The organism is uncultured Salinibacterium sp. (genome assembly GCF_963974405.1).
Taxonomy (GTDB): domain Bacteria; phylum Actinomycetota; class Actinomycetes; order Actinomycetales; family Microbacteriaceae; genus Rhodoglobus.
Genome location: NZ_CAXBBH010000004.1, coordinates 1 through 57,671, shown reverse-complemented (window position 1 = coordinate 57,671; position 57,671 = coordinate 1). Strand labels below are relative to the sequence as shown.

Genomic DNA, 57,671 nt, shown 5'->3' with positions numbered 1-57,671 from the left:
GGCTGTTGAACTCAGCGGTCATGGGCTCATGGCTCAAGCTCTCCAACATGAGACAGATCACCTCGACGGCCACCTTTACATCGAGGGACTTGAAGCCGAGACAAAACGCGAAGCGATGCGCGCTATCCGTAAGGCTCCGTGGTACTAGACAGTTCTTGTGTGACGCACTCACTGAAGTGTTAACAAAAAGCCCCCGTCATGCAGGCATGACGGGGGCTTTCTGAGTGTGCTACTTGAGCGAGATTCCCTCGGTCGCGGGGGAGTTTGAATACAGACTCTCGATGACATCGGCAAAATCAGCCAGAATGACGTTTCGCTTGATGCTCAGCTTCGGAGTCAAGTGGCCGCTTGCCTCAGTCAGATCAGCGTCGAGTATGTGGAACTTGCGAATCGACTCTGCGCGAGAAACCCGAGAGTTTCCAACGTCAATCGCACGCTGCACTTCGGCAAGCACGGCAGGATGCTTTGCGGCCTGTTCGGTAGTCCACGTAGCGTCGAGGCCGTTGTTGCCGAGCCATGTGGGGAGCATTTCTTCATCGAGTGTGACGAGTGCTGAAATGAAGGGGCGCTGTTCACCCACTACGACAACTTGCCCGATGATCGGGTTCGCGCGGATGGGATCTTCAAGCGCAGCAGGAGCAACGTTCTTGCCTCCCGCTGTGACGATGATCTCCTTCTTGCGGCCGGTGATCTCGAGATAGCCTTCTTCGTCGATTTTGCCGATGTCTCCGGTCTTGAACCAGCCGTCTTCGAACACTTCATCTGTGGCGGCCTGATTGTTCCAGTAGCCATCGAAAACACACACACCCTTGGCTTGAATCTCACCATCCTCAGCAATGCGAACTGAGACTCCGGGCAGCGGGGGACCGACCTTGCCAATTTTGAAGTTCGACGGCTTGTTCACTGAAATCGGTGCTGTCGTTTCGGTGAGCCCGTAGCCCTCAAGAATCGTGAGGCCGAGGCTGCGGTAGAAGTGACCAAGACGCAGCCCGAGCGGTGCGGAACCAGAAACGGCGTACTTCACGCGACCGCCAAGTGCCGTACGAATTTTGGAGAGCACGAGTCGGTCGAAGACGGCGAACTGGATCTTGAGTCCTAGAGGCACGTGTCCGGCATCCACCGCTTTGGAATGAGCGATCGCGACATCCGCTGCTTTGCGGAAGATCTTGCCCTTGCCGCCAGCTTCTGCCTTTTGCTCTGACGAGTTGTAGACCTTTTCGAAGACTCGTGGCACCGCCAAGAGGAAGGTCGGTTTGAATGATGCCATCGATGGCAACAGCAGCTTGGTGTCTGGCTGGTGGCCGACCCTAACACCCCCGTGGATGCACAGGATTGAGATAAAGCGAGCGAAAATGTGTGCTGTCGTGATGAACAGCAGGGTGCTCGAATCGGGGTTGACGACTTCGGGGATCGCCTTTTGTGAATTGCGGCACAACTCCACAAAGTTGGAGTGGGTGATGATGCAGCCCTTGGGCTTCCCTGTGGTACCGGAAGTGTAAATGAGGGTAGCGAGGTCTGAGCCCTTGGCGAGATTGCGTCGACGTTCAATTTCGTCGTCGCTAACGTCGCTGCCTGACTTCGCTAGCTTGTCGAGGTCGCCAAGATCTATTTGCCACACGTTCGAGATGGCGGGAACGTCTGCGTGGATTTCATCGAAGCGCGCGAAGTGATCCGGTGTCTCTGTGATCATCGCTGTTGCGCCAGAGTCCGTAATGTTCCAATGGATCTGGCTCGGCGAACTCGTCTCGTAGATGGGAACGAGTACTGCTCCGGCAAACCACGTGGCGAAGTCGATCAGCGTCCACTCGTATCGGGTCTTGCACATCAGACCGATTTTGTCTCCTGGCTCAATGCCCGCGGCGACAAGGCCCTTAGCGAGGTCCTTGACTTGGGTCAGGAACTCCGACGACGTCACATCGCTCCAGCCGCCATTGGCTGTAGGTAGCGAGAACAACGCGCTATTGGGCGTGGCCGCAACGCGATCTATCAAGAGATCGGTAGCGTTTGCTTCCGGGTCAGCCTCAACAAGGGCTGGTACATCAAACTGTTTCACGGCAACTCCTTTGGCACCGGTAAGGTGGTCTACTCCACTCTAGCGAGGTCGTTGTCGACAAACCATGTAAACAGTGGGCACGTATGAAAATGTGCACCCGTTTGTGGGGTGCATCACGGCGGACGCTAGAGTGGGTATTCCCGCGACGAGGAGAAGAGGTGCCATGTTCTATTGGTTTATGAAGAATTTGGTTGCCGGTCCTATCTTGAAGACCGTCTTTCGTCCATGGGTATCCGGTTTGGAGAATATTCCTCGCACCGGTGGCGTTATCTTGGCCAGTAATCACTTATCGTTCATCGATTCGGTCTTCTTGCCGCTGGTTATGGATCGCCGTATTTTCTTTCTCGCCAAGAGCGACTATTTCACTGGTCGAGGCATCAAAGGTTGGCTGTCTCGGGCGTTCTTCAACGGAACAGGCATGCTGCCGATCGATCGCTCGGGCGGTAAGGCTTCCGAGGCTTCGCTCAACACCGGGCTCGCCGTACTCGCTCGTGGTGAAGTTCTTGGCATCTATCCAGAGGGCACTCGCAGTCCCGACGGAAAGATGTATCGGGGTCGCACTGGCGTAGCGCGAATGATCCTCGAGGGACAAGTCCCTGTCGTGCCCGTTGCCATGATCGATACCGAGAAGGTCATGCCTATCGGTACCAAGATCCCTCGCATGGGTCGCATCGGTATCGTTTTCGGCGAACCCCTCGACTTCAGTCGGTTTGAAGGTATGGAAGGCGATCGCTTTATTCTTCGTTCCATCACCGACGAGATCATGTATGAGCTCAACCGCATTAGCGGTCAAGAGTATGTCGATGTGTACGCCACCTCGGTCAAGGACCGCGGCGCTGCTCGTCGCTAGCTCGTTCCCTCGCCCAACTTAGGCCATCAGCTTGTCGTAACGGTGTCATTGAGGCGCCGCGGTGCCGGTAGGCTCTTAGTGGGTCACAAACCCAGCCATTTTCGCAGTAAATGTATGAAGGAAACTCCTCGTGGTCGACCCGTCAGAACCAGTCGTGCTCGCTGATCCCGCCGTGATTGCCGGTCTAGACAACTGGCGCACCCTCCCTATCAAGCAGCAACCTCAGTGGCCGGATGCCGACGCGGTTGGTGAGGCATCCAGCAAGATCGCGTCACTGCCGCCGCTCGTGTTTGCTGGCGAAGTCGATCGTCTCCGCGCGCGACTCGCGCGCGCCGCCCAGGGCGATGCTTTCCTGTTGCAAGGGGGCGATTGCGCAGAGACGTTTGCCGGTGCGACTGCTCAGCAAATCAGCGATCGCGTCAAGACGATTCTGCAGATGGCCGTCGTTTTGACTTATGGCGCGTCCAAGCCAATCGTCAAGATGGGGCGCATGGCTGGTCAATTCGCCAAGCCGCGTTCGAGCGACTCGGAGACGCGTGGTGATGTCACACTGCCCGCATACCGGGGCGATATCGTCAACGGTTACGATTTCACGCCGGAATCGCGCACGGCGGATCCTGCACGTCTTGTCGAGGGCTACCACACGGCCGCCTCGACGTTGAACCTTATTCGCGCGTTCACGCAGGGTGGCTTCGCTGATCTTCGCCAAGTTCACTCATGGAACAAGGGCTTCGCTGCTAACCCGGCGAACCGCCAGTATGAGAGCCTCGCAAAGGAGATCGACAAGGCGGTGCGTTTCATGGAGGCGGCCGGCGCCGACTTCGATGAACTCAAGCGCACCGAGTTTTACGCCAGCCACGAAGGCTTACTGATGGACTACGAGCGTCCGATGACGCGTATTGACTCTCGTACAGGTACTCCGTACAACACGAGTGCTCACTTCCTGTGGATCGGTGAGCGCACTCGTGACCTTGACGGTGCCCACATCGATTACTTCTCGAGACTACGCAACCCGATCGGCGTTAAGCTCGGTCCAACCACCACGCCTGAGACGATGAAGCAGCTCATCGACAAGCTTGACCCCGAGCGTGAACCTGGTCGACTGACGTTCATTACCCGTATGGGTGCAGGCAAGGTGCGCGATGCTCTGCCGCCTCTACTCGAAGCGATCAAGAGCATGGATGCCACGCCACTGTGGGTTACTGACCCCATGCACGGAAACGGTCTTACGACACCCACGGGTTACAAGACTCGCCGCTTTGACGATGTTGTGGATGAAGTCAAGGGATTCTTTGAAGCACACCGGGCAGCGGGAACCTACCCTGGTGGTATCCACATCGAGCTCACCGGCGACGATGTCACCGAATGCCTGGGCGGCTCCGAGCAAATTGATGAGGCGACGCTCGCGACTCGTTACGAGTCTCTCTGCGACCCACGTCTAAACCACATGCAGTCCCTCGAACTCGCGTTTCTCGTAGCCGAGGAGCTTCGCGCTTTCTAGCGACCAGAAACGCCCGCCAGTCGACTGCCTTGAGAGGCATCCGGCTGGCGGGCGTTTTGCGCGCGTGGACCTCAGCGTTCCGCGAGTTCGGGTTAGATCTGTGGCCCGTAAACGGTAACTTCTGAGCCGCGTTTGATCGATTCTCCGGCCGAGGGATCCGTGCCGGAAACGATGGCGAGGCCTGATCCCCAGAATCCTTGAGGGAGGTCTGTTTCGACGTTAACGATGAAGTCGAGGGCCTCGAGCTCGGAGATAGCCGCATTGATAGTGTCACCAGACACGTCGGGTACCTGTACGAGGTCCGGGCCTCGTGACGTGATGAGGGTTACTGTGTCGCCTTCGCGAACGGTGCGAGCAACCCCATCAGCATTCTCTTCAGGATCTATTGCGACGACGGTACCTTTTTCGCAATCGCTGAAGACTTCGATCCCAAGCTGAACATTGAGGTCTACCCCAGCCAAGATCTGGGTTGCTTCGTCGACCGTCGAGCACGCGACATCGGGGAGGGGCCCTGTCGATATGACGAGCGTAACGTTCTGAAGCTCGCCGTAAGTCTCGGCGCCCACGATTGATTCATCATCTGCACCAAGAACGTCAATGACGAGGCCTGTCGCAATGTCGCTGCTGAACTGTCTAATGATCGGTTCAACAAGCGTAAAGGGAGCAGCGCTGATAGCTGCACGAGCTTCTTCTTCTGTCATTCCGACAAAGCTGGGTACGGCGATAGGGCGCGGGCCTTGAGAAACGAGCAATTGAACTGTCGATCCGTTGGGCACGGCAGTACCAATTTCGGGCGTGGAATTCGCCACCAAATCAACCGCAACGACGGGGTCATACGTCTCGCCAAGCTCGTCGCTCACCACAAGCCCTAGCTCTTCCAGCATTGCGTGAGCTTCTTCCGGCGTTGCACTCTTGATGCTCTCGGGGATGGTGACTTGAGAGCCCGGCCCGGCACCGAAGTACCAGCCCGCGCTGACGGCAGCGCCGACAAGGAGAACGATGAGCGCAATGAGCCACCACCCACGTGACTTACGCTTGCTCGCTCTCGTGGAGAGCGTTGTGGTGTTTTCAGAAACCTGGGTGGGCGCCGGAGCAGCGACCTGCTGAAGCTCTGCGCCAAATACTTGCGTGTCTGCCGTCGAGTTCTGTGGTTCCGGTGCGGGTGCGCTTGGAAGCACCATCGTGCGTTGTACCGCAGTGGATGCCGTTGGCGGCAGGGCAGTCATGAGCGAGCTGTGCGTTTGATAGAGCTGGTCGAGCAGCGCGCGAGCGTCTTTGGGACGATCGTCCGGTTCGCGAGCCGTTGCCCAGAGTACGAGGTCGTCGAGTTCGGCGGGCACAAGATGATTGGCGGAACTCGGGCTCGGCACCACTTCGTTCGCATGTTGGTACGCGATCTGCATGGGCTGTTCGCCCTTAAAGGGCTGTTCGCCCACCAACATCTCGTACATCATGATGCCGACGGCATAGATATCACTGCGGGTGTCAGCGAGTCCTCGGGTTACGAGTTCGGGGGAGAGATACGCGATTGTGCCGAGAAGCGCTGCGCCTGTCGCAGTATTGGCGCTGGCCGCCCTCGCGAGTCCGAAATCGCCTATCTTGATGCGGCCGTCGTCGGCTAGCAACACATTTTCGGGTTTGAGGTCACGGTGAACAATGCCGGCTTTATGGGCAGCGGCGAGGCCCGCGAGTACCGCCTCCATGATGTCGAGCGTTTGCTCTGTGGTGAGAATGCGATGTTCCTGAAGAAGATCGCGCAGCGTGATCCCGGGGAGATACTCCATGACGAGGTAGGCCATGTCGCTGTCTTGGCCTTGGTCGAAGACGTTGACCACGTTGGGGTGGGCAAGGCGAGCTGAGGAACGCGCTTCTTGCACGAAGCGTTCCTTGAACTTGCTGTCGTCGGCAAGGTGACCGTGCATAACCTTGATAGCGACTTTGCGCTCGAGGCGCAGGTCGGTCGCGAGATAGACGGTTGCCATTCCGCCGCGCGCGATACGCGAACGAATCTGATAGCGACCGTCGAGCAGACGGCCGATCATCGGATCAGTAGAGTTCGCATTCACTCTGAGAGTCTAAAGTTCGGAGCTTCGAGAGTGCCGCTAGACACGGCTGTTCTGGCGCTTAGCTCAGCTCTTGCAGCCATGATCGAGCGGAAGTTTCCCACTTTGCGTACGCATCGGGGTGTCCTGAGATTTGAACTGCCTGTGCCGCTCGGGTCAAGCTCATGTTCTGCCACCCTGAAATATCCAGCAATCCCCGGGTCATGCCCTTGTTGGGGTTGCTAGGACCGCCATAGAACAACCGCGCTGCATGTGAAGGGGTGGTGAGCTGGCTGACAGTACCCCAGCCCGAACTGGGGCGCTGCTGGAAAAGACCTACCGAATCGCGGTCGCCCCAGTTGAGATTCCGAAGGCTCGACTCTTGCATTGCGGTAGCGAGAGCAATCGTGATGCCGTAATCAGATACTCCAAGCTCGCGACCGACCTGCACGATAACTTGAGCGTTTGCACGCATCTCCGCGTTCAAGTACGTCACGCTTCCGCCAGTGCTCGCGGGAACTGAGTTCGACGATGGCACCGTCAGCTTGTCACCGACGTAGATCATGCTTGAGGCGCTGAGCCCGTTGGCATCGAGCAGCGCTTGAGTAGAAATGCCAACTCGAGCTGCGATCGCCGAAATCGTGTCGCCTGAGACGACAACATAGGTGCTTCCCGATGAGGGAGCGGGAGCCGGCTCAGGCGCAGCTTCCTCAACCGTCGTTTCAACCTCCGCCTCGACGGGGGAGTTCTCTGGGGCCGGGGCTTCCGTGTCCACTGAAGTGTTGTCGTTCTCAGTAGGCAGCGACTCCGATGAAGACGCAGTGTCTTTGAAGTCTTCGTCGAGGGTGAAATCGTACTCTTCAGTTTCCTGTGTAGGAGAGCTGAGATTTCCCGGAATGATGATTGTTTGGCCGGGGTAGATAATGCTCGACCAGCCCAGGCCGTTTGCCGACATCACAGAGATGGTCGACACGCCGAATTTGTGGGCGATACCGCTGACGGTGTCGCCGGCGACGATGGTGTACTGGCCGTTAGTGGTCTTGATGTGGTTGACGCTAGGGAGCGTTTCCACGGTGCCCTTGGTGAGCTTCAGCTGTTGACCGGGGAAAATCATCGACGACCAGCTCAGCCCGTTCAGGGCGAGCACGGAGGCCGTAGAGAGCCCATAGCGTGCCGCAATGTCGCTTACAGTGTCACCTTCTACAACGCGGTAGCTCGTTGGCGCTGGGCCGATGATCGAAGTGGAGGCCTCGCTTACGGCGGTGGTTGTGATTGTTGTCGGCTTGTTCGAGCGTTCGGCAGACAAGCGAGGGTCGTCAGGTGTTTTTGCATTGACGGGCTCAACAGGACCGGTCAGGTTGAAAGTGGCCGCAGCGAGTGATCCCACGAGCAAGACAGGAACTGTGTTCATGACGCTGCGGTTTACGCGAGCTCGCTGCTGTGCAACCCGCCGAGCCCGATCGTTAGCAAGCGGCGATGCTGCGGGCACTAGTCCGGCAAAAACGCTCGCTGCCACGTTGTCGGTGTCTTCCATCGTGAAATGTGTCATGTCGTTCTTCCTGCTCCCGGCCCCGAGAAGGTGTATGTGATCGCTGAGATCAGCGCTCCAACGCTGTCACAGAAGCAATCTACTGTCAACCATTGTGGCAGTAGTGGCTAATGTGACTGGTGTTATCTGAGTTGACTACTGAATATTCTCCGTAAGCCGTGCGAACTGTCAGGTTTTAGCGTGATGACGTGGCACTCTTAACATGTGACTGAAACACCCGCTATCAACTGGCTTACTCTTCCGGACCTCACTGAGCTCCTTGGGCTCAAGGTGAGCCAAGTGCGCCGCCTCATTGAGGAAGGTGCCCTTCTCGCGCGCAGAATCGACGGCGTCTGGCAGGTTCCCGACGTTTTCATTGTGGACGGTGCTCCGCTTCGCGAACTCAAGGGAACGGTCGTGGTGCTTTCTGATGCTGGTTTTTCCGCGGACGAGTCGATGACCTGGCTGCTCTCGAGCGAACCCAGCTTGGGTGTTGCTCCAGTTGAAGCACTTCGTGCCGGGCGAAAAGCTGAAGTCCGCCGCGTAGCGCAGGCGCTCGGTTTCTAGATTCTCGGGCTAAGCTCGGGCGTCTGAGCAAGCGCACTTGTGAGATTCGAGCGGTTCATTGAGAACTGAGCGCCGCTTTAGTGCGACCGTGTCGTTGCCGCAGTGGCGAGTTGGAGTAGTTGCGCTCGGGCGGTCGGTGCAAGATTCGCGCTCTCGATTGCTTCGCAGGCGCGTTCGAGATTGCGAGAGATGACTCTCTCAACTTGGTCGACTGCGCCGGATTCCGTGAGCGTTGAACGAATCATGTTGACTTGCTCGTCGCTGAGGTCCGGATCGCCGAGAAGCTCGTCAAGAATTGAATTGGCGCTCGTTGATAGTTTCTGCCGGGCAATCGCGATGATCGCGGTGCGCTTACCTTCACGGAGGTCATCACCTGCGGGTTTTCCTGTCACTTCAGGATCACCGAAAACTCCGAGAACATCATCTCTTAACTGGAACGCCACGCCCAGTGGCAATCCAAAGGCCCGTAATGATGACAGTTGATCTTCGGTGCCCGCAGCTAAGCTCGCTCCGAGAGCAAGCGGAGCTTCGACGCTGTACTTAGCGGACTTATAAATGAGCACTCTTTGTGCGCGGTCGAGTGCCTCGGACTCTGGATAACTTGCCCATGCGCTCTCATCATGAATGTCCAAGAATTGGCCGGCCATCACTTCAGTGCGCATGGTCATGAATTCTTTGCGAGCCGCGAGAGCGGAGGGGCGGGGGAGGGTCGCTAGGCCCCGACCAAGTAATTCGTCGCTCCATCCCAGAAGCAGATCGCCAAGGAGCAAGGCGGATGCTTCGCCGTATGCCTCCGCGTTGCCACTCCAGCCCCCATCGAGATGCATTGATTCGAAACGTCGGTGAGCAGAGGGTGCCCCGCGACGAGTGTCGGAGCGATCCATAATGTCGTCGTGGACCAGTGCCGCGGCGTGGAACAGCTCGAGGGCCGAAGCGGAGAGCAACACGCCAGTGAGGTCGTGGCTCTCTGTGCCATCCGCGAAGGGGTCTTGAGGCGAAGCGAGTCCAGCGACGGCTTGCCAACCCCAGTAGCAAAAAAGGGCTCGAAAACGCTTGCCTCCGGCGAGAAGCGAGCCTCCCACGTCGGTGAGAGCGGTCAATTCGGGAGCGATTGCTCGAAGCTCGTTGTGCTTCTCGTTCAGAAACTCATCGATCTTTAGCTGGACAAGGTCAACTAACTGGTTACTCTCAGGCACCCGTCTAGCCTACCTAGTGGATCGGGGCGTACTATAGAGACCTAGCCGTAAATCCCAGAGAGAGGGGAACGGAATGCCGCTTTCAGAGCAAGAGCAGCGGGCCCTCGATGAAATGGAGCGCAGTCTCTATCAAAACGATGCCGATTTCGTTAGTGCAGTCAGCGCTCGCAAGGGCAAGCCAAACTATCGAATGATGGTAATTGGCGTGCTTGTTGGAGTTGCCGGAATCATCGCGCTCCTCACTGGCGTCATCATTCAGCAGCCACTTGTTGGGGTGTTGGGTTTCGTGGTCATGTTTGCGGGAGTGTTGCTCTTCGTTTCGCCTCCTCGCCCTGGTAGCTCTGAGAGCGCTACTGATTCCCCATCCTCTTCTTCGAGGTCGAGGGCCAAGCGTGGTTCCTCTTTCATGGACACCATCAACGAGCGTTGGGACCGCCGCCAGAACGGTCGCGGCTAGCGCAACACTCTCTCCACTTTCAAGGACCAGCCTTCGGGCTGGTCCTTTTTTTGTGCCCGGAACTATGGCGCTTGCTGTTTTTCGGGGTCACTCACTCCATTCTCCTCCACCGTGAAACTCCAGTAATTTATTGGGTTCAATCTGCATCTTTTCCGAATATTGCCCAAAAACCTTAGATATGTGGTTGAAAGTGGAGTAAAGTGGAGGCAACCAGAATCCGGGCCGGAGATTGAGGGGAGGGCGCCGTGTTTCTTGGCACCTACGCCCCCAAGCTCGACGACAAGGGACGCATTATCCTGCCGGCGAAGTTTCGCGAGGAACTTGCATCCGGTGTTGTCGTTACTCGAGGTCAGGAACGTTGCCTCTACGTGTTCAGTCAGCGCGAATTCGAAGTGATGCATGAAGCAATTCGCAAGGCACCGGTCACGAGCAAGCAGGGGCGCGACTTCTTGCGACTCTTTCTCTCCGGCGCGAACCAAGAAACGCCTGACAAGCAGCATCGGGTCACAATTCCTGCTGGTCTGCGTGAGTACGCCGGGCTCGGTCGCGATCTGACTGTTATCGGAGCGGGTAACCGCGCTGAAATCTGGGACACCGAGGCCTGGAACAACTACTACGAGGCCACTGAAGCCGATTTCGTCAACACCACCGAGGAGGTGATTCCGGGACTCTTCTAGCTCTTCGACGCTGACTCCCAGCCGAACGCCCTGATTTTCTTCCCCGATATCAGGTCGCATCGGATGGGGATCAGCCTCCAAGAACTAGGCCCATACGCCATGGCTGACAACACCATCCACACCCCAGTACTCCTAGAACGTTCCATCGAGTTGCTTGCGCCCGCGCTGAGCGCTCCCGGAGCCGTTCTCGTCGACGGAACTCTCGGAATGGCCGGCCACGCGGAGGCTTTCCTCCAGCGTTTCCCGGACCTCACGCTTGTGGGGGTTGATAGAGACGAGGACGCTCTTGCTATCGCTCGACGTCGGCTTGAGCCTTTCGCTAGCCGCACGCACTTTGTTCATGCTGTCTACGACGAGATTCCGCAGGCACTCGCTTCGCTGGGAATCCCGGCAGTCGAGGGCATTTTCTTCGACCTCGGAGTCTCGTCACTTCAGCTCGACCGTGTTGAGCGGGGCTTCTCCTATTCTCAGGACGCTCCGCTAGATATGAGAATGGATGCCTCGACGCCGGTGACGGCAGAGCACATCCTCGCGACCTATAGCGAGCTCGAACTTCGCCGTATTTTTTACGCGTACGGAGATGAAAAGCTCGCTCCACGTTTCGCTAGCCGCATAGTTCAATTCCGCGAGAAGCAACCGCTGACAACTTCCGCTCAACTGGTCGAGTTGATCATCGCTGCTACACCAGCCGCAGCCCAGCGTGCTGGACACCCCGCTAAAAGAGTGTTCCAAGCACTTCGTATTGAGGTCAATCAGGAGCTCTCAGTTCTTGAGCGTGCTATTCCTGCCGCGATCAACTCATTGGCTTTGGGTGGCCGGATGGTCGTATTGGCCTATCAGTCGCTCGAAGACCGCATCGTGAAGCGCGAATTGCAGCGTCGCTCGCGCTCTACTGCTCCCGCCGGGCTGCCTGTCGAGCTTCCCGAGCACAAGCCGGAGCTCAAGCTCCTCGTTCGTGGTTCAGAGCAGGCAGGCGAAGCAGAACAAGACCTTAATCCCCGAGCAAAGCCCGTACGACTGCGAGCGATTGAACGAATGCGAGTCACCACATGAGCACCAATCTCGCCTATGCGCAGCCACAACCTCTACGCCGCCCATCGGAGCGACCGGCTCATATTGAGATTGTTACAACGCGAGCTCAGCGTAAGGCGCGGCCTCGCATGCTTTACGCAGTGGTTACGGTCGCGAGCTTCTTCGTCATTCTTGCTGCACAACTGTTGCTGAGCATCGTCGTTACGCAGGGTGCCTACCAGATTGATTCGTTGCAGTACGAGCAGAAGGTGCTCATGCGTACCGAGCAGAGTCTCCTCGAGTCACTTTCGTTGCAGTCATCATCGCAAAACCTCGCTGCGCAAGCTGCCGGTTTAGGTATGGTCCCGAATGCAACGCCGTACTCGCTAGACATCACGGATGGATCAGTGTTCCGTCTACCAGGAAGTGCTGACCCCACAGGTTGTGGCGGGAGCTGTGGGCTTGTCGGCAACACCCTTCTCTCTGGGATTCCTCTTGTCAGCGCCGAATCGGCGGCTGCCGCGGCAACAGCGGCGAAGTCTCCGGTGGCCGCGACCCCCGGTGGAGCCGCGGCGACGGCAGGGACCGCCGCGCCAGAGCCTTCCAATAACGCAATTCCTGCACCAGTCACGCGATGATTGAGGCGAACCCTCTGGGGGAGGACCGATGAAAGCACGCTCAACTCGCGCTCGAGTGTCGTTTGTCGTTCTCACTATTGCCGTCTTGACCGCCGTGTTCATGGTGCGCTTGGTCGACCTGCAAATTGTGCAGGCGGAAGCCTTGAACGCCGAGGCCGACACCAAACGCACCTTGACGAGAGTTACGCATGGCACCCGCGGAGACATCGTTGACACTCGCGGCGCGGTTCTTGCCGACAGCGTCGAACGGTTCGACATTGTGATTTCTCCCCGCGTTACGCTCTTGCGTAAGGACGCATCCGTTGTGGTGCTTGAAGATCTCAAAAAAATCACCGAAATTATCGGTGGAGATCCCAATCAGATGCTCACGATGATTCTTGAGAACCCAGAGTCTGACTTTGAGTACCTCGCGAAGAGCATCACGCTTGAGCAGTATCAAGCCGTCGATGATCTCGATATTTCTTGGCTCTACTACGAGCTCAACCCCGAGCGAACGTATCCCAACGGTGAAATCGCCGGGAACCTTGTGGGTTTTATTGGAACCGATGGACCGCAGGCTGGCGTAGAACTTACTGCCGACGAATGCCTTGCGGGCACTGACGTGGAAGCGAGTTACGCACGGGGTGAAGACGGCGTTGCTCTTCCCGGCAGCGCGGTGGAGACACTTTCTCCCGACGACGGCGGCACGATCGCTCTTTCAATCGACCGTGATCTGCAATTTTACGTGCAGCAGCGAATGGCGCAGACCGCTGAATCTCTTGGTGCCACGTGGGCAACCGGTGTCGTTATGCGCGTTAGTGACGCTCATCTACTCGCAGTAAGCGATTGGCCCACAGTCGACCCCAATAATGTGAACCTTGCAGATCGTGGTGCGCTTGGCTCCCGTGCGTTCAGCACTCCTTATGAGCCGGGCTCCACGGTTAAGGCGCTGACGGCAGCATCGCTCATCGATGCAGGTGTCGCTAATCAGCGCACACAGGTGGTTTCGCCCTACGCTCTCGAGCTCGCCAACGGCGGTGGAATCATTAGCGACTCCTTCTATCACGAAGACCAGCGCCTCACACTTGCCGGTGCACTCGTCGAGTCGTCTAACACCGCGATCGCGCAATATACCGATCTTTTGGATGCCGCTTCGCGTCACGACTACCTCGCGAAGTTCGGCCTCGGTCAAGCAACGGGCATAGGCTTCAACGGTGAATCGAGCGGAACACTCTACGACGCTGCAGACTGGGACGCGCGTACCAACTACGCGGTTCAGTTTGGACAGGGGCTCAGCACGACATCCATTCAGATGGCGAGTGCCTATCAGGCGCTGGGCAACGGGGGCGTGCGTTTGCCTCCCGTGCTCGTCGAGAGTTGCACACGGCCCGATGGCACGGTCACGGACATTCCGTCGACCGAGGGAACTCGCGTTATCTCCGAGGCGGCTGCAGAGCAGACTTTGCAGATGATGGAGATGGTCTACAGCTCGAGCGGTTCGGCTCCCAACCTTGCAATCCCCGGGTACCGGGTTGCTGTCAAGAGCGGTACTGCTCAAGTAGCAGAGAATGGTTCCTACGGCGGAAACGTTGTTATTTCCTACGCTGGCCTCGCCCCTGCAGATGACCCTGAGTACATTGTGATCGCAACGGCGGGCATCCCAGATAGCATATATTCCGGCGCCATTGCCTCGACATTCCGCGACATCATGGCCCAAACGCTCACCACTTACCGCGTGACACCGTCAAGCACCTCGGGCCCCGATTTGCCGTTACGTTGGTGAGTTCCCCGCGTACATCAACCCTGGAGCACATGACGTGATCGAACTGAGTCTTGCCGAAATTGCCACCGCCATGGGCGGGCAGTTGAGTGACGGCAGTGATAGCCAGCGGCGACTCTCGGCGAGCAGCGTGCAGACGGATTCGCGCCTTAACACCCCGGGATCAATTTTTTTCGCCCTCCGCGGAGAAACGACCGACGGGCATTTGTTCGCAGCGAAAGCCCTCGAAAACGGCGCGGCACTTGTGATTGCCGAGCGCCCGCTTGACCTCGACGTTACTCAAATTATTGTGCACGACGGCGTTGCCGCTCTTCAGGCACTCGCTCGCTTCGTGGTTGCTGCGGTAAGAGGCAAGGGTGAGCTCAAAGTCGTCGCCGTTACGGGCTCCAACGGCAAGACGACGACGAAGAACATGCTTCGCTCGATCTTGCAGAGTGTGGGAGAAACGGTCGCGCCGCAGGGGTCTTTCAACAACGATGTTGGTGCTCCCATCACAATGTTGCAGGTCTCTGATGCCACTAAATTCTTGGTAGTTGAGATGGGTGCAGACGGCATTGGAGACATCGCCCGCTTGCAATCTGTCGTGATGCCCGACGTGGGGATCGTGCTCATGGTTGGGCTGGCGCATATTGGAAAGTTCGGGGATGCCGCAGCAACGGCCAGAGCGAAGTCCGAAATGGTCTCTAGCCTGCCTTCGACCGCGACTGCCGTATTGAATAGCGACGACGGTCGCGTCAAAGTTATGGCGCAGCAGACGGAGGCGAAAGTGGCCTTCTTCGGTCTCGACTCGACCGCCCATGTCTGGGCCGATGACATCCAAGCCACAGCAAAGGGCACCTCGTTCGATCTTCATATCGGCGATGCGGTGATTCCCGTTCAATTGCGCATTTTGGGCGAACATCACGTCACGAACGCTCTCGCGGCCATCACGGCAGCGCGAGCACTCGGCATCTCGCCTAGTACTTCGGTTGCTGCGCTTGAGTCGATCGAGCGCGCTGAACGGTGGCGAATGGAACTCTTAGAAGCTCCCGGCGGGATCACAGTGATCAACGATGCTTATAACGCGAGTCCCGATTCAATGGCGGCCGCGCTTAAGACACTCGTGCAGGTAGTCGGACCGCAGAATCGCTCAGTTGCTGTGCTCGGTGAGATCGCTGAACTCGGCGATTATGCAAACGAGGAGCACGACAGAATTGGCCGCCTTATTGTGCGGCTGAATGTTCAGAAGTTGATCGTCGTGGGTCACGCGGCTCGCCACATCCATAATGCTGCAGGACTCGAAGGTTCCTGGGATGGAGAGTCGGTCCTCGTCGATAGCGTCGAAGAGGCATACGCTGTGCTGCGTGAAGAACTGCGAGAAGGCGATGTTGTGTTGGTGAAATCGTCGAACTCTGCTGGCCTGCGACACCTGGGTGACCGGATTGCCGGGGTGAACGCATGATCGCACTGCTTATCGCGGCCGCATTCTCTCTCGTCTTTACGCTGCTCCTGACCCCGCTCTTCATCAAGCTATTTGTCCGCCTGAAGTGGGGGCAGTTCATTCGCGACGATGGCCCCGAGAGCCACCACACCAAGCGCGGCACACCGACCATGGGCGGAATCGTATTCATCCTCGGATCGACCATCGGTTATTTCGTCGGCCACTGGGTTGCCGGCGAACCGGTGACTCTGTCGGGTCTCCTCGTGATCTACCTCATGGTTGGTCTCGGTCTGATCGGATTCATTGATGATTTCATGAAGACGCGCAAACAGCGCAGTCTCGGCCTCGGTGGCTGGTCGAAGATTGCTGGTCAGGTCATCATTGCTGCGGGCTTTGCAGCTCTCGCACTCAATTTTCCTGATCCTGGTGGATTGACGCCCGCATCATCAATGATCTCGGGTATTCGCGATATTTCTTGGCTTGATCTGGCGACTTTCGGTGTCGTCGCAGGTGCTATTTTGTTCGCCATCTGGGTGACTCTGATTATCGTGAGCACCTCAAACGGAGTGAACGTCGCGGATGGCCTTGATGGTCTCGCTACAGGATCCGCTATCTTCGCTATTTCGTCGTACATCGTGATCGGTTTTTGGCAGAACAATCAATCCTGCAGCAACCCGAGCATCGACCGTGAAGTGCTGTACAAGTGCTACGAAGTGCGTGACCCACTGGACCTCGCCATCATCGCGGCTGCAATCGCGGGCGCCTTGATTGGCTTCCTCTGGTGGAACACATCCCCCGCACAAGTTTTCATGGGTGACACTGGTTCGCTCGGCCTCGGTGGTGCTCTTGCTGCTCTAGCGATTATGAGCCGCACCGAACTCCTGCTTGTCCTCATCGGCGGCCTGTTCCTCATCGTTACCGGCTCGGTGATCCTTCAACGGGCGTACTTCAAAATCACCGGCGGTAAACGCATCTTCCTCATGAGCCCGCTGCACCATCATTTTGAACTCAAAGGATGGGCGGAAGTCACGGTTGTGGTGCGCTTCTGGCTCATCGCAGCACTCTTCGTGGCGGCTGGAGTCGGAACCTTCTATCTCGAATGGATTAACCAGTAGCTGTGCGTGATCTCACTTCATTCACCAGTTGGAACGCGGCATGGAGCGAGCTCCGCATCGCGGTTCTCGGACTCGGCGCGACTGGATTCTCCGCGGCCGACACTCTTTCAGAATTGAAGACTGACGTGCTTGTGATCGCGGATTCCGCATCCGCCAACCGCGTCGAGATGGCTCAGGTTATTGGAGCCACACTTGCGCTAGGCGGTGTGCCAGAAAGCCAAGTTTCGGCACTGCAGGAGCACGAGCCAGATGTCGTGATTGTTTCTCCGGGATACCCACTCGATCACCCGCTCGTGGAGTGGTGCCGCGCGAACAGCGTCGCGATGTGGACGGAGATCGAACTCGCTTGGAGACTGCACGATAAGACAGGCACGCCTGCCGAATGGATCGCGATCACGGGCACCAACGGCAAGACGACAACGGCGCAATTGACGGCGCACATTCTGAGCACGGCGGGCTACCGTGCGGGCGCTGTGGGCAACATCGGGATCCCCGTTCTCGATGCGATCAGATACCCCGATGGCTTTGATTTTCTCGTTGTGGAACTCTCGAGCTTCCAGCTGCACGGTATGCCGCGCGATGGCGCCGGCGCGATCTCACCGCTGGCAAGCGTGTGCCTCAATTTCGCCGATGATCATCTGGACTGGCACGGCTCGCGAGACGCGTACGCACAAGCAAAAGGTACGGTCTACGCCAATACGAAAATCGCCGCCGTGTACAACAGGGCAGTCTCCGAGACTCAAACGATGGTCGAAGAGGCCGACGTGATCGAGGGATGTCGAGCAATTGGCTTTGGGCTTGATACGCCGGGTCCCAGCGATTTTGGCATCGTGAGTGACATTCTCGCGGACCGTGCGTTCGGAGAAGATCGCCATAACTCGGCGCTCGAACTCTTTACGCTCGACGAACTGCAGCAGCGCAACTTTGCCGCACCGCACATGGTCGCCAATATCTTGGCAGCGAGTGCGCTCGTGCGGGCGGCAGGAGTCACCGTAGAAGCACTTCGCGCAGGAGTCGCGAGTTTCGAAATTGATGCCCACCGCAATCAGGTCGTCATCGTGAGTGGGGGAGTGCGCTGGATCAATGATTCGAAGGCAACTAACTCCCACGCTGCGAGCGCTTCGCTTTCTGCCGCCGATCCCGTGGTCTGGATACTTGGCGGACTCTTGAAAGGTGTCGATGTCGCACCTCTTGTTGAGAAGCACGCGGACAGGCTCAAGGCTGCCATCGTTATTGGTAGCGAGAGGCTGGCAATTCGGGCCGCATTCGAGCGACACGCGCCCCAGATTCCAGTCTTCGAGGTTGACGCGGCTGACACTGAGCACGTGATGCCGCGCGCTGTTGAGATAGCTCATGGGATCGCTGCAGATGGTGACACAGTCTTATTGGCGCCGGCAGCGGCATCCATGGATCAGTTCAGTAGTTATTCGGATCGTGGAGACAAGTTCGCAGCTGCAGTGTTGGAACGGGTAGGAGAAAACGACGATGGCGCCTCCTCAGCGACCACAGCGGCCGACTAACTCCGCACCGCAGCCTCGCCCTCACCCTGCCGCACCCCCGGTTTCATCGAAGCCGGTTGCTGCGCGGGTTCCCGTGAAGAAGATCTTCTCGGCCCAGTCGAGCGACTTCTTCTTGCTACTTGGCACAACTCTCTTTTTGGTCATTTTTGGACTTGTGATGGTGCTCTCATCATCGTCGGTGGAGTCTTATGCGGCCGACAAGGGGTTCTTCGGTAGTTTTCTGCGGCAGACCGCATTCGCCCTCATCGGCATTCCCCTCATGCTCCTTGCGTCTCGCGCGCCTGTGCGATTCTGGAAGCGCTGGGCGCTTCCGGGGCTGATTCTGGGTGGCGTCCTTCAGCTCCTTGTATTCGTTCCGGGAATTGGTTGGGGTTACGGCGGAAACCAGAACTGGATTCAGATCGGATCTTTCAGCGCGCAGCCATCGGAGTTCGTCAAAGTCGCTGTGATCGTGTGGGTCGCGTGGGTTCTCTCAACTAAGCAAGATCAACTCGCGGACTGGAAACAGGTACTTCTTCCGGTGGGACCGGTCGCCGGTGCTGCGATTGGCTTCGTGCTCATCGGAAACGACTTGGGCACAGCATCCATCATGCTGCTCATCGTTTTTGCGTGCCTTTTCTTTGCCGGCGTTCGTTTGCGATTCCTGAGCGTTGGTGTGATCGCGGTTGCGCTCGGCGCGATTATGTTTGCGAGCACGAGCAGTTCGCGAAGTTCGCGCATCGGAGTGTGGCTTAACGGATGCACAGCGCTCGACTATCAAGATTCATGCTGGCAGATCGAGCATGCCTATTGGGCCCTTGCGGGGGGCGGCCTCTTCGGGCGCGGGTTAGGTAACTCGGTCGCTAAGCGCGGATGGTTACCGCACGCGGATAGTGACTATGTTTTTGCGATCATCGGCGAGGAACTTGGTTTGATCGGCGCCGTCGTTGTGCTGCTGCTCTTCGTGACGCTTGCCGTTGCGTTTGTTCGAATTATTCGTTCCACGAACGACAGTTTTGTGCGCATCACCACTGCGGGCGTCATGGTGTGGGTCGTCGGTCAGGCTTTCGTCAACATCGCTGTTGTTCTGGGAGTCCTTCCTGTTCTCGGCGTGCCATTGCCACTCATCTCTACTGGAGGCTCTGCGCTGATTGCGACTCTGCTTGCTATCGGCATCGTGCTGTCGTTCGCGCGGGCAGGAAAGTCAGGCTCATCGTTGCAGCGTGACTCGGCGGCTCCGGCGCGTTCGAAAGATTCCGCACACGCGAGCACCGCTGCAGCGCCTGTGGATCCTGTTCAGTCAGCTGCTGATCGTTCGCGCATGTTGGCCGCCAATCGAGCCCGAGGACGCCGATGACCACCTATCTATTGGCTGGCGGTGGCACTGCTGGCCACGTCAATCCACTTCTTGCCGTTGCCGAAAGAATCCGTCTGCGCGAACCTCAGGCTGAGGTCTTGGTCTTGGGAACCGAAGAGGGGCTTGAGGCTCGCCTTGTCCCCGAACGTGGCTTTGAACTGCTCACGATTGCGAAGTTGCCGTTTCCGCGTCGTCCTAACCGTGCGGCGCTGGATTTCCCCAAGCGTCTCCGTTCGACGATCGATGAAGTCGTTTCGATCATCACGGAGCGCGGTGTCGATGTGGTCGTTGGGTTCGGCGGCTACGTTGCAGCGCCTGCCTATTTAGGAGCTCGGAAGGCAGGAATTCCGCTCGTCATCCATGAAGCAAATAGCCGTCCGGGAATTGCCAACAGGCTCGGATCGTTCTTCACTTCTTTCGTCGGGACAGCGTTCGATCGAACGCCGATCCGTGGTGGTATTGTCGTCGGTATGCCGTTGCGCGCTGAGATCGAAACCCTCGATCGTTTTGCGGCCCGTGCAGAAGCAGACCCGTTCTTCGGACTTGACCCGGCGAAGCCGACGCTGCTTGTGACGGGCGGATCCTCGGGTGCGAAGCGCATCAATGACACCATTTCAGCATCGATCACGCGCATTCTTGGCGCTGGTTGGCAGGTGCTTCACATCACGGGCGAGTATCGCGATGCCGTCGACGATCCGCAACTGTCCGGCTACGTCGTGGTGAAGTATTGCGACCGTATGGAGCTTGCCCTGGCGGCTGCGGATCTCGCTATTGCTCGTGCCGGTACATCGACCGTCGCTGAACTCACTGGACTCGGAATCCCCGCTATCTATGTTCCCTACCCGGTGGGTAATGGCGAGCAGAAGTACAACGCGCGTACCGCTGTCGACGCGGGGGCCGCGGTTCTTGTTGCTGATGCTCAGTTTGTTCCGCAGTGGGTGAACTCCGAGCTTGTCCCGATGCTGCGCAAACGAGCGCTCATCGCCGATATGGCGGCTCAGGCTTCCACGGTGGGTTCGCTCGATGGAACGGACCGGATGCTCGAGCTCGTCGATGCGGCCCTCGGTCGCGATCTACCATTGACATCATGATCTTCCCCGACTTGTCTATGCCGCTGCCAGGACCCTTGCGCTCGGCGCATTTTGTCGGAGTTGGTGGCTCAGGAATGAGCGGCATTGCTCGTATGTTTCTGGATGCTGGAATCACCGTTACGGGATCGGACCGCGCCGCGAACGCCAACGTTGAGTCTCTGCGCTCCGCAGGCGCGACTATCGCGATCGGTCATGATGCGGCGAATCTCGGCGAGGCTGAGGCACTCGTCTACACGGGTGCACTCTGGCCCGATAACCCTGAGTACGCTGCGGCGGTCGAGCGTGGAATTCCTGTGCTTCATCGTTCGCAAGCACTCGCTTGGCTCGTCGGTAGCGATCGCCTGATTGCAGTCGCTGGTGCACACGGCAAGACGACATCTACCGGAATGATTATTACGGCTTTGCGCGAACTGGGTGCGTCTCCCAGTTTTGTTAACGGTGGCATCATCCAAGGCTTGGATACCAGTTCAGGGTCGGGCACAGATGACCTTTTCGTCGTGGAAGCCGATGAGTCGGACGGATCGTTCCTGCTGTACTCAACCGCTATTGCGCTCATCACAAACGTCGATGCCGATCACCTTGATCACTACGGCTCACACGAAGCATTCGATGACGCATTTGTCGAGTTCGCATCGAAAGCCACGGAAGCGGTTGTCGTCTCGAGCGATGATGCTGGAGCGGTGCGGGTTACCAAGCGCCTCGCGCACCACAATGTGGTGACCTTTGGAGAGGCAGCGGATGCCACGGTGCGGATCCACTCCATCACATCGCTCGGACCCGTTGCCTTCACGATCGTCGTCGATGGACGTGAAGAGCGCGTTCAGCTCTCCGTTCCAGGACGTCACAATGCCATCAACGCGACTGGCGCTATCGCAGTGCTTGTGGGGCTTGGCCATGAACTTTCAGCGGCGATCGACGCTGTTTCTACATTTGCGGGCACCCAGCGTCGCTTCGAACTCCACGCAGTGGTCGACGGGGTCAGCGTTTATGACGACTACGCTCACCACCCGACTGAGGTCGAAGCGGCTTTAAGCGGAGCCCGCAGTGTTGTCGGTAGTGGTCGGTTGATTGCAGTGCACCAGCCGCACTTGTTTAGTCGCACTCGTGACATGGCCTCGGAGTTTGCCGAGGTATACGAACGTCTCGCTGACCATACTGTTGTGCTCGATGTCTTTGGCGCCCGAGAAGACCCAATCCCCGGCGTCACGGGGGAACTTGTGTCGTCGCGCTTTGTCGATTCTTCACGCGTAGACTTTCAGCCCGATTGGGAACGTGCTGCTGAGCGTGTGGCTGACATCGCTCGCGAGGGCGATATCGTGATGACCTTGAGCTGTGGAGATGTCTACCGGATCATCCCGCAACTCGTCGCCGCAATCGATCGTCGTGCTGACGCAGCTCGCGCATTAGGTGCAGATCAGGTGCCGAGTGAAGAGGCCTGAAGGATTCGATAAAGCGGCGCAGCAGCCGGAACCAGCGCCGTCAAAGCCGCGCCGTAGGCGCAACACGAGTGCTACCGCATCGAACGCGCCACAGTTTTCTCGTGCCGCGAAACCCGGTTCGTCATCTGTAGCCGGTCGGCGCGCGAAGCCTGACTCACGCGAGCGTAACGGTGCTCCTGCTCCCGAGAGCGCGCAACGATCTTTGCCGGTACGTAGGAATTTTCGTATCAGTCGAAACGAGCCGACCCCCGACGTCGTAGCAAAACGACAATTGCGACGTGCGGCTCGTGACCGTAGACGTGCGGAAAAGGCGGAGTTGAGACGCTTCACACGTCGAGCACGCGCACGCAAGTATGCAGTTCTTTCAGTCTCGGGTCTTGTTGCAGTCCTCGTGGGCCTCATTGCCGTGGCGGTTTTTTCTCCTATCTTGGCGCTTCGTACCGTCGTAGTTGACGGCACGAGTCGTATCGATCCCGCGGAGATTCAGGCGGCTGTCGAGACGCAGCAGGGCACTCCGCTCGCGCTGCTCAACTTCGAGAGCATCAACAAAGAGTTGTCTGTTTTCCCTTTGATCCGCAGCTACGTCACAGAGATTGTGCCGCCGGACACTCTTCTTGTTCACATCGTTGAACGGGAGCCGATCGGCTCCGTCAAGATCGATGGAGTATTTAGGCTTGTCGACCCGGCTGGCATCACTATCCAAGAGTCTGCCGAGCGGATTGCAGGCGTACCGCTGATTAGCATCGGAGAAGCGGATGCTTCGAGTCCCGCTTTCGCGGCGGTTACGGAGGTATTGCTCTCACTGCCGGCCGACCTGCGGGCCCGGGTCGAGAGCGTGTCGGCTACGACAAAAGACGACGTGTCGTTTGTGCTTTCGGGAGTTGGCCAAGGCGTGGTGTGGGGCAGTGCGAGTGATTCCGCTCGGAAAGCGGCTCTGCTCGAAGCGCTCATAGCTCAACGAGATCCCAGTGAGGCCGGCGAGTTCGACGTGTCAGCGCCGAGTAACGGGATCTTCCGTCCGAACTAAGCGGCGCCTGACCCCAGCAGTGAGCGTAAAGACCTCGATTTGGCTGAACACTTTCCGACACGCGGCTTACGGTGCGTCAGCACAGGGCGGTGTCCGCATACTCTCAACAAAAGAAATACATACTGAGCATAACTTTAAACCTCAAGTCGAGGTTGATAGTTTCCAGTGGAGGCCGAAAGTGACATCAAACCAGAACTACCTCGCAGTCATCAAGGTAGTCGGCATCGGTGGCGGTGGCGTGAACGCCGTCAACCGAATGATCGAGCTCGGCCTGCGAGGCGTCGAGTTTATTGCGATCAACACCGACGCCCAGGCGCTGCTCATGAGCGACGCCGACGTCAAGCTAGACGTCGGTCGCGAACTCACAAGAGGACTTGGAGCGGGTGCTGATCCTGAGGTTGGCCGACGTGCCGCTGAGGATCACGCCGAAGAAATCGAGGAAGCTCTTGCCGGCGCCGATATGGTCTTCGTTACCGCCGGAGAGGGCGGCGGAACCGGTACCGGTGGCGCCCCCGTGGTCGCGCGCATCGCCAAGTCGATTGGCGCGCTTACGATCGGTGTTGTCACGAAGCCTTTCGGGTTCGAGGGCAAGCGCCGTTCTTCGCAGGCGGAAATTGGTGTTGAGACCCTCAAGAACGAGGTCGACACCCTCATCGTCGTTCCTAATGATCGCCTCCTCGAGATAAGCGACCGAGGCATCAGCATGCTTGAGGCTTTCTCGACCGCTGACCAGGTTCTGCTCGCCGGAGTTCAGGGCATTACAGACCTCATCACAACCCCCGGTCTGATCAACCTCGACTTCGCCGACGTCAAGTCGGTCATGCAGGGTGCCGGTTCTGCACTGATGGGTATTGGCTCATCACGCGGGGCCGACCGGGCCATAAAAGCGGCTGAGTTGGCTGTTGCCTCCCCGTTGCTCGAAGCCAGCATCGACGGAGCGCACGGTGTGTTGCTCTCGATTCAGGGTGGATCCAATCTGGGCATCTTCGAAATCAACGATGCCGCACGTCTCGTTCAAGAAGCCGTTCATCGCGAAGCCAACATCATTTTTGGTGCCGTTATCGACGACACTCTTGGTGATGAAGTGCGTGTGACCGTTATCGCTGCAGGTTTCGATGGGGGAGAGCCCTCGGCTAAGCCTGTTGAAGGGCGTCGTACGAACTACGTTGTTCCTGAGCCTCCGGCCGAGCACATCGCGGCGGATGACTCCGCATCGACGAAAGCCGCCGACTGGAAGTCGCAGCCGAGCGCGGTGCCGGCTACGCCGATCGATCGCAGCTTTGACGATGACGACGAGAACGACAACGATCTCGACGTTCCTGATTTTCTGAAGTAGCCACGATGGTCGACCTGACTCCGTTAGGCGAACGACTCGCAGCGGTCGACGACAGAATCGCGGATGCAGCACGTGCGGCATCCCGTGATCTGTCGTCTATCACGCGTATCGTCATCACAAAGTTCCACCCGGCAAGTCTCGTGCGTGAACTTTACGCACTAGGCGTTCGCGACGTCGGCGAGAATCGTCATCAGGAAGCGCAGGCGAAGGCTGCAGAGCTCGCGGATCTCGATCTGCGTTGGAATTTCGTCGGTCAGCTTCAAAGTAAGAAGGCCCGCCAGGCGCGTTCGTATTGTCAATCAGTACATTCTGTTGATCGCGATTCGCTCATCACAGCGCTCTCGAGCGAGGACGAAGTGAATGCAATTGATGCCTTCGTGCAGGTCAACCTCACTGACGATCACGGTCGCGGCGGAGTAATCGCCGCTGACCTTGAGGCGTTCGCGGATCGAGTTGCCGGGGCTCCGGGGCTTCGGCTACGGGGCATCATGGGAGTCGCTCCCTTGGACGAAGACCCGCGACCTGCATTCGCCACGCTGCGAGCTCTTTCCGAGCGCGTGCAGCAGCAGCATCCTGATGCCGCTGCTCTGTCGATGGGAATGTCGGGCGACTTTGTCGAAGCTATCGCTGAAGGCGCGACACACCTTCGGATTGGTACGGCAATCACGGGAATTCGACCCGACCATGGTTAATCTCGAAGCAGAAGCTTCACCATTCGGAGGATTATCATGGCTAACCCACTGCGCAAGACAATGGTCTACCTCGGCCTCGCCGACGAGGACTACGAGTACGAGCAGGGACCAGCCGCGCCGGTTGCCCCTGTTGCAGCAGCGCCGGCTCACACGAGCGCTAACCGCGCGCCGGTTACCCCGTTGCGTCGCGCTGCACCCAGCACTGCGGAGGCAGAGATGAACGAGATTTTGACGGTGCACCCGCGCCAGTACAAGGATGCTCAGCTCATCGCTGAGAACTTCCGTGAAGGCATTCCGGTCATCATTAACCTGTCCCAAATGAGCGAGCCGGATGCACGTCGCCTCGTTGACTTCGCCAGCGGACTCTCTCAGGGGCTCTACGGCAAGATCGAGCGAGTGACGAGCAAGGTCTTCCTTCTCTCGCCAGCCCATGTTGCAGTGAGCGGTGAGCAGGCTGAAGTTGAGTCCGACGTCGACGCTTCGTTCTTCGCTCAGTAGCCTCTGGGCGGCGGTACCCATTTCGACCGGTAACCTAGAGGGGTGAATCCGGTTTCTATTGTTGCCACGGTGGCTATTTATGTCATCAATATTTTCATGTTCGCGATGTGGGCTCGATTCATTCTCGATCTTGTCGTGGTTTTTGCGCGTGGATGGCGCCCTAGCGGCGTCGGACTCGTACTATCGGAGTTCGTTTTCACGATCACTGATCCTCCGATCAAGGCCGTCCGTAGGGTCGTACCGGTGGTTCGAATTGGCAATGGCGCACTTGACTTGTCGTGGATGCTTGTGATGCTCGCGTGCATAATTCTCACCTCGATATTGCGAGGCTTTTAGAACTAGCGTCGGCGGATGTACTCTTGTCGAATAGCATGCGGCAACTAGTCAGGTTTCGTCAGTACGATGTGACGCGAACGTTGAACGTTATGTATACGTTGAAAGAAAGTTTTAGAGGTGGCGGCAATGGCTTTGACTCCAGAAGACGTGGTCAACAAGCGGTTTGAATCGACAAAATTCCGTGAGGGATACGACCAGGATGACGTCGATGATTTTCTCGACGAGGTCGTCGTTGAGTTGCGCCGGCTTAATCAAGAAAATGACGAGCTTCGTCAGCGTGTGAGCGCCGCTGAGGCCCGTACGGCTGAACTTCAGCAGTCCGCAGGCAGTGCAGTCGCTTCGGCTCCTGCTCCCACAGCGATTGCTTCGACGGGTCCTGCGGCAATCGAGAGCTCTCCCGCTCCCGCTGCTGCCGCTCCTGAGCCAACATCGTCCGCACTTGACGACGCGAGCAGCACCAACAATCTGCTTCAGCTTGCGCGTCGACTTCACGAAGAGCACGTTCGCGAGGGTGTCCAGAAGCGCGACGCACTTATCGCGGAGGGTCAAGCATCCGCCGCCCAGATTCTCGCCGAAAGTCAGGCATCAGCTGCCGATATTCTCGCTGAGAGCAAGTCAACTGCCGCCGACATTGCAGCTCAGACCGAAGCGAAGCAGCGCGAGCAACTTGGCGCCCTTGAGCAGGAGCGCGAAGCCCTCGAAAGTCGAGTTGAGTCGCTGCGCAGCTTCGAGCGTGAATACCGCGAGAAGCTCAAGAGCTACCTCGAAGACCAGCTGCACGAGCTTGACTCGTCAAGTCTCGTTTCTGCAGGAGCTCCGTCGAATGACAACTCTGCTCAGCAGGGACAGGCTCCTGTGTCTCAGCCTGCTGGTCATCTCACGCCAGAAGACTTCGCTGCGCCTCAGTCGGCACAGCAGCCACCGGCTAACTTCACTGGGTTCTCCGGAAACTAGTTTTTTGCAGTGGCCGTCAGCCGGTCGATGTGAGCTTTCGCTCCATCGCCGCTGGCGGCTTTTGCTGTGTTCGCGCTCTCGAGGCGCTGCCAGTCGACTATCTCATCCCGCATCACTCGACGTTCGTATCAAGGAGCACCAGTGGAAACTCGAAGCTTGCCGGTACCGGAGGGGCTCGCGGGACAAAGAGTCGACGCCGCCCTTGCCAAGCTGTTGGGCTTCTCGCGCACTTTTGCAGCTGAGGTGGCGGAGAGCGGCGGAGTATCTGTTGACGGCGCTGTTGTAGGAAAGTCCGATCGTCTCGCTGCGGGATCGTGGATCGAGGTCTCGTGGGTGTCAAAGACGGAGCCACAGATTGTTCCTGTTGTTCTTGACACTTTGGGAATAATCTACGACGACGAGCACATTGTCGTGATCGATAAGCCCGCGGGTGTTGCAGCCCATCCTTCCATCGGCTGGGATGGCGCAACAGTTCTCGGAGCTCTTGCAGGCGCTGGCTACCGAATCTCTACTTCCGGCGCTGCTGAGCGAGCGGGAATCGTTCACCGATTGGATGCTGGCACAAGCGGACTCATGGTTGTCGCGAAGTCCGAACTTGCGTACTCCGAGTTAAAGCGGGCGTTCCACGATCGCGAAGTTAATAAGATCTATCACTCCATCGTGCAGGGACATCCGGATCCGCTCGCGGGCACCATTGATGCACCGATTGGTCGCCATCCAGGATCGAGTTGGAAATTTGCTGTCGTTGCCGGCGGTAAAGACTCGATCACCCACTACGAGACTCTCGAAGCTTTCCCCTCTGCTGCTCTCGTTGAGGTGCATCTCGAAACGGGTCGAACTCACCAGATTCGTGTTCACATGGCGGCTCAACGGCATCCGTGCGTTGGCGACACAATGTATGGCGCAGATCCCACTATCTCAGCTCGCTTGGGTCTCACGCGTCAGTGGTTGCATGCCCATAAGCTGGGTTTCGCGCACCCGGCTACGGGCGAACCGGTCACATTCGAGTCGCCATATCCGGCTGACCTTCAGGCTGCACTTGAGGTGCTTCGCGCCGACTAGGGCGCGTCAGTTAGAGTCCGTCTGTGGTGCTGGCTTAGGCTAGATTTCGAAAGAATTCGGAGTGTCTGTGGCTGCTAATAACGACTCGTTTGTGCATTTGCACGTTCACAGTGAGTATTCGATGCTCGATGGCGCTGCTCGCGTCGGACCGCTGTTGGATGCTGCTGTTGAGCAGGGTATGCCTGCCATCGCGATCACCGACCATGGCAACATGTTTGGCGCTTACGATTTCTGGAAGCAGGCGACGGCCAAGGGCATTAAGCCGATCATTGGCACAGAAGCTTATGTGACGCCAGGCACTAACCGCGGGGACAAGACCCGTGTGCGGTGGGGGCGAAGCGATCAAGCCCGCGATGACGTGGGCGGCAGCGGTGCCTACACGCATATGACGCTGCTCTCCCAAAACAACGAGGGCATGCACAACCTCTTCAGGCTTTCGTCGAGAGCTTCGATTGAGGGTTTTTACTTCAAGCCGCGCATGGACCGCGAGCTGCTCAGCCAGTACTCCAAAGGCATCATCGCGACTACCGGTTGTGTCGGTGGCGAGGTTCAGACCAAGCTTCGGCTTGGTCTTTATGACGAGGCGCGTCAAGCGGCATCCGAGTTCCAAGATATCTTCGGCAAAGAGAACTTCTTCGCCGAGGTAATGGACCATGGCATCGACATTGAACGTCGCACGATGCTCGACCTCATCAAGCTCGCGAAAGAGCTTGATATGCCGCTTCTGGCCACGAATGATCTTCACTACACGCACGCGCACGATGCCACTGCGCACGCTGCGCTGCTGTGTGTTCAGTCCGCCTCCACTCTCGATGACCCCAACCGCTTCAAGTTCGACTCGAACGAGTTCTACCTCAAGTCGGCGGCTGAAATGCGTTCGCTATTCCGCGAGCATCCAGAAGCCTGCAACAACACGCTCCTGATCGCTGAACGCTCCGAGATTAATTTCGAAGGCCGCGATCTGATGCCGCGATTCCCGGTTCCTGAGGGTGAGACAGAAGCTACCTGGTTCGAAAAAGAGGTAGCGCGTGGAATGAACAAGCGCTTCAACAATGCCCCGTCTGAAGCGCACTTGGCTCAGGCAAAGTACGAAGTCGACGTCATTCAGCAGATGGGTTTTCCCGGCTACTTCTTGGTGGTGGCTGACTTCATTCAGTGGGCTAAGTCGCAAGGCATTCGAGTGGGCCCAGGTCGTGGTTCCGCAGCTGGTTCTATGGCTTCTTACGCGGTCGGAATCACAGAGCTCGACCCGCTGGCGCACGGCCTCATTTTCGAGCGCTTCTTAAACCCTGAGCGTGTATCTATGCCCGACGTCGACGTCGACTTCGATGATCGTCGACGTGGCGAAGTAATTCGTTATGTCACCGACAAATACGGCGACGACCGTGTCGCTCAAATCGTCACCTATGGAACGATTAAAGCTAAGCAAGCGTTGAAAGACTCGGCGCGCGTACTGGGCATGCCTTACTCGGTGGGCGAAAAGCTCACCAAGGCAATGCCTCCCGCCATCATGGGTAAAGATATTTCGCTCGGTGATGTGCGAAACAAAGATGCTGCGCGGTATAAAGAAGCCGCTGACATCCGCGGAATTGTTGATACAGATCACGAGGCTGCGAAAGTTTTCGAGACGGCTGTGGGACTCGAAGGTCTCAAGCGTCAATGGGGTGTTCACGCTGCAGGTGTCGTTCTCTCCGCTGAACCATTGCTCGACGTCTTGCCGATTATGCGCCGTGAAGACGATGGCGCCATCATCACCCAGTTTGATCAGCCGCCGCTTGAAAGTCTCGGACTTATCAAGATGGACTTCTTGGGGCTTCGAAACCTCACGGTGATCGAAGACGCGCTCAAGATGATTGAAGCGAACACGGGGTCTCCGCTCATCATCGAAGATCTCGATCTGGATGCTGATCAGAAGACCTATGACTTGCTCGCGCGCGGCGATACTCTTGGCGTGTTCCAGCTCGATGGTGGACCAATGCGTGCGCTACTCAAGCAACTCAAACCCACTAACTTCGAAGACATCTCGGCCGTTATCGCGCTGTACCGCCCGGGTCCCATGGGAATGAACTCCCACACTAAGTACGCTCTTCGCAAGAACGGGCTCGAGGGCATCGACGCAATTCACGCCGAGCTCGAAGAACCCCTGCGAGAGATTCTTGGCACAACATTTGGTCTGATTGTTTACCAAGAGCAAGTGATGTCGGTTGCTCAGAAGGTTGCTGGCTTCACTCTTGGTCAAGCAGACGTTCTTCGTCGTGCCATGGGTAAGAAGAAGAAGGAAGAGCTCGACAAGCAGTTCATCGGTTTTGAAACCGGAATGCTCGACAACGGGTACAGCAAAGAAGCGGTTAAGGTGCTGTGGGAAACCCTCATGCCCTTCGCTGACTACGCCTTCAATAAGGCGCACAGCGCTGGTTACGGTGTCCTGAGTTACTGGACCGCCTACCTCAAGGCCAATTACCCGGCCGAGTATATGGCGGCATTGTTGACCAGTGTTGGTGATTCCAAAGACAAACTCGGAATGTACTTGAGTGAGTGCCGTCGAATGGGCATCAAGGTGCTGGCACCAGATGTTAATGAGTCGACCGTGAACTTCACTGCTGTCGCTGGCGATATCCGTTTCGGCCTCGGGGCTGTGCGTAACGTTGGTGCGTCCGTTGTGGAGCAGATCGGTCGGGCGCGCACCGACAAGGGGCGTTTTGAGTCTTTTCACGATTTCTTGCGAAAGGTGTCGATTCAGGTCGCTAACAAACGGACTGTCGAATCGTTGATCAAGTCTGGTGCTTTTGATTCTCTGGGTGCCACGCGTCGCGGCCTGTTAGAGATACATGAGGGTGCGTGCGACTCGGCCGTGAGCCTCAAACGCAACGAAGCTAACGGTCAGATCGACCTCTTCGGCGGAATCTTCGATTTTGATGAAGATGATGATGGCGTTCCTGATCGGCCTGAATGGTCGAAGCGCGACAAGCTCGCTTTCGAGCGCGAGATGCTAGGGCTCTATGTCTCTGACCATCCGCTCTCGGGCCTCGAGCTTCAGCTCGCTAAGCATCAAGACTTCACGATCACCGAAGTTCTTTCGGGAGACGCCGTGGCTGACGGTGAGCATGTGTCGATCGCGGGGCTTGTGACGAGCGTGCAGCATCGTGTTGCCCGCAATAGCGGTAACCAGTACGGAATCGTGACTGTTGAAGACTTTGCCGGCGAAATTGACGTGATGTTCCTCGGCAAGACGTACCAGGAGTTTGCTCCGGGGCTCGTGAACGATTCCATCGTCGTGGTTCGAGGTCGCGCGAGTGCCCGCGATGACGGGATGAACCTTCACGCTGTGAGCATGTTCTCACCCGATCTCGGGCCTAGCTTAGGTTCTGGACCGATCGTGCTGACGGTCAAGGAGCAGCGGGCTACGACCGACGTTGTATCGGGGCTCGGCGAAGTACTGATCCGGCACTCGGGCGACGTCGAGGTGCGGTTGCGTCTCGTTCGTGGTGATGTCGCACGAGTCTTCGAGCTTCCTTATCGGGTAAAGGTCTCTGCCGATTTATACGGCGAAGTTAAGTCGCTGCTCGGTCCTGGATCCCTCGGCTAGTGAGCAGATGCGGCGTCTTCACTGAGCGCTGCAGGGCGCATGTAGGTGCGTTCGTGGTAGAGCAGCGCTTCATCTTCTTCGCCCAGTAGACCATGGTCGATTTCTACGACAACGACCGCGTTGTTATGCACCGGATGCACATCCACAATGTGCCCGATCATGACAGCGGTCGCTCCCTCAAGCAGTGGAAGCCCGTTTTCGCTCGCTTTCCAGTGATCACCGACAAATCGAAGGTCGTGATCCGCTGCCATGGTCTCGGCGAGGTGGCGACTACGCGGGCCGAGCATGTGGATCGCGACCTGGTTGCCCACTGTTATCGCGGGCCACGAGCTTGAGACCTGTGCCATGTTGAACGTGGCGAGGGGCGGCACGGCCGCGAGCGAAGCTAGAGAGGTCGCTGTGAACCCGACTGGGCGCCCGTCGGGCGCGACCGAGGTGATCGCTGCGACGCCCGCTGCGTGCCGTCTGAAGGCGCCCTTGAAGGCGTCAATTCCGTCTGTTGCGTCTGAATTATCCATATGATCTCCTCAACCCTAATTGGCCACGGCGAATTCCGAGCAGAGAAAGAACTAGCATGGTCAAGCCATGTCGCTGAATACTATTGATCTCCGGTCCGTCGCTCTCAATCGAGCGGAATTGTCTCGTGTCATCCCGCGCGCGCAGACAGACGTGTCAGTCGCATCCGCTGCTGCGATAAAGCTCATTGACGATGTTCGAGAGCGCGGTGAGCAGGCTCTTCTCGACCAAGCCGAGCGTCTCGATGGCGTTCTCCCTGAGCGGGTTCGAATCCATGCGGATGAAATTACCCGAGCGACGCGTGGCCTTGAACCTGCCGTTCGGGAGTCCCTTGAACTGGCAATTGATCGTGTCCGCACCGCGAGCAAGGCGCAAGTACCGCAGCCGATGATGACCGAGCTGGGTGATGGCGCCGAGATTGTTCAGCGTTGGCAACCTGTCAACCGAGTCGGATTGTATGTTCCTGGTGGCAAAGCAGTGTATCCCTCCAGCGTGATCATGAATGTTGTTCCTGCGCAGGTTGCTGGTGTGTCATCGGTCGCTCTAGCGTCGCCGCCGCAACGCAATTTCGGGGGAGCGGTTCACCCCACAATCTTGGGCGCCGCAGGTCTCTTGGGCGTCGACGAGGTCTACGCGATGGGCGGAGCCGGTGCTATCGGTGCTTTCGCCTATGGAGTCCACGAGTTGGGGCTCGACCCGGTTGACATCATTACTGGGCCGGGCAATGTTTATGTTGCCGCCGCGAAGCGTGCGGTTCGTGGTGTGGTGGGCATCGATTCCGAGGCCGGCCCGACCGAGATACTGATCATCGCCGACGGTTCGGCCGATCCTCGACTCGTAGCCGCCGACCTACTGAGTCAAGCGGAGCATGACGAGCTCGCAGCTGCCGTGCTCGTCACCGACTCAGAAGAGCTTGCTGATGCTGTACGGTCACACCTCGCGGAGCAATTGGCCGAGACCGCGCACTCCGAGCGTGCAGCTATTGCACTCGATGGTCAACAATCCGCAATTGTGCTCGTGAACGACATGGCTGCTGCCGCTGCCTTGAGTAACGCTTACGGCCCCGAGCACCTCGAGATTCAGACGGAAGAGTCTGGGGCAGTGCTCGACATGATTGATAACGCGGGTGCGATATTTCTTGGCGACCAGTCGCCGGTGAGCTTGGGCGACTATCTCGCGGGATCGAATCACGTGCTGCCTACCGGCGGACAATCACGGTTCTCCTCGGGACTCGGTGCCTACACTTTCCTCCGGCCGCAGCAAATCATTCGCTACAGCCACGACGCTTTGCGCGAGCTGGAACCTCACATTGTCGCTTTGAGTTCAGCAGAAGATCTGCCCGCTCACGGCTCTGCTGTGAGTATGCGATTCAGCGACCGCTGACCGGGTACGCTTGACCCACTATGTATTGCCCTTTTTGCAGGCATCCTGACAGCAGGGTCGTTGACTCGCGAACCAGTGACGATGGCCTTTCGATTCGTCGTCGTCGACAGTGCCCCGAGTGCGGGCGTCGTTTTTCCACGACAGAAACTGCGTCGCTCAACGTGATTAAGCGCAACGGAGTCGTCGAGTCGTTCAGTCGCGAGAAGATCGTCAGTGGCGTGCGCAAGGCATGCCAGGGGCGCCCTGTTACTGATACCGACTTGGCAGTGCTTGCGCAAAAAGTGGAAGAGGCTATTCGGGCCACTGGCGCCGCGCAGATCGATGCAAATGAGATCGGTCTTGCCATCTTGTCGCCGCTTCGTGATCTGGATGAAGTCGCGTACTTGCGGTTCGCTAGCGTGTACCAAGCCTTCGATTCCCTTGATGACTTCGATTCTGCGATTAGCCAGCTTCGATTGGATCACGGCACTGCCACCTAGTCGCCACGGTGACGTATTGATGTTCCCGCCTTCTATCTCTGAGAGCACCACTAGCTATGTACGACTTCCTCTTCCGCACTGTTCTCAAACGGCTCGATCCGGAGTTCGCGCACTCTCTCGCCTTTGCGGTCATTCGAGCTCTTCCTGCCTTGGGCGTGGGAAAGCTCTTCCAACGTTCGGCGGATCCATCGTTACGCGTTGAGACTCTGGGGCTCACTTTCGATTCGCCTTTTGGTGTGGCCGCTGGTTTCGATAAGTCAGGCGTCGGCATTCACGGGTTGGGGCAACTGGGATTCAGCCACGTTGAAGTCGGAACCATCACGGCTCTTCCTCAACCGGGCAACCCGAAGCCCCGTCTTTTTCGACTTGTGGCCGACCGCGGGGTAGTCAACCGCATGGGCTTCAACAATGCGGGCGCTATGCGAGCGTCAGCCGTTATTGATCGTGCGCGCCGCCGCACTGGGCGACCGGTCATCGGCATCAATATAGGCAAATCGCGAGTGGTCGCTGTCGAGGATGCTGTGGCGGATTACCTCACGAGTGCTCGAGCGCTTGCACCGCTTGCCGATTATCTTGTCGTCAATGTCAGTTCACCGAACACTCCTGGTCTGCGGGGGCTGCAGGAGATCGACAAATTGAAGCCTCTTCTTACAGCGGTAAAAGCGGCCGCGGGAGACACTCCTGTGCTTGTGAAGATCGCGCCAGATGTGACTGATGATGAAGCGCGCGCGATCGCTCGCCTCGCCGTCGATGAACTCGACGGCATTATCGCGACGAACACGACCCTCTCGCGTGAAGGGCTGAAAACTCCTGCGGCGACGGTTGAGGCAGCAGGGGCCGGGGGAGTATCGGGCAAACCAGTCGCGGCACGCTCGCTCGAATTGCTCCGCATCATCCGCACGGTTGTGCCGGCCGAGTTTTGCGTAATCTCTGTCGGCGGAGTCGAGACTGCAGAGGACGTGGCGCAGCGGCTTCGTGAAGGGGCCACCCTCGTGCAGGGCTACACGGGATTCATCTATCGCGGTCCGTTCTGGGCGCGATCGATCAACGCTCGCCTCCCGAAACTGCTCCGCTCCGACGCCTCGTAGCTGCCTATGCGTAGCCAGCTGCGGTCAACGATGGAATGGCTCTATTACGCTCGCACAGCGGTTAGACGGGAAACTGGCCGCGCTTGACCTGCGGTTTCGGCAAGCGCATGATGCGCAGTTGGAGCGAGCGCATTGCTGCATACCAACGAACGCGTTCGGCACGTGACTCTCCGAACTTTTCAGCGAGCTTCTTTCGCAGCCGAAGGCCAAGCAATATGGCATCGATCGCGGCAACGAGGAAGAAGCCCCACAGCGCCATGAGCCCAATGACCTGCACTTCGGGCTGAGGAAAAAACGTCATGATAATTACCGCGAACATCATCGGCACCAGTAGCTCGCCTACATTGAAGCGGGCGTCGACATAGTCTCGAACGAAGCGCTTCTGGGGGCCGCGATCGCGGATGGGAAGGTACTTCTCTTCGCCATTAGCCATGCCGATGCGCGCTCGTTCACGCTCAGCCTGCATCTGGGTTCGAGCCGTACGACGCGCTTCTTTGCGGTCGTTGGAGACGAGAGGACGCAGATTTGCCGCCTCACGCTCCTTGCGAGTGGGAGTTGGACGACCCTTTCCAGCGCTGACGGTATCGTGCTCGTCAGAACTCTCGGGAGCTGGGGTGTTATTGGTCGAAGATGCTTTTGCCACGGGGTTCCTTGCGTTGGTGTCGATCTAAGATTACTCGTATGACTCACACGCCGCATCCGACGTCAGCGTCGACGACCCCCGATCCTCTGCTCGTTCCCCTCACTGAGGCTGTGGAAGCAGCACTGCCTGCCACGATTGCGGAGCTGGCATCTTTGGTTCGTATCCCGTCAGTGTCGTGGGACGGTTTTGATTCTGATCAGGTAAAGCGCAGCGCCGAAGCGGCCAAGGCATTGATCGAAGGCATCGGTGTATTTGACTCTGTTGAGCTGGCTCGTGCGCCCATCGAGGGCGAAACTCTCGGGCATCCCGCCGTTCTGGCTACGCGTCAAGCCAAGAACGGCAAGCCCACCATCTTGCTGTACGCGCATCATGACGTACAGCCTCCCGGCAACGACGAAGATTGGGATTCACCACCGTTCGAGCCGACTGTGCGTGGCGACCGCCTTTACGGGCGTGGTGCCGCCGACGATAAGGCCGGAATCATGGCGCACGTGGCGGCTATTCGCGCATTTTCAGAAACAGTGGGCGATGACTTCGATCTGGGGCTTGTGGCCTTCTTCGAAGGAGAAGAAGAATTTGGTTCGCGCTCATTTGCCAACTTCATTAAGGAGAACCGCGAGAAGTTGGCTGCGGATGTCATCGTTGTCGCCGACTCGGACAACTGGGACATCAACACCCCGTCGCTTACGGTTGGCCTTCGCGGCAACGTGACGTTCAAGCTCAAGATTTCCACATTGGCTCATGCGTCGCACTCAGGGATGTTTGGGGGAGCGGTTCCGGATGCCATGCTTGCGGCTATCAAGCTCCTAGCAACCCTGCACGGCGAGGACGGAGCCGTCGCGGTCGACGGGCTTACGAGCCGTGACTCCCACACGCCCGAGTACAGCGAAGAGAAATTGCGTCACGAGGCGGGACTGCTTGATGGTGTTTCGTCAATTGGCGATGGCAGCGTATTGAGCCGCCTATGGGACAAGCCATCGGTGACGATCACGGGAATCGACGCTCCGACCGTGATGAATGCATCGAACACGTTGGCACCGAGCGTGACCGTTAAAGTCAGTGCTCGAATAGCGCCTGGTCAGGATCCCGAAGCTGCGTTTATTGCGCTGCGTGATCACCTCGAGGCACACGCGCCATTCGGTGCGCACCTTGAGATTTCAGACGTGGACAAAGGCAGCCCGTTCTTGGTCGATACGAGTGGCTGGGCCGTTGAGGTCGTCAAATCTGCAATGCACGAAGCCTGGGGAAATGAGCCGCTGGAGACGGGAATTGGTGGTTCGATACCTTTCATCTCTGACCTCGTCGAGGTGTTCCCCGAGGCGCAGATTCTCGTCACCGGAGTGGAGGACCCCGAGTCTCGCGCGCACAGTCCTAATGAGTCGCTGCATCTCGGTGTCTTCAAGCGCGCGATCCTCACGGAGGCGCTCCTGCTCGCAAAGTTGGAAAGGCGGGCGTAGAATTACGTCATGACTGATTCCGCTGTTGAAACTGACACCCACGGTGTTGCACTGACTGAGGCTGCATCGAACAAGGTTCGTAGTCTCATGTCGCAAGAGGGCCGTGACGACCTGCGTCTGCGTTTGGCGGTTCAGCCGGGCGGATGCTCAGGGCTCATCTATCAGCTCTACTTCGACGAGCGCTTCCTCGATGGAGATGTCAGCCGTGATTTCGGTGATGGCGTCGAGGTTGTCGTCGACAAAATGAGTGTTCCGTATCTTGAGGGTGCGAGCATCGACTTCGAAGACACGATTGAGAAGCAGGGGTTCACTATCGACAACCCCAACGCCGAGGGCAGCTGTGCCTGCGGCGACAGTTTTCACTAATTTCATAGCAATTTTGCGAGAAGGTGCGCCGATTTGGTGCACCTTTTCGCTTGTGCGGGGCGAGCCGGTAAGTATTACCCCCTCTCGCTGCATATACACTGGAAAGGTATTAGTCCGTGTTCTTCGAGAGGTCACAGGTGCGCTCTAACCGCCGAATTCGATGGGCAGCGATCCCACTCGCTCTGGTTACGATGCTGGTCCTGACCGGCTGTACTCAAGAGCAATTGCAGGGCTGGCTCCCGGGAGATCCCGAAACCACTAACCACACCAGCCGCATTATCGGCCTGTGGGTAACATCGTGGATGGTATTGCTCGTGGTGGGTGTCATCACGTGGGGGCTTATCATTTGGGCCGCCGTCGTATACCGCCGTCGTCGCGGCCAGACGGGTCTCCCCGTTCAGCTTCGATACAACATGCCGATCGAAGTGTTTTACACCATCGTTCCGCTCATCTTGGTGATCGGTTTCTTCGCTTTCACTGCGCGTGATCAAGCGGAAATCGAAAAGGTCGAGGTCAATCCGGATGTCTCTATTGAGGTCATCGGTAAGCGTTGGGCCTGGGACTTCAACTACGTTGACGACAACGTCTATAGCGCAGGTGTGCAAGCAGACTTCAATCCCGACGGAACTGTAGACGTCGACAACCTTCCGCAACTGGTTCTGCCTGTTGACAAAAAGGTTGAGATCAAAATTGAGTCTCGCGACGTTATTCACTCTTTCTGGGTGGTGGACTTCCTTTACAAGAAGGACATGATCCCCGGCAAGAGCAACTACATGTACTTCATCCCCACGAAGGAAGGCACGTACCAAGGAAAGTGCGCTGAGCTCTGTGGTGAATATCACTCGCTCATGCTCTTCACGGTAAAAGTTGTCTCCCAAGCTGAGTACGACGATTACATCGAGGGTCAGCGTGCAGCAGGCTTCGATGGTCAAATCGGACTTGAATACAACGTCAACCAGAACTTGCCCGGCAACGGCAGCAGCGACGAGGAATAGGGCTCATGAGCGTCGAACGTAAGGGCAACGTCATGGTGAACTGGATCACCTCGACGGACCACAAAACTATTGGGTACATGTACCTGATCACGTCATTCTTTTACTTCCTTCTCGGCGGTGTGATGGCGCTAGTAATCCGTGCTCAGCTCTTTGAGCCGGGTCTCGCCATCGTCGCAACCGGTGAGCAGTACAACCAGTTGTTCACGATGCACGGAACGATCATGTTGTTGATGTTTGCAACGCCTCTGTTCGCTGGGTTCGCAAACGTTCTCATGCCGCTTCAGATCGGTGCCCCTGACGTAGCGTTCCCGCGACTCAACGCTTTCGCTTACTGGCTCTACAGCTTTGGTTCGCTCATTGCTGTCGCCGGATTCCTCACGCCTCAAGGCGCGGCATCATTCGGTTGGTTCGCTTACGCGCCTCTCTCTAGCACAACGTTCTCGCCCGGTATCGGTGGAAACCTCTGGGTCTTCGGCCTTGTAATGAGCGGTTTCGGAACGATTCTCGGTGCCGTCAACTTCATCACCACCATCATCACGATGCGTGCTCCCGGCATGACGATGTTCCGCATGCCGATCTTCACCTGGAACACTCTCGTGACGTCGCTGCTGATCCTCATGGCCTTCCCCGTTTTGGCCGCAGCCATGTTCGGCCTCGCCGCAGACCGTGTGTTTGATGCTCATATCTACGACCCGGCGAACGGCGGTGTTCTGCTCTGGCAGCATCTCTTCTGGTTCTTCGGCCACCCTGAGGTCTACATCATTGCGCTGCCGTTCTTCGGAATTGTCTCTGAAGTATTCCCCGTCTTCAGTCGTAAGCCGATCTTCGGCTACAGCACCCTGATCTACGCAACGATCTCGATCGCCGCTCTTTCGGTAACGGTGTGGGCTCACCACATGTACGTCACCGGTTCTGTACTTCTCCCGTTCTTCTCGCTCATGACAATGCTCATCGCGGTGCCAACGGGTGTGAAGATCTTCAACTGGATCGGCACAATGTGGCGCGGTTCGATCACCTTCGAAACTCCCATGTTGTGGGCGATTGGCTTCCTCGTTACGTTCACCTTCGGTGGGCTTACCGGCGTTATCTTGGCCAGCCCGCCGCTCGACTTCCCCGTTTCGGACACCTACTTTGTCGTAGCCCACTTCCACTACGTCGTATTCGGAACCGTTGTGTTCGCCATGTTCAGTGGGTTCTACTTCTGGTGGCCCAAATGGACGGGAAAGATGCTCAACGAGCGTCTGGGAAAGATCCACTTCTGGTTGCTGTTTATCGGTTTCCACATGACCTTCCTCATCCAACACTGGGCCGGTGTCGTCGCTCTTCCGCGTCGTTACCGCACGTACCTTGAAGAAGACGGCGTGACGTGGATGAACCAGGTCTCGACGATCGGTGCATTTGTTCTCGCGATCTCGATGATCCCGTTCCTCTACAACGTCTACGTGACGGCCCGCAAGGCGCCCAAGGTCACGGTCAATGACCCGTGGGGCTACGGACGTTCGCTCGAGTGGGCGACGAGCTGCCCGCCTCCGCGTCATAACTTCACGTCAATTCCGCGCATCCGCTCGGAGTCTCCCGCATTCGATTTGAACCACCCTGAAGCAGGAATTCCTGTTGGCGTTGGTCCAGGCAAAGATGCGCCAGAAGCACCTGTGTATGACCTCGCAGATGAGAAGGTGAAGTAACCGATGAACGCAAACGTCAAGCTCTATTGGATTCTGACAGTTTTCTTCTTCATCCTGACTGCGCTGTACACCGTGTGGTCACTCTTGGATCCCGCTCATCAGCGTATTGAGTGGGTGGGGAGTATCACCCTGCTCCTGAGCGGACTTCTGTGGGCTCTCATTGCCTTCTATCTCGGCAAGGTACACAAAGCTCAGGGTGCCGAGCTCGCCGAAGACCGCATGGATGCCAACATCGAGGATGGCGACGCAGAACAGGGGCACTTTAGCCCCTGGAGCTGGTGGCCCATCGTTCTCGCGGCGGCCGCTTCGCTCGTGTTCTTGGGCGTCGCGATCGGGCCGTGGATTGCTTTTATTGGCGGGGGTATCCTCATCGTCAGCCTCGTAGGCTGGACGTATGAGTACTACCGCGGATACTTCGCTCACTGACGCTGTGCAGATACGTCCCGCGACCGCTGATGACGCGGCCTCAGTATTCGAACTGTTGAAACAACTCGGAACTGAGTACGCGCCCGACCGAGCAGCGTTTGACGCCGCTTTCGACCACGCGGTCGACGATAGTGCGAGCACCCTCATGTTGGTCGCCGAGCAGACCCCAGACGGGGTTGTTGGGTACGCGTTCGCGACGATTGCACACCTCCTGCACACAAACGGCAGCTCAGCTCAACTTCAAGAGTTGGTTGTAGACAGCACCGTGCAGAGCACAGGCATAGGTACTCGACTCGTCGAGGCCGTCGAAGAGGTCTGTCAAGAACGTGGTGTGCGGCAGCTCACGGTTCCCAGCCGCGGTTCCGCAGACTTCTTTGAGCGGATTGGCTACATGTCGACCGCAGATTTCCTCAAAAGGGTATTTGATCAAGACTGACTGGCCCCCGCGGACGGACCTGAGCCAGGCGATCCCGCGCTGCGTGTGCGTCCTTGAGACGTTCTCGGCGTACTTCGTCACGAGTACCTCGAGTTAGTTATCGCCCTGCCAGTGAACGCGATTTAGGTCCCCATGCGCAGTGCCCGCGCAATCCACAGCGATGCGGACGCCCAGCGAAGCTTCTCCGATCCGGACGTGCACGGTGTGAGCTAGATTCCGGCCTGACACAGAAACCCGCACTCGGGCGCTGCCATCCGATCCCGCAGATTCCGCTGTGTGTTGAGAGGCCGGTCCGACGCATCGCCGGCTGGACGAATTTAGTCGCAGTCGCAGTACTCGCGAATGCTCTTCTCGGGCTGGTCAGGTGACTGGCTGCGTAGTTCGGTGCAGCCGTGATCCCAAGTTGTGCCGACACCTTTAGCGTTGTTGACGCGCGATGGTGGCTCCGAGTTCGCGTGCCCCTCAGCTACCCACGAGCGTTGAGGGCCTCATCTGACTATCGAGGGTCCGTGTGACTATCGAGGGTCCGCGCAAAACTCTATGGGCCCCACCGATAACTTCTCGGTGAGGCCCATAGGCGTTAAACAGGGGAGCGGTGTTAGTGGTGCCCGTCCTTAGAGTCTTCGATCTCCTTCTGGGAAACAGGAGCAATACGGTCTTCGAAGAACCAGCGCGAAGCCGAGGCACGGAGTCGCTGTCCGAAGGTGATGCGGCCCTGGTCATTCGGGCGAATCATCAACGGCTTGTAGTCCGTGTAGCTGACGAGCTTCCAGCGCTCGTACTCATCAAGCTGCTCGTGAACCTCGATGTACTCGCCGTGCGGCAAGCGTACGATGCGTCCGGACTCGTAGCCGTGGAGAGCGATCTCGCGGTCCTTCTTCTGCAGACCGAGGCAGACGCGCTTCGTGATGAAGTAAGCGATGATCGGTCCGAAGATGAGCAGAGCCTGACAGGAGTGTATAACTCCCTCAATCGATAGCTTGAAGTGCGTTGCTATGAGGTCAGAGCTCGCAGCGGCCCAGAGGACTGCGTAGAACGTTACGCCGGCTGCACCGATGGCGGTACGGGTCGGAGCGTTACGCGGGCGGTCAGCGATGTGGTGCTCACGCTTGTCTCCGGTGATCCACGCCTCAATGAAGGGGTAGAACGCCACGATCGCGATGAAGAGTCCCAAGATCACCAGAGGAGCAATGATGTTGAACGACCACGTGAAGCCGAACCACTCAGTTTCCCACCCTGGCGGCACGAGTCGGAGCGCGCCGTCGGCGAATCCGATGTACCAGTCAGGCTGGGTTCCTGCCGAAACAGGGGAGGGGTCGTAAGGCCCGTACACCCAGACCGGGTTGATGGAGAAGGTCGAAGCGATCAGCGTGATTACACCGAAGACGATGAAGAAGAATCCACCGGCCTTGGCTGCGAAACCAGGCATGACGGGGGAGCCTACGACGTTGTCGTTGGTGCGGCCGGGGCCAGCAAACTGAGTGTGCTTATTGATGACCAGCAGCAGCATGTGGATACCGATTGCGGCAATGATGATCGCCGGCAGCAACATGATGTGGAGGATGTAGAGACGGCTGACAATGTCTACGCCAGGGAACTCTCCACCAAACAGCAGGTATGAGATCCACGTTCCGATAACCGGGATTCCCTTGACCATTCCGTCGATGATGCGCAGTCCGTTTCCGGAGAGCAGGTCATCGGGGAGTGAGTAGCCCGTGAAGCCTTCAGCCATAGCAAGAACGAAGAGAACGAAACCGATGAACCAGTTGATCTCGCGAGGCTTGCGGAATGCTCCTGTGAAGTAAACGCGGAGCATGTGCAGACCGATGGACGCTACGAAGAGCAGCGCAGCCCAGTGGTGGATCTGGCGCATCAAGAGTCCACCACGAATATCAAAGGAGATATCGAGCGTCGACGCCATAGCGGCGGACATTTCGATTCCCTTGAGTGGTGCGTAAGAACCCTCGTAGTGAACTTCGACCATTGATGCTTCGAAGAAGAACGTCAGGAACGTTCCGGAGAGCAGGATGACGATGAAGCTGTACAGAGCAACCTCGCCGAGCATGAACGACCAGTGGTCGGGGAAGATCTTGCGACCTACCTCTTTGACCAAGCCGGAGATGCTGGTGCGCTCGTCAATGTAGTTCGCTGCAGCTCCGGTGAACCGCTGTCCCCGAGTCTTGGGCTGTGCGCTCTGGGTGGGGGTGGTTGTCATAGCTTGCGCTCCCAGAAGCTTGGTCCGACGGGCTCAGTGAAGTCGCTCTGAGCGATGAGATAACCCTCTGAGTCGACCGTAATTGGCAATTGCGGAAGTGGACGCTTTGCTGGGCCGAAGATAACGGCTGCTTCGCGCTTGATATCGAACTGAGATTGGTGGCACGGGCACAGCAAGTGGTGCGTCTGCTGTTCGTAGAGTGCAACCGGGCATCCCACATGGGTACAAATCTTGGAGTATGCGACGATTCCGTCGTAGTTCCAGTCTTCGCGCCCTTCTGAAACCTGCAGATCTTCCGGCTTGAGACGAACGAGGAGAACGGCTGCCTTAGCTTTCTCTTCGATTCGGTGCTCGGAGTCGTTGAGGCCCTCGGGGATCACTTGGAAAGCTGAACCGATCGTGAGGTCAGAAGCCTTGATCGGGGTTCCGCTGGGGTCACGCGTCAAGCGCATTCCCTTTTCCCAGAACGTGTGCTTGAGCAAATCGACCGGGTTGTCGGCTGGTGCCAAGTCGCGGAAGAGCACGATAGCGGGGAGCGGGGTGACAACGAGGGCGCCGATCAGGGTGTTGCGCAGTAGCGTGCGGCGACCGAAACCGGACTCCTTGTTGCCCAGTGTGAAGACCTCAATGGCCTTAGCGCGGGCTTCTTCGCTGCCGCGCGTTCCGTGGCGCTGCTCAACAAGGTCGTGGCCCTGCATGAGCGCCTTCGACCAGTGAACGGCGCCGACACCGATCCCCAAGAGGCCGAGAGTAATTCCCAGACCCAAGAAGAGCGTGTTGTTGCGCACTGACGGCATATTGCCTGGCTCGATGGGGAACGCAAAGTAGGCAACTACAGCGAGCACGCTTCCGAGGATCGAAAGCACAAATAGCGTTGATACTCGACGCTCCTGCTGCTTGTCTACTTTCGGATCGAGGTCCGTTACGCGCGGGCGATGCGGGAGAAACCCTGGATTGGGTACCTCTTCGGATGCGACGACGGCGGTGCCTGCACTGTGTGCAGGAGCGCCGTGCTTCTCGACGTCCTTACCCGCAGCCGTGCTGCCGGCGGTATCGCCGTGGTCGTCTGCCATTCTTATCCCTTCAACCGTCCGCTGCAAAGCGGTCGCTAGCTAGTTTGACTTAGCCGTGAGCCAGATCGTGATTGCCACGATCGCGCCGAGGCCGAAGATCCAGATGAACAGGCCCTCCGAAACGGGGCCGAGCGATCCGAGCGTGAATCCGCCAACGGATGGCGTCTCGTCTAGGTACTTGAGGTACGTGATGATGTCGGCCTTCTCTTCAGGAGAAAGGTTCGTGTCGTTGAACACGGGCATGTTCTGCGGACCCGTCAACATTGCTTCATAGACGTGCTTCGAAGTAACTCCCGACAGCGCGGGCGCGTACTTTCCCTCGGTGAGCGCTCCACCTGCACCGGCAACGTTGTGGCACATGGCGCAGTTGATGCGGAAGAGTTCGGCGCCATTGGAGACGTCGCCGTCACCCGTGAGGTACATGTCTGCGGGAATCGCCGGGCCAGGGCTCTGGGCTGCAACAAATACTGAGAGGGCTTGGATTTGCTCTTCGGTGAACTGCACAGGCTTGACTTCTGCTTGAGGGCCTGTGATCGCCATCGGCATGCGACCGGTTCCGACCTGGAAGTCCGTCGCCGCTGCACCAACGCCGATGAGCGTGGGGCCTTGAGTCGTTCCTTCGAGGTCAAGACCGTGACATGTTGCACAGTTTGCTGCGAAGAGCTTTCCGCCTTCTTCGACAAGAGCTTCAGCGGATGCGCTTGTCTCTGCCGTTGCGCTCGAGGTGAACAGCGCATATGCGCCGCCCGTTCCCACGAGGCCGACGAGCAGGAGGGCTACAGTCGCAAGGGGATGGCGTCGACCAGCAGGCTGAGTCCTGCGTGACGCGCGAGCTGCCTTTGTGGCCATTACTTCTATTCCGTTTCTTATTTGAGCACGTAGATGATGAGGAAGAGGCCGATCCACACTACGTCGACAAAGTGCCAGTAGTAGGAAACAACGATTGCGGTCGTTGCCTCTTTGTGTCCGAAATTCTTGACTGCGAAGCCTCGACCGAGCACGAGCAGGAAGGCGATCAAGCCACCCGCAACGTGGAGCCCGTGGAATCCGGTGGTGATGTAGAAAGCTGATCCGTAGGAATCGCTTGACAGGCTGACGTGCTCAGAAACGAGCATTGCGTACTCATAGACCTGACCCGTGACGAAGACGGCACCCATTGCATACGTCATGAAGAACCACTCGGTCATGCCCCACTTGCGCATGTCAAACAAGGAACCGGTGCGGCTCACTTGCATGCGCTCAGCAGCGAAGACACCGAACTGGCAAGTCACAGAAGACAGCACGAGCACGATGGTGATCGTGGTGGCGAAAGGTACGTTGAGCTTCTCAGTCTGCTCGGCCCACAATTCGGGGGACACTGACTTCAGCGTGAAGTAGATGGCGAAAAGGCCGGCGAAGAACATCACCTCGCTACCTAGCCAAACAATGGTACCGACCGCAACAGTGTTCGGTCGCTGGACAGACTGGGCTCCAAGAGAGCGGTTGAGGGCAGCTTTGGTCACGTATCTATTATGGCTGATAACTCGACGTAAGTTTTTCAATCTCCGGCCAGTCGCTTCAGGATGGCTAGGATTTCAGTCATGTCTGCAATCCCAACTTGGCCAGAAATCCTTGCAACCCTTGTCTCCGGCAAGGACTTGTCGATAGGCCAAGCATCCTGGGCGATGAATTCAGTGATGGTCGGCGAGGCAACATCCGCTCAGTTGGCTGCGATGTTGATCGCACTTCGCATCAAGGGCGAAACTGTCGACGAGATTGTTGGATTCCGTGACGCAGCGCTAACAAGCGCACTTCCGCTATCGGTCGATCCGATGGCACTGGATATTGTGGGCACGGGCGGGGATCCGTACGGCGCCGTGCTCAACATCTCCTCGGTTGCATCAGTAATCGCCGCGGCGGGGGACGTGCCCGTCATTAAGCATGGCAATCGCGGCGCGAGCAGCAAGAGCGGAGCATCCGACGTTCTCAGTGCTCTCGGGCTCAATCTTGATCTCACTCCGGAACGAGTTGCCGAGGTGCTAGATGAGGTTGGTATTACTTTCGTGTATGCCGCGCTCTTCCACCCCGGTTTTGCTCATGCGGGACCGACCCGCCGTGAAATGGGGATTCCCACTCTTTTTAATATCCTTGGTCCGCTGTGCAACCCTGCTCGACCACAGGCGTCCGCTGTCGGTGTGGGGAGTCGCGAGCGAGTCGCGCTACTCGTTGGTGTGTTCCAGACGCGTGGGGCAACAGCGCTTGTGTACCGCGGCGATGACGGGATCGATAAGTTGACGACTACAGGTCATAGCCACGTGTGGGAAGTTTCTCGTGGTTCCGTTACCGAGCACGACCTCGATCCGCTCGAACTTGGCATTCCTCGCGCGCCGATTGAAGCGCTTCTGGGGAAGGACCCTGAGTACAACGCTCAGGTTATTCGCGCGATTCTTGCTGGCGAGAAGTCACCAGCGCGTGACGTCGTGCTTCTCAACGCCGCTGCGGGTCTCGCATCATTCGAACTCGCCAAGGACGCTGATCAAAGCCGGCGTCCACTGGTGGAGCGACTTCGCGAGCAGCTTGATCGCGCCGAAGATCTCGTCGATTCCGGGCGTGCAAGTGCGAAGCTCGACGAATGGGTAGCCGCCACTAACCGCTAGAACTAAGTTCTCTCGCAGTCGCAGCGGTTACACAGCGTCGACGTAAAGCCAAGCGCCGCTTTCACGCACAAATCTACTGTTTTCATGCTGTTGATCTGCCGCGCCATCGAGTCGATAGTGAGCACGAAATTCGACAGTGCCGGTGGTGTCGAACATGCTGCCCTTGGTGCGCGAAACGATGTCGAGTCGGAACCACCGAACATCCGCATCAAGCTCCAGCATTTTCGGGCGTGTTGAAGAGTGCCAAGTGCTCATGAGATAGTCGGCCAGGTTCAATGCGTAGGCGCTGTACCGAGAGCGCATAAGCCGTTCGGCGGTGGGGGCGAGCGTCTCGCCGCGGTGAAACCGAGCGCAGCAGTCGTCGTAGAGCTCTGCTGACTGGCAAGGGCACGGGTTCATATTTCCAGATTACCGAGTTCGCGGCAGCGTCAATCGCTGTTCGGCGACTTCTAGTCGGGGCTCTCTGACATATCCATCCACACAAAGTCCAGCTGATGCCCGTCAGGATCACTAACGCCACGGGAATACATAAAGCCGAGGTCGATTGTGTCGCGTCGAGGTTGTGCGCCAGCGGTGATCGCGTTGGTAAATAACGTGTCGACTTCCGTGCGGTTCTCCGCGCTAAAGGCGAGAGACATAGAGGGTGTTGCAGTGTGAGGAAATAGCTCGTGCTCGCTAGCGAAGCTGGGGGAGAGGAGCATAAGGAAAATGTTGTCGTCCACAACCGCGCAGGCCGCGTTCTCGTCGGTAAAATCTTCGTTTATGGGGAACCCGAGTGCCGTGTAGAAAGCCTTCGCTTTCTCAAGGTCGCTCACAGCGATATTGGGGAAAATGATCCGGCTCATGGATTCAGTGTTCCACTCGGGCCTCTAGCCGTCCAGAGGGAATTTAGCGCTCAAGGAGCACTGGGCCCCTTGGTCTAGCGGGCTGACCCGACGTACTGCGCGAGATGCTTGCCGGTGAGAGACTTGCCCTGCCCAACGAGATCAGCGGGGGTGCCTTCAAAAACGATCGAGCCCCCCTCGTTTCCTGCCCCGGGACCAAGGTCGATGATCCAGTCAGCGTGGGCCATCACGGCTTGGTGGTGCTCAACGACGATGACGGACTTGCCCGAATCTACGAGGCGGTCAAGCAGCCCGAGAAGGCGTTCGACGTCGGCGAGGTGCAGACCTGTGGTTGGTTCATCCAAGATATAGACGTCGCCTTTGTCTGCCATTTGGGCGGCAAGTTTGAGGCGTTGACGCTCTCCGCCCGACAACGTCGGCAGCGGCTGGCCAAGAAGCAAGTAACCGAGTCCGACATCGACGAGCCGGTTCAGGATGGCGTGTGCTGCAGGAGTGCGAGCGTCGCCTTTGCCGAAAAAGGTTTCCGCCTCTGCAACTGACATCCCTAGAACCTCGCTGATGTTGCGACCACCCAAGGTGTAGTCAAGCACTGAGGCGAGGAACCGCTTGCCCTCGCACACCTCGCACGGGGTGGAAACTGTCGCCATGACCCCGAGGTCTGTGTAGATTACGCCGGCGCCGTTGCAGTTCGGGCAGGCACCCTCAGAATTTGGGCTAAAGAGCGCTGGCTTCACCCCATTGGCTTTCGCGAATGCCTTACGAATTGGTTCGAGGAGTCCTGTGTAAGTGGCGGGGTTGCTGCGACGGGAGCCCTTGATGGCGGCTTGGTCGACAGAGACGACGCCCTCGCGCGGCACGACAGACCCGTGGATGAGCGAGCTTTTGCCGGAGCCAGCCACGCCCGTGACGACGACCAGGATTCCGAGCGGGATATCGACATCCACGTTCTTGAGGTTGTGGGCGTCTGCTCCGCGGATATTCATGACGCCGGTGGGAGAGCGCACTTCGTCTTTGACCGACATGCGGTCGTCGATGTGGTGGCCTGTGACGGTGTCGCTCTGACGCAGCTCGTCGAAGCTGCCTTCGAAGCAAATGTGTCCGCCGTTGGTTCCCGCACCAGGGCCGAGGTCAACAATGTGATCGGCGATCGAAATAGTTTCTGGCTTGTGTTCCACGACGAGCACTGTGTTGCCTTTGTCGCGCAGGCGCAACAGAAGCTCGTTCATTCGTTGAATATCGTGCGGGTGGAGGCCGATTGTGGGCTCATCGAAAACGTAGGTGATGTCGGTGAGAGATGAGCTGAGATGCCGGATCATTTTGGTGCGCTGAGCTTCACCACCCGACAGGCTTCCGGCGGGGCGATCGAGAGAGAGATAGCCGAGTCCAATTTCGACGAAGGAATCGAGCGTTTGTTGCAGACCCTCCAGCAGCGGTGCGACGGACGGCTCGTCCAGGCCGCGTACCCATTCGGCGAGGTCGCTGATTTGCATGGCACAGGCATCCGCGATGTTGATTCCGGCGACCTTGGATGCTCGGGCTCCCTCATTGAGGCGAGTGCCACCGCACTCGGCACACGCAGTGAAGGTCACGGCGCGATCGACAAAAGCGCGGATGTGTGGCTGCATTGCTTCGCGGTCTTTCGTCAGCATTGACTTCTGAATCTTGGGAATCAGTCCCTCATAGGTCATGTTGATCGACTGCAGCTTGACTTTAACTGGCTCTTTGTAGAGAAAGTCGTGCAACTCAGTTGGGGTGTAGTCCTTGATGGGTTTAGTGGGGTCGAGAAAACCTGATTCGGTAAAGATGCGCACCATCCAACCGTCGGCGGTGTAGTTGGGGATGGTCAGCGCGCCCTCGGCGAGCGACTTGCTGTCGTCGTAGAGCTGCGTGAGATCGATGTCGTTGACGGTGCCACGACCTTCGCACGTGGGACACATGCCGCCGGTGATGCTGAACTCGCGACGCTCCTTGGTCGTGACGCCGGCCTTTTCAAAGGTGACCGCACCGGCGCCGGAGATGGAGGCCACGTTGAAGGAGAAGGCTTGCGGTGATCCCACATGCGGGTCACCGAGGCGGCTAAACACGATACGCAGCATGGCGTTGGCATCGGTGGCGGTACCGACTGTCGAGCGGGCGTTGGAACCCATGCGTTCTTGGTCGACGATGATCGCAGTCGTGAGACCCTCGAGCACGTCGACGTCGGGGCGTGCGAGCGAAGGCATGAAGCCCTGAAGGAACGCACTGTAGGTCTCGTTGATCATCCGCTGCGACTCGGCGGCGATGGTGCCAAAGACCAGGGAACTCTTGCCTGAGCCCGAGACACCTGTAAACACAGTGAGACGACGTTTCGGAATGTCGACGCTCACGTCCGCGAGGTTGTTTTCGCGAGCGCCGCGCACCCGAATCAGTTCATGGCTGTCTGCGGCGTGGGTGCTGGGGACGTCGCGGTCGCTTGTACTAGTCATTGTGGGTTCCTCCCCAGCGGTGCGAATGTCGCGATTCTGCGATTCGCGGATGCGTGAAACCATTATCTCGAGTCCCGAGTAAACGGGGTGGAGAATTTGTCTACGCTTTAGCGCGGTTCAGCCTCTGTGATTGCGCGCAGAGCGACCAGGTGCCGCTGATATGCGCGATACCCAGATGCCGTCGCAGTCACCCACGTGCGCGGTCGATTGCCGACAGTTCCTTTAACGACCTTCGCGTAGCCGACTTCCGCCAGATAGCTGATCGCTTTGCTGAGCACTGAATCGTCAACCTCGAGGAACTCTTTAAGCGTGGCGAAGTCAATCTCTTTGTCGGGGCCGAGCGCAGCCAGGAGGGAAAGCCTGACCGGCGTGATGAAGGCATCATCGAGCTGGTGGCGCGGGTGCTTCATGCCGTGACTTCTGTGCGCGTTGGCAGAGCAGATGCCGCGGCCATGATGAGGAACACTGCAACGCCCAGGCCCGCATAGAACTCGGGGGAGAGAGTCGCCGACAGAGGATAGAAAAGGGAGAGGGCGAAGAGTGTGCACGTGGCTATTCCAAACGCTGTCCACTGTATCGATCCCCACTCAAAACCAGCGGCGGGGAGGGTCCACCGTGATTCCGTGATCACGAAAGAAACCGAGATCCCTGCAATCGCAACGAGCATGAAAAGGGATGACGCAATTGCATTATCGGCGGATGAAACGAGCAAACCTCCGACAGCGCCCAATCAGCGCCTGACGTGTGCCCAGCGTGTGGACGTATCGCCGACTCTCAATTCCCGAGCGCTGACTCGTTGATTGCCGTTCATCGGCGGTTCACCCGGCTCCCCAAGACTGCGTACGCCCGTTCTCCCGACCTGGCATTCTCCTCGCAGCCTCGAAGGGCACCACCATGCGCAGACGGCCCTTTGCCGCCCTCATCATCACTCTCGCGTTGGCGGTGCCGCTCGCGGCAACCCCTGCGCTAGCGCCGCCAATCGCAGCGGACGCCGCGGAGCTCTCATCGGTTCGCATCAACGAAGTCGAGTCGAACGGTGATGACTTTGACTGGATCGAACTCATCAACACCGGGACTGAAACGGTGGATGTCTCGGGCTGGATCGCCAAAGATGATGACGACACGCGCATGCTGGCGCTCCCTGACGGCTCAACAATTGCTCCAGGTGAGTACTTCGTCGTCGATGTCAACGACGATGCAAACCCGGAGGGCTTCGGGCTGGGTAAGGCAGACAGCGCGCGCTTGTTCGCGGTCGATGGCGTGACCCTGATCGATACTTTTACGTGGAATGGTCACGCGGCCGTCACGTATGGTCGCTGCGCCGATGGGGTGGGGGAGTTCCGCGACACGGTGGCCTCAACCAAGGGTGCTGCTAATGCCTGCGAAATCTCTGCTGCCGCCGCCGTGCGAATCAATGAGGTTGAGTCGAGCGGCGACACGAGCGACTGGATCGAGCTGACCAACATCTCCGACTTCACCGTCGATGTCTCGGGCTTGATGGTTAAGGACGACGACGATACCCGCACCGATGCAATCGCCAACGGGACGACGATTGAACCGGGTGCTTTCTACGCGTTCGAGCCGACGTTTGGTTTAGGCGGGGCGGACTCCGCTCGAGTTTTTGACACCGACGGCGCGACAGTGATCGACAGCTACAGTTGGTCAGCGCATGCGAGCACAAGCTACGGACGCTGCCCCGATGGTATTGGCGAGTTCGCAACAACGGTCACGACGACGAAGGGTGCTTCTAATGACTGCGTCGCTGTCGAGCTCCCGAGCGTTCGTATCAACGAAATCGAGTCGAACGGCGACGCGACAGACTGGGTGGAGCTCTTCAATAGCGGCAGCATTGCCGTTGACATTTCCGGCTGGATCGTTCAGGACAATGATGACACCCATGTTGCTTTCATTCCTGTCGGAACATCGATAGTAGCCGGGGGCTACTACGTCTTTGATCAGCCTGCGCTGAGCTTCGGTCTCGGCACCGCCGACTCTGTTCGTGTGTTCGCCGCTGACGGTGTGACCGCGATTGACGCCCGCAGTTGGAGCGGTCATTCGCCGACGACACTGGGGGTGTGCGGTTCGAGTTTTGTCGACACGACGAGCCCGACGAAGGGGTACGTCAACGATTGCAGCGCCCCCATCCGCATCAACGAGGTCGAGTCCAACGGCGACACGAGCGACTGGGTCGAGCTGAAGAACAACGGTTCAGTTGCAGTGGATGTCTCGGGCTTCATCCTCAAGGACAACGATGACAGTCACGCCTTCACGCTCGCTGCCGGCACGACGATCGCATCCGGCGAGTACCTCGTTGTTGAGCCCGACTTTGGGTTGGGTGGGGGAGACTCCGCTCGGCTGTTCGACGTGGACGGCGTGACGCTGCTCGACAGCTACGCGTGGACCTTGCACGCTGCGACGACCTATGCACGGTGCCCTGATGGAACCGGTGAGTTTGCCGCATCGAAGGTATCGACTAAGGGTGCGGCGAACAGCTGTGTCGGCGAGATTGAAACGTCGCCTTGGCCCGGTAGATCCGCGATCACGACCGTGAACGCGAGAGATGCCTTTAGCGACAACATGAGTGGCCTCGCGTTCGAAGCCGCCACTTCGGGAGATGTGCTCTGGGCGGCCAAGAATGGGCCCGGCGCGCTGTACAAGCTCGTCTTCGACGGAACTAACTGGGTGCCGGAGGAGTCGCACTCGTGGAGCGATGGCAAGCTGCTGCATTACGCCAGTGGCTCCGGCGACGTGGATGCCGAGGGCGTGGCGTTGACATCGGTGGGAGCATCCGGGGGAGTCTTCATCGCCAGCGAGCGTGATAACTCGAACAGTGGACTGAGCCGCCCGACGATTCTTCGCTACGACGTGTCTGGGGCGGCATCCGAATTGACGGCAAGTCAGGAGTGGAACCTTACCGCTGACCTTCCGGCTGTCGCAGCGAACTCGGGGCTTGAGGGTATCGCCTGGATTCCCGACAGCTACCTCGTTGCGGAAGGCTTCATGGACGAGAACACCAAGGCCCGCTACGATCCAAGCAGCTATGGAGGTCACGGCAACGGACTCTTCTTCGTGGGTCTCGAAGCAAATGGATCGATCTACGCTTATGCCCTCGACCAGAACTCGGGCTCGTACGAGCGCGTGGCGACGATCGAGAGTGGATTCGTCAGCGTCATGGAGCTCGAATTCGATCCTGCGCTCGGCGCGCTGTGGGCGGTCTGTGATGACACTTGCGAGGGGCGTAGTGCGCTTCTTGAGATTGCTCAGGATGGCGCAGCGGACGGTTCATTCAAGGTCGCGACCGTTTTCGACCGCCCCACCGGGATGCCGAACCTCAACAATGAGGGATTCGCGGTCGCGCCGCAGTCGAAGTGCGTCTCTGGTTCGAAAGCGGTGTTCTGGTCGGATGACTCGAACACTGACGGTTTTGCGCTGCGAGCGGGCGCCATCGACTGTACGGTGACGACTGACCCGAGCGATCCGACAGATCCGTCCGTGCCGTCCACGCCGGTCGCTGTGCCAGGGGACAGCCTCACGGAGGGAAATCGTGGTTCTGTCTCCGGTCCTCAGAGCGCGCGACCCGGAGAGCTTGTCACGATCACTGTTGGTGTCGACTACGCCGGCGATGTCGTGAACACGTGGATTTATTCGACACCGACGTTGCTCGGATCACCGACAGTATCTGCCGCAGGAACAGTGTCGGCTCGAGTGCCATCGACGATCGCTCCCGGTGCACACCGCCTCGTGGTGACGGCGGCGGATGGTTCACTCATTGGCTGGGCAAACATAACCATCACGGCACTTCCGACCGAGGCCCTCGCCTTCACCGGATCGTCGTCAGCGTTGCCTACTCAATTACCGCTGGTTCTGCTGATCGCCGGAATTGCCATGGTCATGATTCGCCGCCGCGAGACGGCGTTGATCTAACGCAGCCCGCTACCGGGGAGGCGCCGCATACCGTGGCGCCTCCTTGCTTTAGCCGAGCGGGGGATTCTCTCCTGACTGCTTTTCCTCCTCAGCGAGCAGGATGCCATCGCGAACAGCTACCCGTACGACGCGGTAGAGCACATAAAAGAAAACGCTTATGAAAACGACACTGAGGGCAAGTGAGGTAAAGTCCATTACTTCACTCTAGAACAGCGGCGTCGTTTCGGCGAGAACGTCGCGCGAGCTAGCCGCGCGCGAGTCCAGAACGCCCAACACGGCGGGTGTGGCGCTCAGAGCGTTCAGGGCGTTTGACCATCGTGAGGGAGGGTTCTCTCTCTAACTGGGGAACCTAGTTATCTGTTCTCGGCTATGGGTCTGGCTTCGGCATGTTCAATCTCTGTGCTGATGGGGCGTGTTTGCACGCCTCGCTAGTGTTGGCTCATGAGGCATACCGGAAGGCAAGGCGGTACACGTTGGTTTGCCGCGGCGGTCGTTGCCGTGGTAGTTGTGCCCCTCTTGGCGTTCGGATTTCAAACTGGCCGATGCGTCGATTATGCAATCGAAGTGGGCGCAGAAAGTTACTGCGCTTCAGGTTCCTCGATTGGCTTCACCGGTGCGTGGGCGCTCACTGTAGTGGCGGTTATTTTCGGCGTCTATGCGGTTCTTCGCGGGCTTCAGTTGCGACAGCATCGCTGAGATGTCACTTGCCACGCTAGTTCGGACAATTGCCACCCGGAGATTCGGGACCGCCTGCTTTGCGCCCGCCAGTGAACGCGAAGTCGGTGCTCAGCGGCGCTGCGCGTCTCCTTGCCGAGTGTCTCGTAACTAACATTGAGTACCGGAAAAGCTGCCATCGGTTATGCGCCATAGTTATGAGAATCGTCGCGACAGCGAGGAGAGGATTGGGTTCCCGCAAACGCGGACCTGCGCCGAGACGTCTCGCATCCCAAGGGATGCAAGACACATTTCGCGCCATCGGGGCGCAGCGTCCGATGCCGGAAGGCTGGACCTTCTCCACCATCTTGCGATCAAATGCCAGCAATGCGTCTGGCAGTTCCTGTCCAGGAGGTGGCTTCGCGACTTCCGCCGATCGTTTTCGCCAGGTCCACCGACGTCGGTCGGGGGAGTGAACGCGGAACTGCTCCAGACGTCGGTTGGTTGACGTCTGGAGCAGTTGTGTGTTCTGAGGTTCTCAGAGCCCGAAGGCTCCACCGCTAACCAGGATGAAGATGCCGAGGCCGATCAGGACGAGCGGGAACAGAACGTGTTCCCATCGTTCCAAGATCTCTGCGATTGGGCGTCGTGTAGCGATGAACTTCGCGATCATCACGAGCACGGCAACGAGGGCGAGGAACACGACACAGTAGGCGAGCACAGCGCCGGGGCCGACGCTCAGGAACACCGGGACGTACACGCCGATGTTGTCGCCGCCGTTAGCGAAGGTCACGCCGGCGACAGCCCATACGGCGACCTTCTTCCCTGCGATCTTGGCCTCGTCGTCATCGTTATCGTCATCGCCCCGGTTGCGCCATGCCTGCCAAGCCGCCCAGAGTCCAAGACCCAACGGGATGAGGCCGAAATAGGGGATGAACTCAGGAGGCAGGAAGATGCCTGCGCCAAGCGCTACAAGCACGGCTGCGCCGAGGATGCCCGCGAATCCCAGGTACTGCCCGATAAGGATTCGCCGCGTGGCTCCCCGCTGGCCCGCACCGCGAGCGAAGAACAACGACAGCACGATGATGTCGTCAATGTTCGTAACGAGGAACAGACCGATTGCTTGCAGGATAGAGAGGAAGATCATGCCCTTGCCTCCGTCGTGGAGCATGCCTCAACCATGCATGTGGGGTCGAGGCACTCTGCCTCGTGATCCACGGCCAGGGTGGTTTCGAGCAGGGCAGTGAGTGCAGCTGTCAATCGGGGGTCGGCAACCTCGTAGCGAGTGCGGCGCCCTTCAGGCTCAGCCACAACGATTCCGCAATCGCGGAGGCAGGTCAGATGGTTGGAGACGTTGGACGGGCTCAGGCCCAGCTCGCGGGCCACTGCCGCCGGGTAGATCGGGCCATCTAGCAGGGTCAAGAGGATGCGCGATCGCGTCGGATCGGCCATTGCGCGGCCGAGTCGGTTCATCACGTCTAGGCGGGGAGTTATAGTCAGCACTCAATGAATATACACCACTCACTGTGCAATCGATGGATTCGCGCCTGAACGCCGCATAGCGTCGCAACGCGCCGCGATTCGGGCTCGTCAGTGAGTCGCCGATCGACATCAAGGGCTCCCTCGCATGCTCGGCGAGTCGTTTCAGTCCATTCGGCTCGCGGCGGTCCATCGGCGCAGCGATCGGTCACGCAGGAGGATCCTTGTACGCTCCGCATGTCCCATGTGTCTCGTAACGTACATGTGCCAAAACCTATGGGATGCAAGACAGGTTGCTGAGTCTGAGCGAGGGGAGAGGCTGGGCGGAGTCGCCATCGAAGGCTCGATTCCGCCGGCTCCAGCGCATCCCGGGGCGGTGGGTCGCGGAGGTTCCCGGAATAGTGTGTCAAACCGCCGACTGGAGCACATATCGAGTTGCCCGCAAATCCGGCATTCCGCCATTGTCAACTCTTCCGAACTAGCGCGGCAAGTGACATGAGACCCCGTTGGTTGCGAGCTCGGTCTCCAGCGCTCAGCGTGCGCGCCGGTTCCGCCGAGTGAGTTATGGATCCCGTGGTCCGAGAAACTGAGCTTCTACTGGGTTGGCTTCTCTTTCGCGAAGCGGGGGTTCTTTCCAACGGCATAACTCGACCAGGGAACCGTTGCGGCCGATCCATGCTTGCTCATGACTTGTTTGCTGTAGCCGAGCATCTTCGCCAATGAGCTCGGGTCGATCTCCTCGACTAGGCCCCGGATCGTCCTGTTCCTCACGCCCTGAATGTCGATGCCGATTCCGTCTCGGAGCTGCAGCAGAAGGGTGTTGGGGGACTTAGGCCTACCGGCCCTAGCCCCGGGGAAGAGCCAAATCGAGCCCGTGTTCACCGTGCCGGCGGAGTCGCGTGCGTGCAGATGCGCGAGGAATAGAGGGATCAGAACCTCGGGGACGGGCGCAGGATTCTTGCCGAGCAGGATTGTGATGCCCGTCGGCCGAACATCGACCTGGTCGACGGTCATCATGCAAAGCCGACCGATAGGGATGCCGAAGAGGAGGAAAATCAGCCCAGCGACGCGCGTTGATTCGTTGAGATTGACTGCTTCCATCAGGGTCTTGATGTGGTTCATGCGCTGCCGCTGCGTAGGCATTGGCGTCGTTTGCGCAAGCCGGACAGGAACGTCGACGCTGTTGGTCGTGCGCTCTCGACTCAGGAAGCGAAC

At 58.2% G+C, this 57,671-nt stretch carries 52 protein-coding genes and 1 pseudogene (1 of these 53 running past the window's edge); 34 read left to right on the top strand and 19 right to left on the bottom strand.

Annotation, left to right across the window (positions count from 1 at the left end):
* Positions 1-148, top strand: the end of a protein-coding gene (locus AACZ26_RS12615) for a peptide deformylase (protein ID WP_339622081.1). Its footprint begins 344 nt before the window's first position; only the last 148 of its 492 coding nucleotides appear in the window; the start codon falls outside the window, past its left edge; its stop codon occupies positions 146-148.
* Between the two features lie 81 nt (positions 149-229).
* Here the strand turns inward: AACZ26_RS12615 and AACZ26_RS12610 are convergent, their stop codons facing one another.
* A complete protein-coding gene (locus AACZ26_RS12610; protein WP_339622079.1) occupies positions 230-2,053 on the bottom strand; it encodes an AMP-dependent synthetase/ligase in 1,824 nt (607 codons plus the stop codon).
* A 163-nt stretch (positions 2,054-2,216) separates the two neighbouring features.
* On the opposite strand from AACZ26_RS12610, the gene AACZ26_RS12605 reads away from it, so the two are divergent.
* The gene (locus AACZ26_RS12605; protein WP_339622078.1) at positions 2,217-2,903 is read left to right on the top strand and encodes a lysophospholipid acyltransferase family protein; all 687 of its coding nucleotides are present in this window, start codon (positions 2,217-2,219) and stop codon (positions 2,901-2,903) included.
* Positions 2,904-3,033: 130 nt separating this feature from the next.
* Positions 3,034-4,404, top strand: a complete 1,371-nt coding sequence (locus AACZ26_RS12600) for a class II 3-deoxy-7-phosphoheptulonate synthase (protein WP_339622076.1) — start codon at positions 3,034-3,036, stop codon at positions 4,402-4,404.
* Between the two features lie 92 nt (positions 4,405-4,496).
* Here the strand turns inward: AACZ26_RS12600 and pknB are convergent, their stop codons facing one another.
* Together pknB and AACZ26_RS12590 are read right to left on the bottom strand one after the other, a co-directional pair.
* A complete protein-coding gene (pknB, locus tag AACZ26_RS12595) occupies positions 4,497-6,470 on the bottom strand; it encodes a Stk1 family PASTA domain-containing Ser/Thr kinase (protein ID WP_339622074.1) in 1,974 nt (657 codons plus the stop codon).
* Positions 6,471-6,528: 58 nt separating this feature from the next.
* Positions 6,529-7,995, bottom strand: a complete 1,467-nt coding sequence (locus AACZ26_RS12590) for a LysM peptidoglycan-binding domain-containing protein (RefSeq protein WP_339622072.1) — start codon at positions 7,993-7,995, stop codon at positions 6,529-6,531.
* A 204-nt stretch (positions 7,996-8,199) separates the two neighbouring features.
* Here AACZ26_RS12590 and AACZ26_RS12585 point away from each other — a divergent pair, with 204 nt between their 5' ends.
* Positions 8,200-8,541: an Rv2175c family DNA-binding protein gene (locus AACZ26_RS12585; RefSeq protein ID WP_339622070.1), complete on the top strand. Its 342-nt coding sequence runs from the start codon at positions 8,200-8,202 to the stop codon at positions 8,539-8,541.
* A 77-nt stretch (positions 8,542-8,618) separates the two neighbouring features.
* On the opposite strand, the gene AACZ26_RS12580 is transcribed toward AACZ26_RS12585, so the two are convergent.
* On the bottom strand, positions 8,619-9,737 hold the full coding sequence (locus tag AACZ26_RS12580; protein ID WP_339622068.1) for a polyprenyl synthetase family protein: 1,119 nt from the start codon (positions 9,735-9,737) through the stop codon (positions 8,619-8,621).
* A gap of 73 nt (positions 9,738-9,810) precedes the next feature.
* On the opposite strand from AACZ26_RS12580, the gene AACZ26_RS12575 reads away from it, so the two are divergent.
* From AACZ26_RS12575 to dnaE, 19 genes are all read left to right on the top strand, one after another.
* Positions 9,811-10,194, top strand: coding sequence for a DUF3040 domain-containing protein (locus AACZ26_RS12575; protein ID WP_339622066.1), 384 nt, complete (start codon positions 9,811-9,813; stop codon positions 10,192-10,194).
* Between the two features lie 245 nt (positions 10,195-10,439).
* Entirely contained in the window at positions 10,440-10,871 is a 432-nt protein-coding gene (gene mraZ, locus AACZ26_RS12570) for a division/cell wall cluster transcriptional repressor MraZ (protein WP_129071303.1), read from the top strand.
* 99 nt (positions 10,872-10,970) lie between these two features.
* Positions 10,971-11,924, top strand: a complete 954-nt coding sequence (gene rsmH, locus AACZ26_RS12565) for a 16S rRNA (cytosine(1402)-N(4))-methyltransferase RsmH (RefSeq protein ID WP_339622060.1) — start codon at positions 10,971-10,973, stop codon at positions 11,922-11,924.
* A gap of 107 nt (positions 11,925-12,031) precedes the next feature.
* Complete coding sequence (locus tag AACZ26_RS12560; protein WP_339622058.1) at positions 12,032-12,520, top strand: hypothetical protein; 489 nt, start codon at positions 12,032-12,034, stop codon at positions 12,518-12,520.
* Between the two features lie 28 nt (positions 12,521-12,548).
* Positions 12,549-14,282 (top strand): penicillin-binding protein 2, encoded by a 1,734-nt coding sequence (locus tag AACZ26_RS12555; RefSeq protein ID WP_339622056.1) that lies wholly within the window; start codon positions 12,549-12,551, stop codon positions 14,280-14,282.
* 34 nt (positions 14,283-14,316) lie between these two features.
* Positions 14,317-15,720: a UDP-N-acetylmuramoyl-tripeptide--D-alanyl-D-alanine ligase gene (gene murF, locus AACZ26_RS12550; protein ID WP_339622054.1), complete on the top strand. Its 1,404-nt coding sequence runs from the start codon at positions 14,317-14,319 to the stop codon at positions 15,718-15,720.
* Positions 15,717-16,814, top strand: coding sequence for a phospho-N-acetylmuramoyl-pentapeptide-transferase (gene mraY, locus AACZ26_RS12545; protein WP_339622052.1), 1,098 nt, complete (start codon positions 15,717-15,719; stop codon positions 16,812-16,814). The genes murF and mraY overlap by 4 nt, the downstream gene beginning before the upstream one ends.
* A 2-nt stretch (positions 16,815-16,816) precedes the next feature.
* The gene (murD, locus tag AACZ26_RS12540) at positions 16,817-18,334 is read left to right on the top strand and encodes a UDP-N-acetylmuramoyl-L-alanine--D-glutamate ligase (protein WP_339622050.1); all 1,518 of its coding nucleotides are present in this window, start codon (positions 16,817-16,819) and stop codon (positions 18,332-18,334) included.
* Positions 18,300-19,670 carry a putative lipid II flippase FtsW gene (gene ftsW / locus AACZ26_RS12535; RefSeq protein ID WP_339622046.1) on the top strand — a complete coding sequence of 457 codons (1,371 nt, stop codon included), beginning with the start codon at positions 18,300-18,302 and terminating at the stop codon, positions 19,668-19,670. Before murD ends, ftsW begins: the two co-directional genes overlap by 35 nt.
* The gene (locus AACZ26_RS12530; RefSeq protein ID WP_339622044.1) at positions 19,667-20,761 is read left to right on the top strand and encodes a UDP-N-acetylglucosamine--N-acetylmuramyl-(pentapeptide) pyrophosphoryl-undecaprenol N-acetylglucosamine transferase; all 1,095 of its coding nucleotides are present in this window, start codon (positions 19,667-19,669) and stop codon (positions 20,759-20,761) included. Before ftsW ends, AACZ26_RS12530 begins: the two co-directional genes overlap by 4 nt.
* Positions 20,758-22,200, top strand: coding sequence for a UDP-N-acetylmuramate--L-alanine ligase (murC, locus tag AACZ26_RS12525; RefSeq protein WP_339622043.1), 1,443 nt, complete (start codon positions 20,758-20,760; stop codon positions 22,198-22,200). The genes AACZ26_RS12530 and murC overlap by 4 nt, the downstream gene beginning before the upstream one ends.
* 316 nt (positions 22,201-22,516) lie before the next feature.
* On the top strand, positions 22,517-23,227 hold the full coding sequence (locus AACZ26_RS12520; protein WP_339622042.1) for an FtsQ-type POTRA domain-containing protein: 711 nt from the start codon (positions 22,517-22,519) through the stop codon (positions 23,225-23,227).
* Between the two features lie 178 nt (positions 23,228-23,405).
* Positions 23,406-24,563, top strand: a complete 1,158-nt coding sequence (ftsZ, locus tag AACZ26_RS12515) for a cell division protein FtsZ (protein ID WP_339622041.1) — start codon at positions 23,406-23,408, stop codon at positions 24,561-24,563.
* 5 nt (positions 24,564-24,568) lie between these two features.
* On the top strand, positions 24,569-25,255 hold the full coding sequence (locus AACZ26_RS12510; RefSeq protein WP_339622040.1) for a YggS family pyridoxal phosphate-dependent enzyme: 687 nt from the start codon (positions 24,569-24,571) through the stop codon (positions 25,253-25,255).
* 36 nt (positions 25,256-25,291) lie between these two features.
* Positions 25,292-25,753 carry a cell division protein SepF gene (sepF, locus tag AACZ26_RS12505; RefSeq protein WP_339622038.1) on the top strand — a complete coding sequence of 154 codons (462 nt, stop codon included), beginning with the start codon at positions 25,292-25,294 and terminating at the stop codon, positions 25,751-25,753.
* A gap of 42 nt (positions 25,754-25,795) precedes the next feature.
* Positions 25,796-26,089, top strand: a complete 294-nt coding sequence (locus AACZ26_RS12500) for a YggT family protein (protein ID WP_339622036.1) — start codon at positions 25,796-25,798, stop codon at positions 26,087-26,089.
* A gap of 126 nt (positions 26,090-26,215) precedes the next feature.
* A complete protein-coding gene (locus AACZ26_RS12495; RefSeq protein ID WP_339622035.1) occupies positions 26,216-27,043 on the top strand; it encodes a DivIVA domain-containing protein in 828 nt (275 codons plus the stop codon).
* Between the two features lie 141 nt (positions 27,044-27,184).
* On the top strand, positions 27,185-28,105 hold the full coding sequence (locus tag AACZ26_RS12490; RefSeq protein WP_339622032.1) for an RluA family pseudouridine synthase: 921 nt from the start codon (positions 27,185-27,187) through the stop codon (positions 28,103-28,105).
* A 67-nt stretch (positions 28,106-28,172) separates the two neighbouring features.
* Positions 28,173-31,691 (top strand): DNA polymerase III subunit alpha, encoded by a 3,519-nt coding sequence (dnaE, locus tag AACZ26_RS12485; protein ID WP_339622031.1) that lies wholly within the window; start codon positions 28,173-28,175, stop codon positions 31,689-31,691.
* Here dnaE and AACZ26_RS12480 read toward each other — a convergent pair.
* The gene (locus tag AACZ26_RS12480) at positions 31,688-32,209 is read right to left on the bottom strand and encodes a flavin reductase family protein (protein ID WP_339622029.1); all 522 of its coding nucleotides are present in this window, start codon (positions 32,207-32,209) and stop codon (positions 31,688-31,690) included. The genes dnaE and AACZ26_RS12480 overlap by 4 nt on opposite strands.
* Before the next feature lie 67 nt (positions 32,210-32,276).
* On the opposite strand from AACZ26_RS12480, the gene hisD reads away from it, so the two are divergent.
* Genes hisD through AACZ26_RS12465 form a run of 3 tightly spaced genes read left to right on the top strand, consistent with a single transcriptional unit; the run spans position 32,277 to position 35,157 of the window.
* Positions 32,277-33,590, top strand: coding sequence for a histidinol dehydrogenase (hisD, locus tag AACZ26_RS12475; RefSeq protein ID WP_339622027.1), 1,314 nt, complete (start codon positions 32,277-32,279; stop codon positions 33,588-33,590).
* Positions 33,591-33,610: 20 nt separating this feature from the next.
* The gene (gene nrdR, locus AACZ26_RS12470) at positions 33,611-34,069 is read left to right on the top strand and encodes a transcriptional regulator NrdR (RefSeq protein ID WP_339622025.1); all 459 of its coding nucleotides are present in this window, start codon (positions 33,611-33,613) and stop codon (positions 34,067-34,069) included.
* A gap of 56 nt (positions 34,070-34,125) precedes the next feature.
* Entirely contained in the window at positions 34,126-35,157 is a 1,032-nt protein-coding gene (locus AACZ26_RS12465; protein WP_339622023.1) for a quinone-dependent dihydroorotate dehydrogenase, read from the top strand.
* A 61-nt stretch (positions 35,158-35,218) separates the two neighbouring features.
* Here AACZ26_RS12465 and AACZ26_RS12460 read toward each other — a convergent pair whose 3' ends face one another.
* Positions 35,219-35,800, bottom strand: a complete 582-nt coding sequence (locus AACZ26_RS12460; RefSeq protein ID WP_339622022.1) for a DUF3043 domain-containing protein — start codon at positions 35,798-35,800, stop codon at positions 35,219-35,221.
* A gap of 38 nt (positions 35,801-35,838) precedes the next feature.
* Between AACZ26_RS12460 and AACZ26_RS12455 the strand changes: the two genes are divergently transcribed.
* The 6 genes from AACZ26_RS12455 (at position 35,839) to AACZ26_RS12430 (ending at position 41,165) form a co-directional block, all read left to right on the top strand.
* Positions 35,839-37,257, top strand: coding sequence for a dipeptidase (locus tag AACZ26_RS12455; RefSeq protein WP_339622021.1), 1,419 nt, complete (start codon positions 35,839-35,841; stop codon positions 37,255-37,257).
* 9 nt (positions 37,258-37,266) lie between these two features.
* On the top strand, positions 37,267-37,623 hold the full coding sequence (locus tag AACZ26_RS12450; RefSeq protein WP_339622020.1) for an iron-sulfur cluster assembly accessory protein: 357 nt from the start codon (positions 37,267-37,269) through the stop codon (positions 37,621-37,623).
* 137 nt (positions 37,624-37,760) lie between these two features.
* Entirely contained in the window at positions 37,761-38,618 is an 858-nt protein-coding gene (gene coxB, locus AACZ26_RS12445) for a cytochrome c oxidase subunit II (RefSeq protein WP_339622018.1), read from the top strand.
* A gap of 5 nt (positions 38,619-38,623) precedes the next feature.
* Entirely contained in the window at positions 38,624-40,303 is a 1,680-nt protein-coding gene (ctaD, locus tag AACZ26_RS12440) for a cytochrome c oxidase subunit I (protein ID WP_339622017.1), read from the top strand.
* Positions 40,304-40,306: 3 nt separating this feature from the next.
* Complete coding sequence (locus AACZ26_RS12435; protein WP_339622015.1) at positions 40,307-40,729, top strand: cytochrome c oxidase subunit 4; 423 nt, start codon at positions 40,307-40,309, stop codon at positions 40,727-40,729.
* Complete coding sequence (locus AACZ26_RS12430; protein WP_339622014.1) at positions 40,698-41,165, top strand: GNAT family N-acetyltransferase; 468 nt, start codon at positions 40,698-40,700, stop codon at positions 41,163-41,165. The genes AACZ26_RS12435 and AACZ26_RS12430 overlap by 32 nt, the downstream gene beginning before the upstream one ends.
* Positions 41,166-41,763: 598 nt before the next feature.
* Here AACZ26_RS12430 and AACZ26_RS12425 read toward each other — a convergent pair.
* From AACZ26_RS12425 to AACZ26_RS12410, 4 genes are read right to left on the bottom strand one after another with little or no spacing between them, the layout of a single operon-like run.
* Entirely contained in the window at positions 41,764-43,380 is a 1,617-nt protein-coding gene (locus AACZ26_RS12425; protein ID WP_339622012.1) for a ubiquinol-cytochrome c reductase cytochrome b subunit, read from the bottom strand.
* Positions 43,377-44,453, bottom strand: a complete 1,077-nt coding sequence (locus AACZ26_RS12420; RefSeq protein WP_339622010.1) for a Rieske 2Fe-2S domain-containing protein — start codon at positions 44,451-44,453, stop codon at positions 43,377-43,379. Before AACZ26_RS12420 ends, AACZ26_RS12425 begins: the two co-directional genes overlap by 4 nt.
* Positions 44,454-44,492: 39 nt before the next feature.
* Positions 44,493-45,302, bottom strand: coding sequence for a cytochrome c (locus AACZ26_RS12415; protein ID WP_339622009.1), 810 nt, complete (start codon positions 45,300-45,302; stop codon positions 44,493-44,495).
* Positions 45,303-45,319: 17 nt separating this feature from the next.
* Positions 45,320-45,955, bottom strand: a complete 636-nt coding sequence (locus AACZ26_RS12410) for a heme-copper oxidase subunit III (RefSeq protein WP_339622008.1) — start codon at positions 45,953-45,955, stop codon at positions 45,320-45,322.
* A gap of 78 nt (positions 45,956-46,033) precedes the next feature.
* Between AACZ26_RS12410 and trpD the strand changes: the two genes are divergently transcribed.
* Positions 46,034-47,089, top strand: coding sequence for an anthranilate phosphoribosyltransferase (gene trpD, locus AACZ26_RS12405; RefSeq protein ID WP_339622007.1), 1,056 nt, complete (start codon positions 46,034-46,036; stop codon positions 47,087-47,089).
* Positions 47,090-47,116: 27 nt separating this feature from the next.
* Here trpD and AACZ26_RS12400 read toward each other — a convergent pair whose 3' ends face one another.
* The 5 genes from AACZ26_RS12400 to AACZ26_RS12380 form a co-directional block, all read right to left on the bottom strand.
* Positions 47,117-47,488, bottom strand: coding sequence for a YchJ family metal-binding protein (locus AACZ26_RS12400; RefSeq protein ID WP_339622006.1), 372 nt, complete (start codon positions 47,486-47,488; stop codon positions 47,117-47,119).
* Positions 47,489-47,538: 50 nt separating this feature from the next.
* Positions 47,539-47,934, bottom strand: coding sequence for a VOC family protein (locus AACZ26_RS12395; RefSeq protein WP_339622004.1), 396 nt, complete (start codon positions 47,932-47,934; stop codon positions 47,539-47,541).
* A gap of 74 nt (positions 47,935-48,008) precedes the next feature.
* Positions 48,009-50,399, bottom strand: coding sequence for an excinuclease ABC subunit UvrA (locus AACZ26_RS12390; protein ID WP_339622002.1), 2,391 nt, complete (start codon positions 50,397-50,399; stop codon positions 48,009-48,011).
* Between the two features lie 107 nt (positions 50,400-50,506).
* Complete coding sequence (locus AACZ26_RS12385; RefSeq protein WP_339621999.1) at positions 50,507-50,809, bottom strand: transcriptional regulator; 303 nt, start codon at positions 50,807-50,809, stop codon at positions 50,507-50,509.
* On the bottom strand, positions 50,806-51,111 hold the full coding sequence (locus AACZ26_RS12380) for a hypothetical protein (RefSeq protein WP_339621998.1): 306 nt from the start codon (positions 51,109-51,111) through the stop codon (positions 50,806-50,808). The genes AACZ26_RS12385 and AACZ26_RS12380 overlap by 4 nt, the downstream gene beginning before the upstream one ends.
* Before the next feature lie 182 nt (positions 51,112-51,293).
* Here AACZ26_RS12380 and AACZ26_RS12375 point away from each other — a divergent pair, with 182 nt between their 5' ends.
* Positions 51,294-54,323: a lamin tail domain-containing protein gene (locus AACZ26_RS12375; protein WP_339621996.1), complete on the top strand. Its 3,030-nt coding sequence runs from the start codon at positions 51,294-51,296 to the stop codon at positions 54,321-54,323.
* A gap of 48 nt (positions 54,324-54,371) precedes the next feature.
* Here the strand turns inward: AACZ26_RS12375 and AACZ26_RS12370 are convergent, their stop codons facing one another.
* The 4 genes and pseudogenes from AACZ26_RS12370 to AACZ26_RS12355 form a co-directional block, all read right to left on the bottom strand.
* Positions 54,372-54,518 carry a hypothetical protein gene (locus tag AACZ26_RS12370; RefSeq protein ID WP_339621995.1) on the bottom strand — a complete coding sequence of 49 codons (147 nt, stop codon included), beginning with the start codon at positions 54,516-54,518 and terminating at the stop codon, positions 54,372-54,374.
* Between the two features lie 997 nt (positions 54,519-55,515).
* Positions 55,516-56,124 carry a cadmium resistance transporter gene (locus tag AACZ26_RS12365; RefSeq protein ID WP_339622251.1) on the bottom strand — a complete coding sequence of 203 codons (609 nt, stop codon included), beginning with the start codon at positions 56,122-56,124 and terminating at the stop codon, positions 55,516-55,518.
* Positions 56,121-56,480 carry a helix-turn-helix transcriptional regulator gene (locus AACZ26_RS12360; RefSeq protein WP_339621993.1) on the bottom strand — a complete coding sequence of 120 codons (360 nt, stop codon included), beginning with the start codon at positions 56,478-56,480 and terminating at the stop codon, positions 56,121-56,123. The genes AACZ26_RS12365 and AACZ26_RS12360 overlap by 4 nt, the downstream gene beginning before the upstream one ends.
* Positions 56,481-57,050: 570 nt before the next feature.
* A pseudogene (locus tag AACZ26_RS12355) lies at positions 57,051-57,671 on the bottom strand (hypothetical protein); the annotation flags it as partial.

Coding starts and splice junctions, on each gene's coding strand:
- AACZ26_RS12510 (WP_339622040.1), top strand. CDS start 24,569: ATGGTCGACCTGACTCCGTTAGGCGAACGACTCGCAGCGGTCGACGAC.
- AACZ26_RS12590 (WP_339622072.1), bottom strand. CDS start 7,995: ATGACACATTTCACGATGGAAGACACCGACAACGTGGCAGCGAGCGTT.
- nrdR (WP_339622025.1), top strand. CDS start 33,611: ATGTATTGCCCTTTTTGCAGGCATCCTGACAGCAGGGTCGTTGACTCG.
- AACZ26_RS12455 (WP_339622021.1), top strand. CDS start 35,839: ATGACTCACACGCCGCATCCGACGTCAGCGTCGACGACCCCCGATCCT.
- AACZ26_RS12400 (WP_339622006.1), bottom strand. CDS start 47,488: ATGAACCCGTGCCCTTGCCAGTCAGCAGAGCTCTACGACGACTGCTGC.
- AACZ26_RS12365 (WP_339622251.1), bottom strand. CDS start 56,124: ATGATCTTCCTCTCTATCCTGCAAGCAATCGGTCTGTTCCTCGTTACG.
- AACZ26_RS12370 (WP_339621995.1), bottom strand. CDS start 54,518: ATGGACTTTACCTCACTTGCCCTCAGTGTCGTTTTCATAAGCGTTTTC.
- mraY (WP_339622052.1), top strand. CDS start 15,717: ATGATCGCACTGCTTATCGCGGCCGCATTCTCTCTCGTCTTTACGCTG.
- sepF (WP_339622038.1), top strand. CDS start 25,292: ATGGCTAACCCACTGCGCAAGACAATGGTCTACCTCGGCCTCGCCGAC.
- AACZ26_RS12465 (WP_339622023.1), top strand. CDS start 34,126: ATGTACGACTTCCTCTTCCGCACTGTTCTCAAACGGCTCGATCCGGAG.
- murC (WP_339622043.1), top strand. CDS start 20,758: ATGATCTTCCCCGACTTGTCTATGCCGCTGCCAGGACCCTTGCGCTCG.
- AACZ26_RS12430 (WP_339622014.1), top strand. CDS start 40,698: ATGAGTACTACCGCGGATACTTCGCTCACTGACGCTGTGCAGATACGT.
- ctaD (WP_339622017.1), top strand. CDS start 38,624: ATGAGCGTCGAACGTAAGGGCAACGTCATGGTGAACTGGATCACCTCG.
- hisD (WP_339622027.1), top strand. CDS start 32,277: ATGTCGCTGAATACTATTGATCTCCGGTCCGTCGCTCTCAATCGAGCG.
- AACZ26_RS12375 (WP_339621996.1), top strand. CDS start 51,294: ATGCGCAGACGGCCCTTTGCCGCCCTCATCATCACTCTCGCGTTGGCG.
- AACZ26_RS12395 (WP_339622004.1), bottom strand. CDS start 47,934: ATGAGCCGGATCATTTTCCCCAATATCGCTGTGAGCGACCTTGAGAAA.
- AACZ26_RS12575 (WP_339622066.1), top strand. CDS start 9,811: ATGCCGCTTTCAGAGCAAGAGCAGCGGGCCCTCGATGAAATGGAGCGC.
- AACZ26_RS12390 (WP_339622002.1), bottom strand. CDS start 50,399: ATGACTAGTACAAGCGACCGCGACGTCCCCAGCACCCACGCCGCAGAC.
- AACZ26_RS12420 (WP_339622010.1), bottom strand. CDS start 44,453: ATGGCAGACGACCACGGCGATACCGCCGGCAGCACGGCTGCGGGTAAG.
- AACZ26_RS12415 (WP_339622009.1), bottom strand. CDS start 45,302: ATGGCCACAAAGGCAGCTCGCGCGTCACGCAGGACTCAGCCTGCTGGT.
- AACZ26_RS12425 (WP_339622012.1), bottom strand. CDS start 43,380: ATGACAACCACCCCCACCCAGAGCGCACAGCCCAAGACTCGGGGACAG.
- trpD (WP_339622007.1), top strand. CDS start 46,034: ATGTCTGCAATCCCAACTTGGCCAGAAATCCTTGCAACCCTTGTCTCC.
- AACZ26_RS12560 (WP_339622058.1), top strand. CDS start 12,032: ATGCTTTACGCAGTGGTTACGGTCGCGAGCTTCTTCGTCATTCTTGCT.
- AACZ26_RS12605 (WP_339622078.1), top strand. CDS start 2,217: ATGTTCTATTGGTTTATGAAGAATTTGGTTGCCGGTCCTATCTTGAAG.
- AACZ26_RS12555 (WP_339622056.1), top strand. CDS start 12,549: ATGAAAGCACGCTCAACTCGCGCTCGAGTGTCGTTTGTCGTTCTCACT.
- AACZ26_RS12530 (WP_339622044.1), top strand. CDS start 19,667: ATGACCACCTATCTATTGGCTGGCGGTGGCACTGCTGGCCACGTCAAT.
- AACZ26_RS12480 (WP_339622029.1), bottom strand. CDS start 32,209: ATGGATAATTCAGACGCAACAGACGGAATTGACGCCTTCAAGGGCGCC.
- ftsW (WP_339622046.1), top strand. CDS start 18,300: ATGGCGCCTCCTCAGCGACCACAGCGGCCGACTAACTCCGCACCGCAG.
- AACZ26_RS12435 (WP_339622015.1), top strand. CDS start 40,307: ATGAACGCAAACGTCAAGCTCTATTGGATTCTGACAGTTTTCTTCTTC.
- AACZ26_RS12495 (WP_339622035.1), top strand. CDS start 26,216: ATGGCTTTGACTCCAGAAGACGTGGTCAACAAGCGGTTTGAATCGACA.
- AACZ26_RS12450 (WP_339622020.1), top strand. CDS start 37,267: ATGACTGATTCCGCTGTTGAAACTGACACCCACGGTGTTGCACTGACT.
- AACZ26_RS12385 (WP_339621999.1), bottom strand. CDS start 50,809: ATGAAGCACCCGCGCCACCAGCTCGATGATGCCTTCATCACGCCGGTC.
- rsmH (WP_339622060.1), top strand. CDS start 10,971: ATGGCTGACAACACCATCCACACCCCAGTACTCCTAGAACGTTCCATC.